The organism is Sphingomonas sp. GM_Shp_2 (genome assembly GCF_026540875.1).
Lineage (GTDB): Bacteria > Pseudomonadota > Alphaproteobacteria > Sphingomonadales > Sphingomonadaceae > Sphingomonas > Sphingomonas carotinifaciens.
Map to the genome: position 1 here is coordinate 54,374 of NZ_JALNUQ010000008.1, position 52,043 is coordinate 106,416.

The 52,043-nt window shown below is 66.9% G+C and carries 56 protein-coding genes and 1 pseudogene (1 of these 57 cut by a window edge); 32 read left to right on the top strand and 25 right to left on the bottom strand.

Features of this window, described 5'->3' with window-relative positions; translation table 11 throughout:
* From OXR08_RS04805 to OXR08_RS04840, 8 genes are all read left to right on the top strand, one after another.
* Positions 1–80: the end of a hypothetical protein gene (locus OXR08_RS04805; RefSeq protein WP_267348141.1), read on the top strand. The gene continues 274 nt to the left of window position 1, outside the view; the window shows 80 of its 354 coding nt (coding positions 275–354); the start codon falls outside the window, past its left edge; the stop codon is at positions 78–80.
* 110 nt (positions 81–190) lie between these two features.
* On the top strand, positions 191–361 hold the full coding sequence (locus tag OXR08_RS04810) for a hypothetical protein (RefSeq protein WP_267348142.1): 171 nt from the start codon (positions 191–193) through the stop codon (positions 359–361).
* Between the two features lie 13 nt (positions 362–374).
* Positions 375–3,854 (top strand): phage tail tape measure protein, encoded by a 3,480-nt coding sequence (locus OXR08_RS04815; protein WP_267348144.1) that lies wholly within the window; start codon positions 375–377, stop codon positions 3,852–3,854.
* Positions 3,851–4,438: a hypothetical protein gene (locus OXR08_RS04820; protein WP_267348146.1), complete on the top strand. Its 588-nt coding sequence runs from the start codon at positions 3,851–3,853 to the stop codon at positions 4,436–4,438. The genes OXR08_RS04815 and OXR08_RS04820 overlap by 4 nt, the downstream gene beginning before the upstream one ends.
* A complete protein-coding gene (locus OXR08_RS04825) occupies positions 4,435–5,061 on the top strand; it encodes a hypothetical protein (protein WP_267348148.1) in 627 nt (208 codons plus the stop codon). Before OXR08_RS04820 ends, OXR08_RS04825 begins: the two co-directional genes overlap by 4 nt.
* Before the next feature lies 1 nt (position 5,062).
* Positions 5,063–5,497, top strand: coding sequence for a hypothetical protein (locus tag OXR08_RS04830; protein ID WP_267348150.1), 435 nt, complete (start codon positions 5,063–5,065; stop codon positions 5,495–5,497).
* The gene (locus OXR08_RS04835; protein ID WP_267348152.1) at positions 5,494–9,495 is read left to right on the top strand and encodes a hypothetical protein; all 4,002 of its coding nucleotides are present in this window, start codon (positions 5,494–5,496) and stop codon (positions 9,493–9,495) included. The genes OXR08_RS04830 and OXR08_RS04835 overlap by 4 nt, the downstream gene beginning before the upstream one ends.
* 51 nt (positions 9,496–9,546) lie before the next feature.
* On the top strand, positions 9,547–11,058 hold the full coding sequence (locus tag OXR08_RS04840; protein WP_267348154.1) for a hypothetical protein: 1,512 nt from the start codon (positions 9,547–9,549) through the stop codon (positions 11,056–11,058).
* A gap of 2 nt (positions 11,059–11,060) precedes the next feature.
* On the opposite strand, the gene OXR08_RS04845 is transcribed toward OXR08_RS04840, so the two are convergent.
* Positions 11,061–11,402, bottom strand: a complete 342-nt coding sequence (locus OXR08_RS04845) for a hypothetical protein (RefSeq protein ID WP_267348156.1) — start codon at positions 11,400–11,402, stop codon at positions 11,061–11,063.
* A 209-nt stretch (positions 11,403–11,611) separates the two neighbouring features.
* Here OXR08_RS04845 and OXR08_RS04850 point away from each other — a divergent pair, with 209 nt between their 5' ends.
* The 5 genes from OXR08_RS04850 (at position 11,612) to OXR08_RS04870 (ending at position 14,058) form a co-directional block, all read left to right on the top strand.
* The gene (locus OXR08_RS04850) at positions 11,612–12,145 is read left to right on the top strand and encodes a hypothetical protein (RefSeq protein WP_267348158.1); all 534 of its coding nucleotides are present in this window, start codon (positions 11,612–11,614) and stop codon (positions 12,143–12,145) included.
* Entirely contained in the window at positions 12,142–12,549 is a 408-nt protein-coding gene (locus OXR08_RS04855) for a hypothetical protein (RefSeq protein WP_267348160.1), read from the top strand. The genes OXR08_RS04850 and OXR08_RS04855 overlap by 4 nt, the downstream gene beginning before the upstream one ends.
* Positions 12,550–12,573: 24 nt before the next feature.
* A complete protein-coding gene (locus tag OXR08_RS04860) occupies positions 12,574–13,104 on the top strand; it encodes a TIGR02594 family protein (protein ID WP_267348162.1) in 531 nt (176 codons plus the stop codon).
* On the top strand, positions 13,101–13,529 hold the full coding sequence (locus OXR08_RS04865) for a hypothetical protein (protein WP_267348164.1): 429 nt from the start codon (positions 13,101–13,103) through the stop codon (positions 13,527–13,529). The genes OXR08_RS04860 and OXR08_RS04865 overlap by 4 nt, the downstream gene beginning before the upstream one ends.
* 238 nt (positions 13,530–13,767) lie before the next feature.
* Complete coding sequence (locus OXR08_RS04870) at positions 13,768–14,058, top strand: hypothetical protein (RefSeq protein ID WP_267348166.1); 291 nt, start codon at positions 13,768–13,770, stop codon at positions 14,056–14,058.
* Between the two features lie 403 nt (positions 14,059–14,461).
* Here the strand turns inward: OXR08_RS04870 and OXR08_RS04875 are convergent, their stop codons facing one another.
* From OXR08_RS04875 to OXR08_RS04895, 5 genes are all read right to left on the bottom strand, one after another.
* Entirely contained in the window at positions 14,462–14,728 is a 267-nt protein-coding gene (locus OXR08_RS04875) for a hypothetical protein (protein WP_267348168.1), read from the bottom strand.
* A gap of 11 nt (positions 14,729–14,739) precedes the next feature.
* Positions 14,740–14,967: a hypothetical protein gene (locus OXR08_RS04880; protein WP_267348243.1), complete on the bottom strand. Its 228-nt coding sequence runs from the start codon at positions 14,965–14,967 to the stop codon at positions 14,740–14,742.
* A gap of 63 nt (positions 14,968–15,030) precedes the next feature.
* Positions 15,031–15,231 (bottom strand): hypothetical protein, encoded by a 201-nt coding sequence (locus tag OXR08_RS04885; protein ID WP_267348170.1) that lies wholly within the window; start codon positions 15,229–15,231, stop codon positions 15,031–15,033.
* 801 nt (positions 15,232–16,032) lie between these two features.
* Entirely contained in the window at positions 16,033–16,218 is a 186-nt protein-coding gene (locus OXR08_RS04890) for a hypothetical protein (protein WP_267348172.1), read from the bottom strand.
* Between the two features lies 1 nt (position 16,219).
* Entirely contained in the window at positions 16,220–17,557 is a 1,338-nt protein-coding gene (locus OXR08_RS04895) for a hypothetical protein (RefSeq protein ID WP_267348174.1), read from the bottom strand.
* Between the two features lie 85 nt (positions 17,558–17,642).
* Here OXR08_RS04895 and OXR08_RS04900 point away from each other — a divergent pair.
* From OXR08_RS04900 to OXR08_RS04920, 5 genes and pseudogenes are all read left to right on the top strand, one after another.
* A pseudogene (locus OXR08_RS04900) lies at positions 17,643–18,389 on the top strand (glycosyltransferase family 2 protein); the annotation flags it as partial.
* Between the two features lie 500 nt (positions 18,390–18,889).
* Positions 18,890–19,366, top strand: coding sequence for a hypothetical protein (locus tag OXR08_RS04905; protein ID WP_267348176.1), 477 nt, complete (start codon positions 18,890–18,892; stop codon positions 19,364–19,366).
* A gap of 34 nt (positions 19,367–19,400) precedes the next feature.
* Complete coding sequence (locus OXR08_RS04910) at positions 19,401–20,315, top strand: sulfite exporter TauE/SafE family protein (protein ID WP_112383906.1); 915 nt, start codon at positions 19,401–19,403, stop codon at positions 20,313–20,315.
* A gap of 5 nt (positions 20,316–20,320) precedes the next feature.
* Positions 20,321–21,088, top strand: a complete 768-nt coding sequence (locus OXR08_RS04915; RefSeq protein WP_112383939.1) for a TIGR02186 family protein — start codon at positions 20,321–20,323, stop codon at positions 21,086–21,088.
* A 78-nt stretch (positions 21,089–21,166) separates the two neighbouring features.
* Entirely contained in the window at positions 21,167–22,804 is a 1,638-nt protein-coding gene (locus OXR08_RS04920) for a DUF87 domain-containing protein (RefSeq protein ID WP_267348180.1), read from the top strand.
* A gap of 71 nt (positions 22,805–22,875) precedes the next feature.
* Here the strand turns inward: OXR08_RS04920 and OXR08_RS04925 are convergent, their stop codons facing one another.
* Positions 22,876–23,274 carry a hypothetical protein gene (locus OXR08_RS04925; protein WP_267348182.1) on the bottom strand — a complete coding sequence of 133 codons (399 nt, stop codon included), beginning with the start codon at positions 23,272–23,274 and terminating at the stop codon, positions 22,876–22,878.
* Between the two features lie 90 nt (positions 23,275–23,364).
* Positions 23,365–24,858, bottom strand: coding sequence for a M23 family metallopeptidase (locus OXR08_RS04930; RefSeq protein WP_346731890.1), 1,494 nt, complete (start codon positions 24,856–24,858; stop codon positions 23,365–23,367).
* Positions 24,859–25,044: 186 nt separating this feature from the next.
* Between OXR08_RS04930 and OXR08_RS04935 the strand changes: the two genes are divergently transcribed.
* The 6 genes from OXR08_RS04935 (at position 25,045) to OXR08_RS04960 (ending at position 30,641) form a co-directional block, all read left to right on the top strand.
* The gene (locus OXR08_RS04935; protein ID WP_267348184.1) at positions 25,045–27,540 is read left to right on the top strand and encodes a helicase-related protein; all 2,496 of its coding nucleotides are present in this window, start codon (positions 25,045–25,047) and stop codon (positions 27,538–27,540) included.
* A gap of 16 nt (positions 27,541–27,556) precedes the next feature.
* Positions 27,557–27,856, top strand: a complete 300-nt coding sequence (locus tag OXR08_RS04940) for a S4 domain-containing protein (RefSeq protein ID WP_267348186.1) — start codon at positions 27,557–27,559, stop codon at positions 27,854–27,856.
* Between the two features lie 52 nt (positions 27,857–27,908).
* Complete coding sequence (gene fdxA, locus OXR08_RS04945; protein ID WP_112383910.1) at positions 27,909–28,250, top strand: ferredoxin FdxA; 342 nt, start codon at positions 27,909–27,911, stop codon at positions 28,248–28,250.
* Between the two features lie 283 nt (positions 28,251–28,533).
* On the top strand, positions 28,534–29,067 hold the full coding sequence (locus OXR08_RS04950; protein WP_112383911.1) for a CarD family transcriptional regulator: 534 nt from the start codon (positions 28,534–28,536) through the stop codon (positions 29,065–29,067).
* 115 nt (positions 29,068–29,182) lie between these two features.
* The gene (locus tag OXR08_RS04955; protein WP_267348190.1) at positions 29,183–29,893 is read left to right on the top strand and encodes a head GIN domain-containing protein; all 711 of its coding nucleotides are present in this window, start codon (positions 29,183–29,185) and stop codon (positions 29,891–29,893) included.
* 40 nt (positions 29,894–29,933) lie between these two features.
* On the top strand, positions 29,934–30,641 hold the full coding sequence (locus tag OXR08_RS04960; protein ID WP_267348192.1) for a DUF2807 domain-containing protein: 708 nt from the start codon (positions 29,934–29,936) through the stop codon (positions 30,639–30,641).
* Positions 30,642–30,656: 15 nt separating this feature from the next.
* Here the strand turns inward: OXR08_RS04960 and OXR08_RS04965 are convergent, their stop codons facing one another.
* The 11 genes from OXR08_RS04965 to OXR08_RS05015 all read right to left on the bottom strand — a co-directional run bounded on the left by OXR08_RS04965 (position 30,657) and on the right by OXR08_RS05015 (position 37,854).
* Positions 30,657–31,145 carry an MmcB family DNA repair protein gene (locus tag OXR08_RS04965; protein WP_149681399.1) on the bottom strand — a complete coding sequence of 163 codons (489 nt, stop codon included), beginning with the start codon at positions 31,143–31,145 and terminating at the stop codon, positions 30,657–30,659.
* A gap of 74 nt (positions 31,146–31,219) precedes the next feature.
* A complete protein-coding gene (locus tag OXR08_RS04970) occupies positions 31,220–31,837 on the bottom strand; it encodes a cell wall hydrolase (protein ID WP_267348195.1) in 618 nt (205 codons plus the stop codon).
* Positions 31,838–32,026: 189 nt separating this feature from the next.
* The gene (locus OXR08_RS04975; RefSeq protein ID WP_267348197.1) at positions 32,027–32,353 is read right to left on the bottom strand and encodes a DUF1491 family protein; all 327 of its coding nucleotides are present in this window, start codon (positions 32,351–32,353) and stop codon (positions 32,027–32,029) included.
* A complete protein-coding gene (locus OXR08_RS04980; protein ID WP_267348199.1) occupies positions 32,350–32,805 on the bottom strand; it encodes a PaaI family thioesterase in 456 nt (151 codons plus the stop codon). Before OXR08_RS04980 ends, OXR08_RS04975 begins: the two co-directional genes overlap by 4 nt.
* Positions 32,792–33,259, bottom strand: coding sequence for a PTS sugar transporter subunit IIA (locus OXR08_RS04985; protein WP_149681403.1), 468 nt, complete (start codon positions 33,257–33,259; stop codon positions 32,792–32,794). Before OXR08_RS04985 ends, OXR08_RS04980 begins: the two co-directional genes overlap by 14 nt.
* Before the next feature lie 67 nt (positions 33,260–33,326).
* Positions 33,327–33,908, bottom strand: a complete 582-nt coding sequence (gene raiA / locus OXR08_RS04990) for a ribosome-associated translation inhibitor RaiA (protein WP_112383917.1) — start codon at positions 33,906–33,908, stop codon at positions 33,327–33,329.
* A 57-nt stretch (positions 33,909–33,965) separates the two neighbouring features.
* Positions 33,966–34,661, bottom strand: a complete 696-nt coding sequence (gene dnaQ / locus OXR08_RS04995) for a DNA polymerase III subunit epsilon (protein WP_267348203.1) — start codon at positions 34,659–34,661, stop codon at positions 33,966–33,968.
* 7 nt (positions 34,662–34,668) lie between these two features.
* Positions 34,669–35,262 carry a dephospho-CoA kinase gene (gene coaE / locus OXR08_RS05000; RefSeq protein ID WP_267348205.1) on the bottom strand — a complete coding sequence of 198 codons (594 nt, stop codon included), beginning with the start codon at positions 35,260–35,262 and terminating at the stop codon, positions 34,669–34,671.
* Entirely contained in the window at positions 35,259–36,071 is an 813-nt protein-coding gene (gene aroE, locus OXR08_RS05005; RefSeq protein ID WP_267348207.1) for a shikimate dehydrogenase, read from the bottom strand. Before aroE ends, coaE begins: the two co-directional genes overlap by 4 nt.
* A gap of 368 nt (positions 36,072–36,439) precedes the next feature.
* Positions 36,440–37,027: a nucleoside triphosphate pyrophosphatase gene (locus OXR08_RS05010; protein WP_267348209.1), complete on the bottom strand. Its 588-nt coding sequence runs from the start codon at positions 37,025–37,027 to the stop codon at positions 36,440–36,442.
* A complete protein-coding gene (locus OXR08_RS05015) occupies positions 37,024–37,854 on the bottom strand; it encodes a pyruvate, water dikinase regulatory protein (RefSeq protein ID WP_149681407.1) in 831 nt (276 codons plus the stop codon). The genes OXR08_RS05010 and OXR08_RS05015 overlap by 4 nt, the downstream gene beginning before the upstream one ends.
* 317 nt (positions 37,855–38,171) lie before the next feature.
* Here OXR08_RS05015 and hemE point away from each other — a divergent pair, with 317 nt between their 5' ends.
* From hemE to rho, 3 genes are all read left to right on the top strand, one after another.
* A complete protein-coding gene (gene hemE, locus OXR08_RS05020; protein WP_267348260.1) occupies positions 38,172–39,218 on the top strand; it encodes a uroporphyrinogen decarboxylase in 1,047 nt (348 codons plus the stop codon).
* Positions 39,215–39,676, top strand: coding sequence for a CopD family protein (locus OXR08_RS05025; protein WP_112383924.1), 462 nt, complete (start codon positions 39,215–39,217; stop codon positions 39,674–39,676). Before hemE ends, OXR08_RS05025 begins: the two co-directional genes overlap by 4 nt.
* Before the next feature lie 141 nt (positions 39,677–39,817).
* Positions 39,818–41,074, top strand: a complete 1,257-nt coding sequence (gene rho, locus OXR08_RS05030; RefSeq protein ID WP_112383925.1) for a transcription termination factor Rho — start codon at positions 39,818–39,820, stop codon at positions 41,072–41,074.
* Between the two features lie 198 nt (positions 41,075–41,272).
* Here rho and bamE read toward each other — a convergent pair whose 3' ends face one another.
* Complete coding sequence (bamE, locus tag OXR08_RS05035; RefSeq protein ID WP_112383926.1) at positions 41,273–41,767, bottom strand: outer membrane protein assembly factor BamE; 495 nt, start codon at positions 41,765–41,767, stop codon at positions 41,273–41,275.
* Positions 41,768–41,908: 141 nt separating this feature from the next.
* Here bamE and OXR08_RS05040 point away from each other — a divergent pair, with 141 nt between their 5' ends.
* Entirely contained in the window at positions 41,909–42,430 is a 522-nt protein-coding gene (locus tag OXR08_RS05040) for a ubiquinol-cytochrome C chaperone family protein (protein ID WP_267348214.1), read from the top strand.
* A complete protein-coding gene (locus OXR08_RS05045; RefSeq protein ID WP_267348216.1) occupies positions 42,427–42,945 on the top strand; it encodes a DUF177 domain-containing protein in 519 nt (172 codons plus the stop codon). The genes OXR08_RS05040 and OXR08_RS05045 overlap by 4 nt, the downstream gene beginning before the upstream one ends.
* Before the next feature lie 3 nt (positions 42,946–42,948).
* Here OXR08_RS05045 and OXR08_RS05050 read toward each other — a convergent pair whose 3' ends face one another.
* From OXR08_RS05050 to OXR08_RS05060, 3 genes are read right to left on the bottom strand one after another with little or no spacing between them, the layout of a single operon-like run.
* Positions 42,949–43,482: a histidine phosphatase family protein gene (locus tag OXR08_RS05050; RefSeq protein ID WP_267348218.1), complete on the bottom strand. Its 534-nt coding sequence runs from the start codon at positions 43,480–43,482 to the stop codon at positions 42,949–42,951.
* Between the two features lie 21 nt (positions 43,483–43,503).
* Positions 43,504–46,206, bottom strand: coding sequence for an ATP-dependent DNA helicase (locus tag OXR08_RS05055; protein WP_267348220.1), 2,703 nt, complete (start codon positions 46,204–46,206; stop codon positions 43,504–43,506).
* 51 nt (positions 46,207–46,257) lie between these two features.
* Positions 46,258–46,827: a Uma2 family endonuclease gene (locus tag OXR08_RS05060; protein WP_267348222.1), complete on the bottom strand. Its 570-nt coding sequence runs from the start codon at positions 46,825–46,827 to the stop codon at positions 46,258–46,260.
* 56 nt (positions 46,828–46,883) lie between these two features.
* Here OXR08_RS05060 and OXR08_RS05065 point away from each other — a divergent pair, with 56 nt between their 5' ends.
* Together OXR08_RS05065 and OXR08_RS05070 are read left to right on the top strand one after the other, a co-directional pair.
* Positions 46,884–48,494: a lysine--tRNA ligase gene (locus OXR08_RS05065; protein WP_267348224.1), complete on the top strand. Its 1,611-nt coding sequence runs from the start codon at positions 46,884–46,886 to the stop codon at positions 48,492–48,494.
* Positions 48,495–48,593: 99 nt separating this feature from the next.
* Entirely contained in the window at positions 48,594–49,826 is a 1,233-nt protein-coding gene (locus tag OXR08_RS05070) for an MFS transporter (protein WP_267348226.1), read from the top strand.
* Here the strand turns inward: OXR08_RS05070 and OXR08_RS05075 are convergent.
* Together OXR08_RS05075 and OXR08_RS05080 are read right to left on the bottom strand one after the other, a co-directional pair.
* A complete protein-coding gene (locus OXR08_RS05075) occupies positions 49,823–51,037 on the bottom strand; it encodes a dipeptidase (RefSeq protein ID WP_267348228.1) in 1,215 nt (404 codons plus the stop codon). The genes OXR08_RS05070 and OXR08_RS05075 overlap by 4 nt on opposite strands.
* On the bottom strand, positions 51,034–51,312 hold the full coding sequence (locus OXR08_RS05080) for an acylphosphatase (protein ID WP_267348230.1): 279 nt from the start codon (positions 51,310–51,312) through the stop codon (positions 51,034–51,036). Before OXR08_RS05080 ends, OXR08_RS05075 begins: the two co-directional genes overlap by 4 nt.
* Positions 51,313–51,368: 56 nt before the next feature.
* Between OXR08_RS05080 and OXR08_RS05085 the strand changes: the two genes are divergently transcribed.
* Positions 51,369–51,842 (top strand): GNAT family N-acetyltransferase, encoded by a 474-nt coding sequence (locus OXR08_RS05085; protein ID WP_267348232.1) that lies wholly within the window; start codon positions 51,369–51,371, stop codon positions 51,840–51,842.
* Positions 51,843–52,043: the final 201 nt, after the last annotated feature.

Here is a 52,043-nt window from a genome sequence, read left to right on the forward strand (position 1 = left end):
TGACCGCCTCCTTCCCGGAGGCGAAGAAGCCCGCAAGCCCTCGGGCGCCGGCGACAGCGCCGGAGACAGCTGGAGCATAGAGCGGGCGCTGTCGGTCTGGCTGGAACTCGGTCTGGGCACTGACCCGGCCGAGTTCTTCCGCTGGACGCCCCGTCTCCTGGATCTCGCCGTCGCGGCCAAGGCCGAGGCGGTGCGGGTCGAACACGACCGCGCGATCGAGCGCGTCTATCTGGGCGCCATGCTCGGCCGGGTGAAGAAGCCGCCTCCGCTGGAGAAGCTGCTCAGTCGCCGCAAGCCGAAGCCGATGGCGTGGCAGGACATGCTGAAGGCGGCCGAAGGCTGGTGCGCCTCCCTCAAGTAAAGGACCGGACCACATGGCAATCGCTGTCGTCGGCGCGGCGCGCGTCCAGTTCGGCGCCGACATCATCGACTTCGAGACCGGTGCACACCGGGTCCAGTCGATCACCGAACAGGTCTCCGACAAGTTCAAGGAACTGGAGAAGACCGTCCGCACCGTCGGGCTGGTGATGACCGCCGCGATCACCGTGCCGTTCGCGGCGATGGTACGAGCGGTCGATCGGGGTGCTGGCAGCTTCGAAGGGCAGATGAAGCGCGTCGAGGCGGCGCTCGACAACGTGTCGGGCGAGCAACTGAAGGCGTTGTCCGATCAGGCCCGTCAGCTGGGCCCCACCGTGGGCAAGGGCGCAACCGAGGCAGCGACGGGGATCGAGGAGCTGGGCCTCGCCGGCCTGTCGACCGCGGACATCCTCGGCGGTGGTCTGAAGGCCACGCTGGATCTCGCCGCGGCCGGCATGTCGGACGTCGCGCCTGCGGCTGGCCTCGTGACGGACGTCATGGGGCAGTTCAAGCAGACGGCCGCTGATCTGCCGCGCGTGGTGCAGCAGGTCGTCGGATCGATGGACGCGTCAAAGTTCGGGTTCGAGGATTTCCAGCTCGCCGTCGCGCAGGGCGGCGGTGTGGCGGCTGCGGCCGGCGTCAGCTTCGGCGAGTTCGCGACCGCGATCGCCGCCACGTCGACGCAATTCTCCAGCGGCAGCGATGCCGGCACCTCGTTCAAGACGTACATCCAGAGCCTCGTGCCCGCATCGGATGAAGCCGCGCGGGTGATGAAGACGCTGGGCATCCAGTTCTTCGACACTGACGGCCGGATGAAGCCCCTCGCCGAACAGGCGGAGGTCCTGCGCAAGACGCTGGGCGACCTGTCCGACGAGAGCAAGAACGAGGCGCTGAAGACGATCTTCGGGTCGGATGCGGCGCGCACCGCCATCGCGTTGATGGAGCAGGGGCGCGAGGGCTTCCAGCGCTATGCCGACGTCGTCGCTGGCGGCGACGTGGAGGGCAAGATCGCCAAGCGTCTCGAAGGCGCGGAGGCTGCGGGCAATCGCGTCCGCGTCGCCTGGGAGAGCGTGAAGATTGCGCTCGGCCTCGACACCGGTCTGCTGACGATCACGGCCGCGATCAAGAACGCCTTCGCCGGCTTTCTGGAGATGATCGCGCGCGCGTCGCCGGCGGTCCACATGATCGGTGCGGCCTTCGCGGGTCTCGCTTCGCTGATGGGGCCGCTGATCGCGATCTTCGCCGCGGTCGGCGCGCACATGCTCGCCTATTTTGTTTCCGGTTTCGGCCTGGTCGGCAAAGCCATCGCTCTTATCGTCTCGCCGGTCACGACGATCCTGCAGATGCTCGGCGAGGCTGGCCTGATGCGGGTGCTGGGTATGGTCGGCGCGCGTCTGGCGGCGCTGCTCGGTCCGGTCGGGCTCGCGATCGGCGCCTTCATCCTGATGCGGGACAACATCCTGCCGGTGCTGGGCCAGATCTGGGACAAGCTGACGACGACGCTGGGGCCTCCTCTCGCCGCGATCATCGGCAAGGTCGGGGTCATCTTCTCGACGCTGGCCAGTGGACCTGCGGCAACGGCGCTGTCTGCGCTGATGGGCCTGCTCGGCGGGCTGGCGGACGTGCTGGGCGTCGTCGTCGCGGGCGTGCTGGCGATCGTCGGTGAGCTGCTGGTGCGAACGCTAGGCGCGGGCGTGTCTGTGATCGGCGGTTTCGTCGGCGCGGTGGAGGGCATGGTCTCCGCAGTCAGCGCGCTCCTGTCCGGCGACTTCGCCGGCGCATGGAACGCCCTGCTCGGCGCCGTGACCTCGATCATGGACGGAATGGTCGACGCCGTCGTTTCGATGGTGCCGGATCTCGAACTGCCGCTGCGCACCGCCTACGAGGCGGCCAAGGCATGGCTCGCCGATGGGTTCGGCAGCGTGCTGACCTGGGTATCGGAGGCTGTCGGGTCGGCGGTCACCTATGTGGCCAGCGTCTTCCCGAACGTCGTGTCGGCCGCCAAGGGTGTCTACGAGGGTGTGAAGGGCTGGCTCGTCGACAAGTTCGGCGGGATACTGTCGTGGGTATCGTCGGCTGCGGCCTTCATCAGCGACCGGTTCGCCGAGATCAAAAAGAACCTCGGACTGGGCGACGCTGCGACTGCGACCGCGCCAGCGGCGCCCCCCGCGCCGAAGCCCGTCGCCGCGCCTCCGCCCGCTCCGAAGCGGTCGGTCGACTTCGACAAGGACAAAAAGAAGAAGCGCGAGAAGAAGGGGCGCAACACCACCTATGACGCGACCAACCGCGAGCAGCTGCGCCTCCAGAACGAACTGGAAGCGGCTCGGCTACGCGGTGACCGCGAGACCGAACAGCGCATCCAGAACCGGCTGGATCTCGAAAAGCAAATCGAGGCGTATCAGCGCACCGGCCTGACGCACGAGCAGGCCCGCGTGCTGGCGCAGCGGGACATGACGGATCTGGCAGCGGCGCGCGCGCAGGCGGTCGCCCGGGAGATCGCGGACGAGCAGCAGCAGGTCGCGCTCGACGTGGCGCAGCTGGGCAACAACGCCGCGCTGGAGGACAGCCTGTCGCGGCAGGTGGAGCTGAAGCGTCGCATCGCCTTCTACTACGCCCAGACCCGCGATCTGGCGGAGGCCACCCGGCTTGCCGAGGCGGACCAGGCCAAGGTCGATGCCGCCCGGCTGGCGGTACGGGAGCGCTGGTTCGCGGAGGATGCGCAGGACCGCGAGCTGCGGCTCGCGCAGGCGCGTGGCGAAAGCGAGGAGCGCATCCGCCTCCTTCAGCGCGAGATCGACATCCGCGAACGCGCCCGCGAACTGGAGCGGCAGGGCATGGGCGCCGACGAGGCGGCGCGGCGCGCAGCGACCGAATGGAGCGAGGGCGAGAAGGCGCGGCAGACCGGCGTGTTCCGCGACACCTTCAAGGCTGGCGTCCAGGCCGCGATGGGCGGCGACCTGAAGGACTGGTTTCAGAACTGGTGGCGCGATCGTGTGGCCAAGGGGATGGAGGACGCGCTCAACAGCCTCGCGGATCTGATCTCGAACCTGTTCTCGAAAGCCGGTCAAGGCGCTGCAAACAGCGGGGGCGGCATCCTCGGCGCGCTGGGTGGTGCGCTGGGGGCCGTCTTTGGCAAATCGCCGTCGAGCGGGATCGGCGCGATCAACACCACGACGTGGGGGGAGGCTGGCGCGGTCAGTCTCGGCTTCGACAGCAGCAACCTGCCGAAATTCAACACCGGCGGGTCGTTCCGGGTGGGCGGCATGGCCGGCATCGATCGGAATGTCGTCAGCATGAAGCTGAGCCGTGGCGAGATGGTCGACATCACCAAGCCCGGGTCCGAACGCGAGGCCCCGCCCGCGGTCGTGCAGCTCGCGGTCGAGGAGGGGTCGCTGTTCCGGCCGGTCGTCCGGCAGGAAGCGGGCAACGTCTCGGTTCAGACCACTCGCACCAAGGCGCGCGCCGATGCACGCGCGCAGAGCCGGAGGCTCCGTTGATCGATCTGTCGGAGATCCTGCTCGACGATGTGCAGCCGGCGGTCCTCGACTTCGGGGGCACCCTCAAGCCGGCGCTGGGCGGGGCGTGGCAGCGCATCATGCGGATCGGAACGCGGTGGGCGTTCACGATGCAGACGCCGAAGCTGGATGCGGAGCCGGATCTCCGCATCTGGTCCTCACGCCTTGCGCAAGCGAAGCTGGAGACCGGTCTGGTCTGGATACCGGAGCCGGATCTCGTCTTCGGGCCGGAGGGTGCGCCGCGGGTGGCGCAGGCCGTGAATGGCGGCACCTCGCTGCCGCTGTCGGGTCTGACCCCCGGGCTCGTCGTTCCGGAGGGCAAGTGGCTGTCGATCATCCATGACGGCCGGCGCTACGTCTACCGGGTCGCGCGGGACGTGGCCGCGACGGCCGGTGGAACGGTGACGCTGCCGATCTATCCCCTGCTCCGGACGCGTCTCGCGGCCGGCGACGTCGTTGAGCTCGCCCGGCCCAAGGTGCAGGGCGAGATCGACGGCGACTTTTCGTGGAACGTGCCGGTCGGACGCTCCGCGCCCCTGTCTTTCACGATCGCGGAGGAAGAATGACCCCCCAGATGGAGGCCGCCTTCGCCGGGCGGCGCGTGCTCCTCGCGGGGCTGCTGCGTATCGTGCTGCCGGACCACACGATCCGGCTGTGCGACGGCTCCGGCGTCGTGACGTGGGGACAAGAGGTCTTCACCGGCCGCGACCCGCGCTTCGGCACGATCGGCGAGGTCGAGGAACTGGTCGAGGCGGTGGGCGATTCGATCCCCGGCCTGGAGCTGTCGCTCCTTCCTCCGACGACGTCGGCCGCGGTGACGCTGTCTTCTGCCGCGATGCAGGGCGCGCCGGTGCGGGTGTGGCTGGCGGTGGTCGACGAGACCACCGGCACCGTCCTGCCCGATCCCGAACTGCTGTTCGCGGGCGAGCTCGACGTGCCCTTCCTTGAGGTCGATCAGGGCACGCGCAAGCTGAACCTGTCGATCGCCAGCGCATGGGAGCGGCTGTTCGAGCCGAACGAGGGTGCGACCCTCTCGGACAGCTTCCACCGCTCGATCTTCCCGGCAGAGCGCGGGCTGAAGCACACGGTCGAGACCCAGATCGAAAAGCTCTGGGGACCGGGCGAGAAGCCCCCTGCCCTCACCTCCGTGCCCGACTTCCCCCGGGGCGGCGTCCAGGCGTACTTCTGACATGCACGATCTCGAACGACGCGCGCAGGCCGTGCGCGCCACCCTGTCGCATTGGCAGGGCAAGCCCTTCGCCTATGGCGCGGTCGACTGCGTGAAGGTCGGCGCGTGGCATCTGCGGCAGATGGGCCACCACCTGACGCTGGGGCTCGCCAAGGCAGGCACCTACCGCTCGGCCAAGGGCGCCAAGCGGGCACTGACCAAAGCCGGACACGACAGCGTGGCGGCAGCGCTGCTGGCGGGCGGGCTTGAGCAGATCCCGCTCGCCATGGCGCTGCCCGGCGACCTCGTGTTGGCCGAAGGCTCGCACGGCCTGGAGTCGGTCGGCATCCTGATCGGCAACGGCGCCATCGCCGGCTTCCATGAGGATGCCCCTGACGCCGGCCTTCAGGTGATCCGTCTCAACAGCTTCGCTCCCGTGGAGGCATGGCGCGCATGAGCACGTTCTTCCGCGTGATCGGCACGGTGGCGAGCATCGTGGCCGTCATCCCCAGCCCGATCCAGCCGATCGCCGCTGCGGTCGCGGTCGGCGCCAACATCGGCGCGGCCGTCACCGCCAAGCGGCCGGCGAACGACCAGCAGGGCCGCCAGTTGCAGTTCAAGATCGGCGCCGACATGCCGATCCCCTTCGTCATAGGCCGCACCGCCGTGGGCGGATCGGTCGTCTACCGGGACACCTACGGCAAGGACAACAGCTACCAGACCTTCTTCATCGTGCTGTCCGCCTCGTCGGCGCTGACCGGCATCGGCGGGATCGAGTCCTTCACGGCCGACAAGGCAACGGTGCCCTTCGCCGGCATGGAGGCGACGGGCTATTTCGCCAAGTGGATGTGGCAGGATCGCCAGCTGGGCGTCGCGCCGGCACCGGCCGCGCTGTCGAACGGCATCCGCAATCCGCCCTACGGCTTCGCCGGCACGCCCCCGGGCTGGGGCGCGGACGCGAAGCTGTCCGGCTACGCCGCCACTTCGCTGTCGCTGCTCTACGACACCAAGGCTCGCCGCTATGCGCAAGGCGAGCCGACGCCGTCGTGGATCGTGAAAGGCAACCTCGTCTACGATCCGCGCCGGGACAGCACCTATCCGGGTGGCTCCGGCCCCTGCCGGTGGGCGGACCCGTCGGACGCCGCGGCGTTCGATGCGGCGCGTCGGACGTGGATCTATTCGGACACCCCGGCGCTGCACGGACTGATGTGGCGGCTGGGCGTCTGGTGGCGCGACATGGCGGACGCCGCCTCGCGCTATCAGAAGATCATGGGCATCGGCGCGCCGATCGACATGATCGACCTCGCCGCGATCGTCCAGGCCGCGAACGTCCAGGAGGCCAACGGCTGGCGCATCGGTGGCGAGATCACCAGCGCGCAGGACAAGTGGGAGGTCCTGAAGCTGATCGAGCAGACGGGCGGGTGCGAGCCGATCGCCGTTGGCGCGATGATGTCGACGCTCGTGAAGGCTCCGCGCGTGTCGCTGCGCCGGATCACCGCGGCGGATCTGGCGGACGGCATGCTGTCGGCGCCGGGCGTGCGGCGTCGATCGGAGCGGCTGAACGGCTTCCGGGCGCGCTTCCGGTCGGAGCCGCATGGCTGGGAGATCGTGCCGATCGATATCGTGCAGGTCCCGGCCTATGTAACCGAGGACGGGCGCGCCAGAACGGGCAGCGGCGACTTCAGCCTGTGCCCCGATCCCGACCAGTGCGCCGAGCTTGCTGCATATGAGGTCTTCGACAGCCGCGAGCTGGAGCCGATCACGCTGCCGCTGAAGCCCTTCGCGGTCGCGTACCGGCTGGGCGACTGCCTGACGATCGATATCGAGGAGATCGGCCTCCAGAACCGCGACGTGATCGTGCGCGGTCGCCGCGTCGATCCGGCGACCGGCATCGTCACGCTGACGCTGCGGACCGAGACTGCCGCCAAGCACCCGGCCGCGCTCGGCCTGACCGGCGAGACGCCGCCCACCCCGACGCTGACGGCCGATCCGGACAGCATCGCGGCGCCCGCTCCGGGAACGTGGACGCTGACCGCCGGCACTGCGGTGTCGAACGGGCTGACGGTCCCGGCGATCTACGTCGACGGCGCCGTCGACAACAGCAACGCGGACGGCATCGTCATCGAATATCGCCGCGTTGGCGACGCGACCTGGACGTCGACGGGGCTGCTCCCGCCTGACACGCGTCAGCGCGCGATCACGCCGGTCGAGGCCAGCGTCTCGTATGAGGCGATCGTGCGCTATCGTGGGCGTGGGATCTACAGCGACGGGCTGCTGATCGGTCCGATCAGGACGCCGGACGCGTCAGCCGACTGGGAGACGGGCGTCGTCGGGCCAAAGAAGCCCGACGATAACGCGACGAACAGCGCAGACCCCGAGAGCCCCTTCGGTCCTGACGGCACGGTAAAGGAAGCGATCGCCACGCTGGATCGGGTGACCCCGATCGAGGTGAAGACCGAACTTCTTGATTTGATCCAGGCGGACCAGACGGCTGCGATCCGACAGGCCGCGCGGGATAACGCCACCCTCGCCCGCGCGCTGCTCCGCGCCACGGACGAATTGAACCGGACGCGAGAGGTTTTCCGGGACGCAGGCGTGACCGTGAACCCGGCGACTGGCGAAGTGCGCATCTATGCCGTTGATCAGGTCGCCGATCGCACGTCGCAGGCGGAAATCCGGCTGAACGCGGTGCAGTCGAGCCTCAACCTCCGCGTGACGCTCGATCAGTTGAACGAGGCAATCCTGAAGGCGCAGCTTGACCCCTCGGGGCAGGTCGATGTCGATGCGATCTTCTCGCGCCTGACCAACGTCGAAATCGGGCTGGACGGCGTCCGCGCCATCCTGCTGCTGAAGGCGGACGCCACCACGGTGACCGCACTGGGCGGGGTGGTGACGTCTGTGTCACAGTCGCTCGACGCGCTGGCGGGGGTGGTCGAGACGAAGGCCAGCAGCACGGCCGTGTCGGGGCTCACCGAGCGGGTGGGCAGCGTCGAGCAGACGATCCGCACGCTCGGCGACGTGTCGAGCATGTCAATCGAGTTGCGCCAGGCGCGGATCGCGGTCGGCAAGGCTGGGCAGGCGCTGCTCGCCGGTGTCGTCGCGAACGAGGAAGCCAATCAACGCATGGTGCTGGCGCTGTCCCAAGCGCGGCAGGAATTGCAGGCCTTCACTACCGAAGGGCTGAAAGCGGAGGCGTTCGCGCGCACGCTGCTGACGGCAAGGGTGGGCGGCACAGAGGCATCGCTCGCGACCGAGATCCGCGTGCGCGCCGACCAGAACGCTGCGATGACGCAAAGCATCACCGAACAGGGCGTTCGCATCGGTAACCTCAATGCGCTGGTGGTCGCGGTCCAGAAGACTCAGGCTGATGACAAGGCGGCGACTGCGACGACGATCGAGCAGGTGCGCGCGAGCGTCACGGCTGCCGATAAGGCGCGGCAGGACGGTGACGCTGCGGCTAATCAGGCCCGGGTTGATGGAGACGCTGCCGCTAACAAGGCGCGAGCAGATGGCGATGCGGCCAACCTTGCGGTGATCCGGCAAGTCGATGCTCGGGTTACGCAGCTTGCTGAGGTGTCGGCTACGGAGGACGAGGCGCTGAGCCGCCTCATTCAGCAGGTGTCTGCCCGGATCAGCGGGATCGGCGATGTCGGACTGGAGGCGGCATTCCAAGCCGTGGTAACGCGGCTCGGCAAGATCGAGGGTCGCTACACCGTCACCGTCGATGCAAACGGCAACCTCAGCGGCTTCCAACTGATCGGCTCGGATGCCGGCCCCGGCAGCCTCAACCTGATCAACACCAATCTTCGGATGGGCACTGGCCTGATCATCTGGAACGATGGCAACTTCATGGAGGTGAAGGGCATCGGCTTCGGCCGAAACCGTGATCTCCTGTCTTGGTACGGGCCGACGATGGCGATTGAGGCGTGCACGCGCGCCAATGGCTTGGAGTGGAAAGGCACGGACGGGCTGATTTATACCGCCGCGGCGATCAAGGCGGGTCCCTACGTCAACCGCGGCACGTCGACGCTGACCGCAGCCGATGCCTCATTCACGCTCGGGCCGTTCACCAGCAACGGCGGCTCCAAGGCGGTGGTTGCCTCCTACACCTTCCGTCGCAACCGACAGGTGGCGCCAGGTGGTGGGGGCTCGGCGACCGGCGCGCCGTCCGCCACGCTGGTGCTGGAATATCAGTCGGGCCCCAATCTGTGGGCGCATGTCGCGACCATTCAGACCGGCAACCCCGTCGTGACCGTCATTCCCGCAACCGGCGAAGATCCCGGCGTGCTGGAAGAGGCCATGTCGGGCAGCGTCACCTGGACCGACACCCGGACGATGCTGGACGGATACCTCTATCGGCTGCGCCTGACGGCCCGCCAGCAGGCCAGCTTCACCGGCACTGCTCAGGGCGCCGACAGCGTCACCCAGTCGCTGTCGATCGTCTCGCAAGAATAACATCCGGGGCCGGCAAGTGCGGCCCCCGCCCCCTTCATCTGAGGACCTGCCATGACCTATTCTGTGGGTACGATCACGCTCACCAACGGCAGCCGGGTTGTCACCGGCACCGGCACGAAGTTCGTCGCCAACGTGCTGCCCGGCTTCCTGCTGATCCCGGTTGGCGGTGCCGCTACCGTCATCGCCGAGGTGAACAGCGACACGCAACTGACCCTCGCGCGCCCCTGGGTCGCAGCAACGATGAACGGGACGCCGTACGACATCGTTGAGACGGCGGGCGGCGATATCGATCTATCGCTGCGAGCCTTGGCGCTGCTCAATACGTTCGGGAGTGTTCGCGATACGGTTGGTCAGGGGCTGTTCCCAGATGGCACGGTCACGTCACCAGGCGTGCGCTTCATCAATGACCAGGACACCGGCATCTACCGCAATGGCGCCAACACGATGGTGCTCGCCACGGGCGGCACAGCACGGATGTGGTTCGATGGCAGCTACGGGTATATCCCGGCTGTCATCAGTAATTCCGCAAGCAATGGCGCGGCTCTTACCTTGCGGCGGACGGAAGCTAGTGCGGCCAATCTGCTGCTGACGACCAGCTTTCCGGGGGGCAGCGAGATAGCGCTCAATTCCGGTGTCAACGGCGTATCGAACGACGGCTTTGCCATATCGATGAACGGAACGCCCCGTTTGATCATCGACGGGAGCGGCAACGTCCTCGTGGGGGTCACCAGCGGGTCGTATCACAACATCCAGAAGGATGGAGTGGCGAACGGCCAGCCGCTCATTGCCTTCCGCCAAGGTGGCTCCGTGCCCGTAGCGGTGGTGTATGCCATCGACTTCAATGGTGTCGAAGGGGCCAACGCAGCGAACGCTGCCTTCAAGGTGGGCCGGTCCAGCACCGGACGCTCGATCAGCGTCTCCGGTTCGATCAACACGGGCGGCGCCGACTATGCGGAATACATGGTCAAGGCGGATGGCTGCGGCGTCATCCCGAAGGGAGACGTGTGCGGCGTCGATCGGGACGGCAAGCTGGTGAAGACCTGGGGCGACGCCGTCAGCTTCGTGATCAAGTCGACCGATCCGTCTTACGTCGGTGGTGATACCTGGGCCGGGCATTTGTCCCCGCGCCCCGAGGCTCCAGGCGCTGAGCCTATCGAGCCTGCTCCGCCGCAGGCGCCGCCTGAAGGCGCTGACGACGCGGTCATTGCCGCATGGGAAGAGGCGACAGCTGCATATCCGGGGATCATCGCTGCCTACAAGGCCGATCACGTAGCATGGCGGCAAGCTACTGAGGCATATTCAAAGACGTTGCCTGTCTGGGAGGCAGAGTTGGAGAAGGCCCGGCAGTGCGTCGACCGCATCGCCTTCTGCGGGCAGGTGCCAGCGAACGTCTCGGGTGACTTCGAGGTGGGCGATTACATCATCGCCGCGGCGTCAGGCGCCGGGATCAAGGCCGTGGCTGTGAGGGCCGACGACATGACCCTGCCGCAATACATGCGCCGCATCGGGAAGGTCTGGGCGGTCCGCGACGGTCGCGCCTGGATCGACGTGCAGCACGGCTGATCTCAGCGATCATACCGCTTTGCTGAGGCACGTGAGCCGTGAGGACGCGCGGGGAGGAAACGGGCGCAGACGCTGATCACGAGCGGCCAGAAGATCGTATGGCCGATGTCAGAATAGGTGTCGGCGGCTCGCCATCCGTAGCCGATGAAGTCCAGCACCTCATTCAGCACCTCAAGGCTAACGACAGCCGCAAAGGGAATGAATGAGCCCAACGGACGACGCGTGATCGCCCACGTTGCCACGAGGATCAGCAAGCCCCCGTGCGTGTGCAGGATCGGATCGGTGTAGCCAGTGTTGACCGCGATCCACTCTTTTGCAGCGTGATAAATCTCGGGAATGCTCATCTCCGCGCCCTGAACCCTAACCTGTCCTGAGCACAAGAAAAACTGGGGGGGAATGGCCGGCGCCACGGGAGACGGCGCCGGCCGAGGGGAGTGTCGCTGTAACCGGGGGACGGCGTAGCCAGCGAACAAGAACCTTCTACGCGGGCACCGGTGACCGCCGGCTGACCAGAACGTGACAAAACCGCAATGTAGCGGACCGGAGACCCACTATGTCGAACGACAGCTTCGCGGCCCGAGCGGTTGCGGAAGGGCCGGCGACGGTCGCCCCGCCCTCCTTCGACGGCCACGGGTGGCTCGTCGCGATCAACTTGACCGAATTTACCGCCGGGTTCGTGATCGCAACGATCGTCGCGCTGAAGATGGCACGGGACATATGGCTCAACCGGGCAGAGGACCGGCTGCACCATCCCGTGACGATGTGGCGCGGCTTCGCCGGCATGGTCAGCGCAGCCATGGCGCTGCGCTTCCTGCTGGCCGCCATGGTGGTGTGGAAGTGGAATCCGAATGCCCCGGCCGAGACCGGCTGGGTCCTGACGCTTCAGCGCTTCACCGATCCAATCGCGGCGACCGTGGGCCTGTTGGCGCTCGGCCTGTTCGAGATCTCCGGCAAGGCAATGGCCGACCATCTGAAGCGCGAGCCGCTGCCGGTGCGGCTCTGGGCATCACGTTCGCAGCTGAAGCGACCGCTCGCCATCCTCGCGCTTAGCCTGGTGGCGGCTGTTGGCGTGGTGTCCACGCGATGATCTGGAAAATGGGGGCCACCATGGGGGCATTGTTGCCGCTCGCAGCAGCGGCGGTCGCGAGTGACAGGGGAGCGACGACAGCGACCAGCGTGCCGGTCATCTGGCACTTTGCCGGCTACCCGTTCGAGGCAGGCAGCATGATCGCGGCGCTGTGCGCGTGCATCGCGGTCCGCTTCTACGTGGCGCAGACCGATCGTCAGCAGCATCGCTGGACCGTCGACGCGCCCGTCACGGTGCTCGCGGTCCTGTTCACCGCCGGGGCGGTCATTCGCTTGCGGCCGGACCCGGCGCTGGCGCTGGTCTACGGCACCGGCCTCGGCGCACTGGGCGTCGGCATCATCACGATCGCGCTGAACTTCGTCCGCGCCAAGTTTCCGGGCGGGAACGACCAACCGGGCGCCTGACGCCCATCACCTGAAAGGACCGACATGAAGAACGAACCGGCGTGGCTCAAGGCCGCGCGGGCACGCATCGGCGTGCGCGAGACGCCCGGCAGCGGCAACAGCCCGATCATCATGGGCTGGGCCAAGCGGCTGGGCGTGAAGGTGCTGGGCATCGCCTACAATGCCGACAGCGTGCCGTGGTGCGGCGTCTTCGTCGCGGAGGCGCTGACCGCCGGCGGGATCGACCTCGCGGCCGAAGGCCTGCACCGCATGCGCATCGCCGTGCGAGCGAAGGCGTGGGCGGACTGGGGCGCGGCGCTGCGGCCCGATCGCGTGGCGCCTGGTGCCGTGCTGGTCTTCGACCGCGCCGGGGGCGGCCATGTCGGCTTCTACGTCGGCGAGGACGCGCGCGCCTACCACGTCCTGGGCGGCAACCAGTCCGATGCGGTGAACATCATGCGCATCGAGAAGGCGCGGTGCATCGCGATCCGCTGGCCGAAGGGCGAGCCGGTGATCGGGGCGCCCGTGCTGATGAAGGCGATCGCGGGCATCCCGCTGTCGACAAATGAGGCATGACATGGGCCGCGGTGCGCCGCTTCTGGCCCGCTATCCCGGTGCTGCTACTCGGGCTCTGGGTAGCCCGGCTCGACCATCTTCGCGCAGGGTATCGCGAGAAGGCGATCACATGTGCGTCCGGCCGCCTCGTCGACCGCGCGAACGGCGAACGCGACGTCGCCAAGGCTGAGACGGCGCACGTTCGTCGGGAGGCGGCAGCGACCGCGACCTATGCTGAGACCTTGGCGGCGCGCGAACCGCTGATCATCCGGTCCACCAACACAGTGAGGGAATATGCGAATAGTGATGCTGGCCGCGTGCTGTGCCGGGCTCCTGAGCGGGTGCGCGCGATCGACGAGCTCGACGCCGAGCTTGCCCGTCCTTCCTCGTCCGCCGGCAGCGGCGCTGGTGCCGTGCGTGACGACGCCCCAGCACCGGCAAGCTGACGGTAGCGCCACTGCGGCCGATGACGATGCCACCATCCGAGACGGCCGCTTCGATCTGGCGGCATGCGAGGCGCGGCGTAGGTTGCTGGTGGATGCGTGGCCCGAGTGATGTAAGGTTCTGTCTCATCATGGGATTCGATCGGTTGGTCGATGGGGCTCAAGCAATTGCGCTCAAAGCCGCAGCACGCTCTATTTCCTAAGCACACCAGTATCTCGGTGTGCTTATGGAGATAAAGCAATGTCGACATTTGCCATGAGGATAGAACTTAATGGGCCACCTCCCCGCTCCGTGTATGACCGTCTGCATGAAGCCCTTGCGCGTTCAGGCTTCAATCGGTCTATCGTCGGTTATGATGGCAAACGCTACAAGCTTCCAGATGGTATGTACGTTGGCAACCTGAACACCAACGACTCGGTTGCCGCACATGACCATATCAAGAGCGTGGTGAATTCCGTGCACAACAGCTCTGAAGTAGTCGCGTTTCTCTACAGTTCCTCGGCTTGGACAGGCCTTCGCCAGATCGCTTGATCATAACATCATGATGATGGCTCGCGGGGACGGGTACAGTTCCTAACTAGGGGGCTTCCGTGTGCGACGGAAGCTCGACCGGTTCGCATCTACCTGATCCAGGACACAGCATCATCCGAAAGGGCGGTTCGAAAGAGCCGCCCTTTTTATTGCGGTAGCGCGCTCTGTCGCTTCGCTTCCGTGTCTACTCGGGTTGGCCAGTCCGGCTCAGTCGAATAAGGCCGCTTGCCGCAGCGCGAGCACCGGAAACGTCGGCAGAGCGCGGGCACCTTCGCCTCGTCCGGCAGCATGTCGACGTTGACCGATGCCGCGTGGCCGCACCGGCAGCGGGCGACGACGTTGCGGACCCGATGCGTCCGCATGTTGCCGAGGCTCATCCATAGCGCCTCGTCCAGTTCGGGCCTCATCGGCGCCAGAGATCCCGAACGCCGAGCCCCCTCTCCTCCACGCCGAAGAACTCGGCCAGCGTCCGGTGATCACCGGGCGACAGGGCGGTCGGGTGGCCGTCGTTGACGAAGCGGCCGAGGTAGCCGTCAGCTCGGCCGAGCATGCGGGACAAGGCCGCATAGCTTTCGCGCGATGCTTGAACTCGCTGCGCCAACGCCCGGCGCGGGCATGGCTCATGGTAGCGACTGACGCGCTCCACCTGCTGGAAAGGAGGCCGGCGCATGCTGCGCCGCATCAGTAGCAGAGCCAATCGGTTTCGGCTTCGTCGACGGCTTCGAACATGTCGCCGTCAGCCTGCATCCGGTTGAGGTGCTTGCGCACATCGTCCGGAGATCCGTTGAACGGGAACTGACGGTCCAGGCGAACGGCGGTCACCAGCTGGCCTACGAGGCCGGATCGATCCTGCTGCGCCTTCAGCCATTCGGTGAAGGCCGGGCGCGTGTCGGTTTCGGTCTGCATCATCGTCTCCACGATAGGTGCATCCACATAGTATGTTCCATCTATGTTCTCAACGGTTGGTAGCCGTTACTGTCGGGTGTTGGTCGGTGTCGGCTTCGCGAACGCCAGCAATCCTGTGAGGATGCCTGTGATGAGATCGAGGTCGTCGGTATCCAGACCCACCTCCTCGTCGATCACCTCGTACTCGCCGCGTTTCGCCCGGAACTGCCGAAGGCGTTCGATGGACTGTGTGATGCCCCGTAGGGCGTCGTTGCCGGTCGCTCCCATGGTTCGGCAAACTACGCGCATGATGTTCGAAGGCAAGGTTGGCGTTTCGCTTGGAACGTACTGACCTATGCTGAAGGTTGTGGATCGCGATCAACACACTTCGAAGTATGCCCAGATGTCTGAAGCAAATCTGGCACCTCTGGCGTCATTTTATCCTGCACTTCGGCCGTTCGGTCGCCCGATCACGTTAAAAACAGCCGTGTTTCCACCCGCTAAACTGAGGACCCCAAAAAAATATTTTGCCTCTTGCGGTTCGCGAACCCCGCAGACATCCATGCGTCGCACCGGACAAGGCCGCATCGCCCCCCGGAACTGGCACTCGTTTCACCGCTTACCCGCTTGCGAGCCTGTTTAGGATTATTCAGAAGGGGTGGGCAGACCGCGAGGGGGTCCACCCAAGCTCTGGTAGGTAAAGTAGCTTTCTCGGCTGGCGACCTACTAGCCTTAGTGGCTTCTCGCAGTTTTGCGCGACGCTTTTAGCGTCAAAAAAGGGGGACGGCAGAGCCGTCCCCTCAGGAAGCCTGGATCAGATATGACCCCTGAAAAGGGCGCTATCCTCACGCCGGACTATGCACCTGCACACGTATGCGGGATCGGATGAGGAAGCAAGGATTAGGGTCGCAAAAGAGGACTATCCGATGCCTATGTTCCCTCCACCTGGAAAGAAGGTCGTGTTTGTAAAGTGGATCACCCGGCGCGGTCGCCGCGTCTATGCCAGCCAGTACGGCTTGCAGGCTTTCCGCATCTGGGTGAACAAGTGACGACGGGGCGCTCTGGCTTAAGCCAGGGCGCCCTAACGGTTCAGACAGCTTCAGCCTGACGCAAGCGCGCAGGAATTTTGCCGCGCGATTTGAAGGCTGCTTCCATATGTTTCCGCGTATCAGATGCAGCAGCATCAACGGCGCTATGATCGCGTCGTTCTACCGTCTTGTGGGGCAGGGCACTGCCCATCTCCAGGACTGAGTAGAGCGCCCAAGACTTGGTCATTTCAGCTCTCCCCTGATGGCATCGGACCGCACGCGGCGCGCATACGGTCAAAGTACCGTCTATTCAACTCCGCAGGAAAGTAGTGTTTCCGACGTACCCACACAAAGCCATCTGCCTTAGATATCACAGCCACGTCGATGGGGCCGCCCACCGTTTCGTGACCGCGGGATACCCGACGTTTAATGGAGGTGAGATTAACAAGCGCCTCCGCCATGCGGGCCATTTCGGGCTTCGGCATGAACTCGACCATGTCCTCAATTTCCTCCTGAGCGACCTGACGAATGGATTGGAATGCCTTCTCCTCAAGCCCGCGATAGAAAGCGCGCTCCGCTTTTTCCGCGGCGACCATCAACGCGTCTCGATCCTCGTCGCTCATGTCCAAGGCATCCAGCAACTGACTGGAGATAGATGGTATGGCATCTCGGGCGAAACGAGTGATCTCCTGCTCGATGCCAGGATCTAGGCCATACAAAAACCGTTCAACCATCTCGCGCTGAGCAAAGGGGAGAACACGGGCTTTGTCGCCGTCTCTGTCAATGTCGACCACTTCAGTTTCGGCATATTTGAGCCGATTTCCAAAGGTTCCGTAAAGCTCAAATGCTATGAGCGTGGGGAAGAGATCGTCATCTCCAAAGCCAGCTATAATCAGTCCGGTAGTTGATCCACCCACCCCCCTCTTACGCATTGCTGTTTCGACAAGCTTCAGCGCTTTCTTTATCAAATCCGGCGAAGCCAACGGCAGATGCTTGATTGCCAATGCCCGGAGACCGGCGCGTTGTGAGGTAGCTATGACAGGTTTTCCGTCACCATAAAATGACGCATCATCAATAGAGCTTATTGCTCGTTCTATAACCTCATATTGATGGACGTGCTCAGCCTCAATTGCTTGCCCGACCCTCTCCGTATCTCCTATATATTCTGATCTAACCTGTTGCGTGCTCGGGTCTATGACTTTAGCAGTCCACGCTTCTCGCGCACGGTTGTTAATGCCATTGAAAATATCGCGAGCTAAGTTCTCGATAGCTTCCGTCTCGATACGTTTTGGGGACGATTTTACAAAATCGTTAAGGTATCCTAGAAAGTCGTGAGCAGCCTCTTTCACTCTTGAGAAACGAGGCGCAGTATCGCGATAGCGTTTGATCAGAACAGCAAGTGGCGCCTCCATGAGGCTCATGTCGCTGTTAACCATCACTGCGATAGCATTTCGATTTGTCAGTTCGAACAGCTTATCCGCACTGTCGAAGATTTTTTCCTGCGTAGATCCAGCTGATATGGTGACAGCGCTATCTGCGGCTAGTGCAACTGCACTTTTGTTGAGGATCGCCACTTCGGCGGTCACGTCATTCTCTCCCCCCAGTTTCATAGAACATGCGCGGGGCGAATCAGCGATGCAATAGTCTTTTTAGAGTTGCGGTAACGCCCACTTCGGTGAAGCCCATACAAAGCAGTTGATTGTGCGCACGGCGCTTGGCGCAGGGTTGCCGCTGGCGGGGACGGGTTGTGCCATCGCCCCGGCCATGCTCGCCAAGGTGGCGGCGTTGCGTGGTGGCGATCCGTTCGATGCCACGAGCCTGACCGAGGACTATGAACTGGGCTTGCGCATCGCCGAACTGGGCGGCGAAGGCCTGTTCGCGCGGGTCCATCAGGACGATGGGCAGGTCGTCGCGGTGCGCGCCTATTTCCCTGGCGACCTAGTCTCCGCCATTCGGCAAAAGGCACGGTGGATGACCGGCATCGCCTTTGCCGGCTGGGATCGCACCGGCTGGGCCGGCCCATTCGCGTTGAGTGATCATTGGATGCGAATGCGCGATCGGCGCGCGCCGGTGGCCATGCTCGTTCTGGCAACTGCTTATATCGGGCTTCTGCTGTGGGGTGTCGCTGCCCTGATTCACCTGGTCCGCGACACGCCGCCGCCCGAGCCCAGCCCCCTGCTCAACGACTTCATCTTCTGGAACGCTCTGCTGCTATGCTGGCGTCTGACGATGCGGATGACGTTCACCGGCCGCGTCTATGGCTGGCAAGAAGCGTTGTGGTCGGTACCCCGCTTTATCGTCGGCAACTTCGTCGCACTCGCCGCGGCCCCGCGTGCGTTGCTGCGTTATGCCGGCATTCTGCGCGGCCATGCGCCGGTATGGGACAAGACCCAGCATGAATTCCCGGACGCAGCCTGAACATGGCCGCCGGGAGGCCGCTCCGCTTTCTCCTCTTGGTCACAGGCGGTTGGACTGTTGCACGCACGCTGCTCGTGCTGTGGCCATCGGCCTCACCGGAGGCCGTGGGTACGCTGCTCTTCCCTCCGGTCGAGGCGTCGGCAGTGCCCGTCCCGCGCATGCCGGTAGCCGTTCCATTCCCGCCCTCGTTCAGACATCACCGATCCGAACCCCTGCCCGCGGTCACGACCATTGTTCATTCCGATCCACCAGCGAAGGACCTGACGGTCCCGCCATCTCGCACGATTCCGGTGGATGCCGCGCAAACAACGCCGGGCATGATCCCGCCTCCGCTATTTCCCACCCCACGCCCTACCCCGCCTTCCCGATGGGCTGCCAGCGCCTGGGCGATCGCAAGAGGTGGCGGGAACACCTCCCTGCTCGGTGGGCAACTGGGCGGGTCGCAGGCTGGCGTAAGGCTGACCTATGCCGTGCAAAAGCAGGTCGCTTTGGCAGCGAGGTTGGCGGGACCATTGGAGGGACGCGGCCGGGAAGCGGCGGTGGGCGTGGAGTGGCGGCCGACGCGACTTCCGGTGCGGTTGATCGCGGAGCAACGTTTCGGTCTGGATGGCAATCCCGGTGGACCAACCGCCATGATCGTTGGCGGCATCGACCCGACGCCGATCGCCGCCGGCTTCAACCTTGAGGCTTACGCACAGGCTGGCGTGATCGTTCGCGCAAGGGTCGATGGATTTGCCGATGGTGCGATGCGCGTCACGCATGCACTGACGGAGGGAAGCGTTCGGGTCGATCTGGGCATAGGTATGTGGGGCGGGGCACAGCCGGGGGCGCGGCGGCTGGATACCGGGCCGACCCTGGGTGTCTCGGTGCCTGTGGCCGGGCAGCGCATGCGGCTGTCGCTCGACTGGCGCCAACGGATCGCCGGGGATGCCGCACCGGGCTCAGGACCGGCACTTTCGATCGGCACCGATTTCTGAGGCATCGGCTGTCCGGGGCTGTATAAAGCGCGTCGTGGACCTGTATCTTCCCATCGCCAACCTGTCGGTCAATGCGCTGGTGATCATCGCGCTGGGTGGGGGCGTAGGCCTGCTGTCCGGCATGTTCGGCGTCGGCGGCGGGTTCCTGACAACGCCGCTGCTGATCGTCTACGGCATTCCGCCGACCGTCGCCGCCGCGTCGGCCGCCAGCCAGGTGACGGGCGCCAGCGTGTCGGGCGTGTTCGCGCACTGGCGCCGTGGCGGCGTCGACGTGAAGATGGGCGGCGTGCTGGTCGCGGGCGGCGTCGTCGGGTCGTTCGCGGGTGCCGGCATATTCCGGCTGCTCCAGGCGAGCGGACAGATCGATACGGTGATCGCCATCGTCTATGTGCTGATGCTGGGATCGATCGGATCGATGATGGCGCGCGAAGCGGTGCAGGCGATCCTGGCGCGCCGTCGTGGGCACGCGGGGGCAGCCGCGCGGCGGCGACACCATCCGCTGGTCGCAGCCCTCCCCTTCCGCACGCGCTTTTATGCCTCGGGCCTCTACATATCGCCGCTCGCACCGCTGCTGCTCGGTTTCTTTACCGGCATATTGACGATCCTGCTGGGTGTCGGCGGCGGGTTCATCCTGGTGCCGGCGATGATCTACCTGCTGGGCATGGCGACCAGTGTGGTGCTGGGCACGTCGCTGTTCCAGACGCTCTTCGTCACTGCGGCAGCGACGATGGTGCACGCGACCACGACCAAGGCGGTCGATATCGTTCTGGCTGGACTGTTGCTGATCGGATCGGTGACGGGAGCGCAACTGGGCGCCAAGTTCGCGTCGCGGGCCAGGCCCGAATATCTGCGGCTGGCACTGGCGATCATCGTGCTGCTGGTGGGTACGCGCATCCTGCTCGGGCTGGTATGGCGGCCAGAGGAGATCTTCACGGTCGAACTGTCGTGAAGGCGATGGGCAGGCGCGCGGCGGGAACACTCACCCTGCTGTCCCCCCTGTTGCTGGCGCAGGCCAAGCCGGTGCTGGTTCCCGACGTGTCTCAGCGCGACATCGAGATCGTCTACAGCTTCACCGGGGCCGAACTGCTGCTGTTCGGCGCCATCCTGTATCCCGGCGGCCGCCTGCCGAGCGATGACCGTCCGACCGACGTAGTGGTGGTGGTAAAAGGCCCCACCCAATCCGTGCTGATCCGCGAAAAGGAAAAGGTGGCGGGCCTGTGGGTGAATGCCGGACGCCTGCGCTATCGCTCCGCACCCTCCTTTTACGCGATCGCGTCGTCCCGGCCGGTGGAACGGCTGGTCGACGAGCGGACGCGGGCGATCTACGAGTTGGGGCTGGACAGCCTGCAACTCTCCCCCGCTTCCAATGCTCCCTCGGAGGAACAGGGCCGGTTTCAGGAGGGGCTGGTCGATCTGAAACGCCGCGCCGGCCTGTATGTCGAGGCGCCGCGTGCGGTGGAGATCACCGACGACGTGCTGTACCGGGCGCGCGTGACCATTCCGGCGCGCGTACCGGTGGGGCGCTTCACCGCCGAGACCTTCCTGATCCGTGACGGCCGGGTGCTGGCGGCGGCGGTGCGCGATATCGACATCCGGAAATCGGGGTTCGAGCGGTTCGTGGCGCGGGCGGCCGATCGGTCCTCGATACTCTACGGCCTGACCGCAGTGGCGTTATCCGTGCTGCTCGGCTGGACCGCGGGATGGATCGCGCGACGCACCTAACCCGGCGTGCGCCCTCACCTTATCTTTACCCGACTGACGCTAGAGGCTGCACCGAATATATTCATCGGGTGACCCGTCATGGTCGAAATGCCGCACTTCCAGACCTTCACCACCAATACCGGTCCGGCCCCGGTCGGCTATGTGCTGGCCATAGCGGGATCGAGCAGCCGCATCCTGTTCGACCGCGCCTTGCTGGAAGGACTGTCGGCCGACGCCGATCCGATGACTGCGACAGCGGGTCAGGTTGGCAGCCAGGTAAAGATGCGGGTGGGGACAAGCTGGCTGATCGCCAATGTCCGCGCGCTGACGCTGGACAGTGCGCAGGGCGGCGCATTGATCGCCGCCGATATCGACTTCCTGGGTGAAGGCGACGAGGATGCCGATGGCGCGCTGACCCGCTTCCGCCGCGGCGTGACGCGCTATCCGATGCCCGGATGCGATGTTTTTCCGGTCACCACTGCCGACCTGCACCGGATCTACACCGCGCAGGATCGTGCCCATATCGGCATAGGATCGGTCTATCCGACCGACGACGTGCCCGCCGCGCTGTATGTCGATGCGATGCTGGGCAAGCATTTCGCACTGGTCGGGTCGACGGGTACCGGCAAGTCCACCGCCGCCGCGCTGATCCTGCACCGCATCTGCGCGCTGGCGCCGCAGGGCCATATCGTGATGATCGATCCCCACGGCGAATATGCCGCGGCGTTCCGGGATACCGGCGCGATCTACGATGTCGGCAACCTGCAGATGCCGTACTGGCTGATGAACTTCGAGGAGCATTGCGAGGTTTTCCTGACCTCCAGCGGGGCGCAGCGACAGATCGATGCGGATATCCTGGCGAAATGCCTGCTGGCGGCACGCGCCAAGAGCCGGCTGGGGCAGGAGATAGCGAAGCTGACGGTAGATGCCCCGATCCCCTATCTGCTGTCCGACCTGACCGGCATCATCAACCAGGAAATGGGAAAGATGGACCGGGCCGGCGACACCGCGCCCTATCTGCGGCTGAAGGGCAAGATCGACGAGATCAAGGCCGATCCCCGCTATGGCTTCATGTTCTCCGGCATGCTGGTCGCGGACACGATGGCGGCGTTCCTGCAACGCGTGTTCCGCATGCCCGGCGAGGGCAAGCCGATCTCGATCATCGACGTGTCGGGCGTGCCGTCGGAAATCACCGCGGTGGTGGTGGCCGTGCTGAGCCGGATGACCTTCGACTATGCGATCTGGGCCCGTGCAGAGCCACAGCGCCCGATCCTGCTGGTCTGCGAAGAAGCGCATCGCTACATTCCGGCGGAAGCGGAGCAGCAATCCTCGGTCGGCCGCATCCTGTCGCGGATCGCCAAGGAAGGTCGCAAATATGGCGTCGCGTTGGGACTGGTGACACAGCGCCCGTCCGATCTGGCCGAGGGCGTGCTGTCGCAATGCGGTACGATCATCGCAATGCGGCTGAACAACGACCGCGACCAGGCTTTCGTACGCGCGGCGATGCCGGAGGGTGCGCGTGGGTTTCTCGATGCGATCCCGGCCTTGCGCAACCGCGAGGCGATCGTCTGCGGCGAGGGCGTGGCGGTGCCGATCCGGGTACGCTTTGCCGATCTGGAGGAAGCCAGGCGCCCGGCCTCGGGCGATCCGCTGTTTTCGGAACTTTGGCAGGATGTCGGCGGCGAGGATCAGATCCTGGCCCGGACGATCAAGCGCTGGCGCTCGCAGGGGAAGTGAGGCTGGATGGGCAACGCATGACCGGATCTATCGCGGTGTGCGTGTTATCCCTTGGCGCGGCAGATCGACGTTTACCGCCCGTGGCCCGGCGTGATGACCAGAACGCCCGTCGATCCTGATCCAGCTTCCGAGGCGGCCACATCAAGGCTGAAGCTTTCACCGGTTTTCAGCATTCCAGTGATGCGATTTCCTTGTGCTTGCGAAACACGCAGCCCGGCGTCTGCCGCCGCCATGGCATAGGCCTTCAGGAAATCATCGGCCCTCAGCGCGCTGCCGACGCGGTAAATGACCGGCGCATCGGGATTGTCCGGCGTGATCGACATGCCCAGCATCCGCGTTCCGGGCGGTGGCGGCATCCCGACGGCCGGCATCAAGGCTGCGCTTTCGTCGATAACGGTCGGCGTTCGGTCAGCCGGTGCGTTCGAAATCATCGACGCCGTCATTGCAGCCACGAAACAGAGGTTCAGCATCGTAGGTTTTCCTGTCCCGACATGCCCCGCCTTGTTCAAACATCGGCTGCTTTTCCCGACCGTGCAAGCCGTTACGTCACGGCCAGACCGTCATGCGCCCGGCTTTACCGCCCGTAGCGTCGCCACCTGTTGCTTGAAGGCGCGCAGGCGCTCACCCGACAGTTGCGCGACATTGGCAAAGGTGATCGATTTCGGATTCACCACCTGTCCGTTCTTCCACACCTCCCAATGGACGTGCGGGCCGGTCGAGATGCCGGTCGAGCCGACATAGCCGATGACCTGTCCCTGACGGACGCGCGTGCCCGAGCGAACGGCAAAACGGCTCATATGACCATAGGCGCTGGTCACGCCGCCGGCGTGGCGCAGCTTGACGAGGTTGCCATATCCACCCGAGCGGCCGGCGAACTGGACCACGCCGTCGAGCACGGCATAGATGGGCGCGCCATAGGGAGCGCCGATGTCGAGGCCCTTGTGCATGCGCATGAAGCCGAGGAGCGGGTGCATGCGCCGTCCGTAGGAGGAGGTGATGCGACCAGCGACGGGCATGCCCATGAAGCCGCGCCGCTCGGTCTGACCCTTGGCGTCGAACCAGTCGGCACGGCCGCGCTCGCCCTCGAACCGGACCAGCTGGATCGACTTGCCGCCGCGGTCGAGCCCCGCGAACAGCAGCTGGCCCAGCCGGACCTCGCCGGTAGCGGCGCGTTCGCGCTCGACGATAAGGTCGAAGGTGTCGGCGGCGGTGACGTCGCGGCCGATCGACAGGCGGGTGGCAAGCGCCTTGATGTAGCTTTCAACCGCCCTGGCGGGGGCGCCGGCGGCGCGGGCGGAGCGGTAAAGGCTGGCGCCGACGAGCCCCTGGATCCGCAGCGGGGTAGCGTCCACCGCGATCGGCTGGCGGGTCATGGAGAGGCCGTTCGCGGTACGCTCCAGGGTGAGCGCGAGGTCGAAGCGGGCGCGGAGGGTCAGTTTGTCGAGGGGGCGGGCGACGGAGCGGTTGGGGCGGCGGCCGAGGGTGAGGGCGAGGCGGGTGCCGGAGGGTATGGCGTTCGCATCCACCGCGCCGGCCACCAGATCGGCGGCCGCACGCGCATCGCCGCGCCCGACGCCGGCACGCTGGAGGACGCTGGCGAGGCGATCGCCCTGCCCCATCGTCGCGGCCAGCTCCACCACCGGCCGTTCGGGCGCCTGGGCGAGCGGGGCGACAAGGTCGCCCGCACCCATGCGGCGGCCGGTGTCCGCGCCCCAGGCGAGCGGCGTGATCGTCTGTGCGCGCTGCTCCTCCCAGGCGGTGCCAGCGAGCGGCGCGGGGGTGGCGCCGGTGATCGGGCGGATGCCGGGGGCAAGCCACAAGGTGGTGGCGCACAGTGCGGTGCAGGTGGCGAGCCCGCGCCACCAGGTACGGCTGCCGATCTGGGTGCCGAGGTCGGGTGCCCAGTCGATACCGGCGGCGGCATCGCGCAGCCGGTCGATCGGGGTGGCGACCGCGGCCGGCCCGGTCAGCCGTCCGAATGGCCGTGCGGCCGTACCCCCGGCCAGTTCCAGTCCTTCAACCGTCCGTAAAAACACCGTCGGCCCCATGTCCACGCTCAAGCGGCGCCGAAATCCCCCCGGCGCCGTGTTTCGCCGTTGTGGCCGCCGCTTTCCTAAAGTCAAATGAAGGCACGGAAATCCGGGGCTTCGGTGCGGTCGGCCGTGGGTCGCGCGCGGCCGGGCGTCGCCCGTGCATTCCCGTCATTGCATGCGGGCACCCGAGTGCCGATGTTAGGGGCCATGACCAGCCGCGTATCGGGCGCCGTGACGGCCGTTCTTGGGCCGACCAACACCGGCAAGACGCATCTCGCGATCGAGCGGATGTGCGCGCATTCCAGTGGTATCATCGGCTTCCCGCTGCGCCTGCTGGCGCGGGAGGTGTATGACCGAGTGGTGGCGCTGAAGGGGCCGGACCAGGTGGCGCTCGTCACCGGCGAGGAAAAGATCGTGCCGCGCGACGCGCGCTGGTTCCTGTGCACCGCCGAGAGCATGCCGGACCGCGACGCCGCCTTTGTCGCGCTGGACGAGGCGCAACTGGGCGTGGACCCCGAGCGGGGCCATGTCTTCACCGACCGGTTGCTGCGCGCGCGCGGGCGCGAGGAGACGATGATCCTGGGATCGGAGGCGCTGCGCCCGATGATCAAGGCGCTGGTGCCCGATGCAGAGATCGTCAACCGGCCGCGCTTTTCCACGCTGACCTATGCCGGCGCCAAGAAGATCAGTCGCCTGCCCAAGCGATCCGCGATCGTCGCCTTCTCGGCGGAAGAAGTCTATGCGGTGGCCGAGATGCTGCGCCGCCTGCGCGGGGGCGCGGCGGTGGTGATGGGCGCGCTGTCGCCGCGCACGCGCAACGCGCAGGTGGCGATGTTCCAGGCGGGGGAAGTCGATTATCTGGTCGCCACCGACGCGATCGGCATGGGCCTGAACATGGACGTGGCGCATGTCGCCTTTGCCGGCCTGTCCAAGTTCGACGGGCGGCGGCAGCGGCGGCTGACCGTGGCGGAAATGGCGCAGATCGCGGGGCGCGCCGGCCGGCACCAGCGCGACGGCACCTTTGGCGCGCTGGCCGACGAGGGGCCGGACGCGTTCCTGCCCGAAGAGATCACCGCGATCGAGGAACATCGCTTTCCCCGGCTGGAGCATCTGTTCTGGCGCGAGGGGGTGCCCGACCTGTCGAGCATCGATGCGCTGATCGCCAGCCTGGAGCGCCGCCCGCCGCCCGGTGTGCTGCGCGCCGCGCCGCTGGCAATGGACCTGCAGGTGTTCAAGCGGCTGGCCGACGAACGCTGGGTGCGCGACCGGGTGCGGGGCAAGGCGATGGTGGCGCGGCTATGGGCGGCGTGCGGCATTCCCGATTTCCGCAAGGTGGGGCTCGACCCGCATGCGCGCTTCGTGTCGCGCGTGTTCGGCTATCTGAGCGAGGGTTTGGGGCATGTGCCCCACCAGTGGTTCGCGGACGAGATCGCGCGGCTGAATACGATGGCCGGTGATGTGGAAACGCTGGCCGGGCGCCTCTCGGCGATCCGGAGCTGGGCCTATATCGCGCAGCGGGCGGACTGGCTGGCCGACCCCGCGCATTGGGCCGACCGGACCAAGGCCATCGAGGAACGACTGTCCGACGGGTTGCATGCCAGCCTGACGCAGCGTTTCGTCGACAAGCGCACCACCGCGCTGATCCGGCAGATCGGTGCGGATGCGGCATCGCTGCCGGTGACCGTCGGCCCCGAGGGCGAAGTGCTGGTGGAGGATCACCCGATCGGACGGCTGGAGGGGTTCCGCTTCACCGTGGAGCCGGGTGCACGCGCAGCCGACAAGCGGCTGTTGCTGGCGGCGGCGGAAAAGCGGCTGGGCCATGAGCGCGCGCGCCGGGCGGAGGGACTGATGGCGGCCGAGCCGCGCGCCTTCACCCTGGACGACGAGGGCGGCGTGCTGTGGGAGGGGCATGGCGTTGCGCGGTTGAATGCGGGGCCGACGCCGGGGCGGCCGCAGGTGGTGCTGCACCGTGACCTGGAATGTCTGGACCGCGCCTTGCGGGAGCGGATCGCGGGTCGGATGGAACGCTGGCTGGCCGAGGGGATCAGGCGGCATGTGCCGGGGCTTGCCGCACTTGCCGCCCTGGCGCGCGATCCGCAGGCGACACCGGCACTGCGCGCGACGGCGGCGGCGCTGGAGGATCTGGGCGGGATCGCCCCCCGGATGCCGCAACGCGCGACCGTCGACACGCTGACCCAGCCCGATCGCAAGCGGTTGCGCCAGGCGGGCATCACCATCGGCGCGCTGGACCTGTTCGACGCACGGTTGTTGAAGCCCGAAGCGGCCCGCTGGCGCCGGGTGCTGCTGGGCCTGCACGGACGTGCGCCGACGCTGGCCGCGCCCGGCGCCACCGTTCTCGAACGCGGCGCGGCGGGTGCGGTGCTGGCCTCGGGGTTCCGGCCGCTCGGCGCGCAGGCGGTGCGGATCGATCTGGTCGAGCGGATCGCGCGCGCCGCGCACGATGCGCGTGCCGGGCGGACGCCGTTCACGCCCGATGCGGCGCTGGCGACCTCGATGGGACTGGACGGTGCGACGATCGCACGGCTAATGGCCGAGCTGGGTTTTCGCCGGCTGGCCGCGGAGGCGGATGGCACCGATCGCTGGCGCTGGCACGGGCGACCGCCCGCCGCCAAGCAGCCCCCTGCCCGCCCCGCCCCGGACAACGCCTTTGCCGCGCTGGCGGACTGGCGGCCGCATGGTTGAGATGAATCGGGCTGAGATGGGTCGGGCTGACACGATGCGGCTGGACCGGTTCCTGTGGTGGGCACGCCTGGCCAAGACGCGCAGCGCCGCGCAGGCGATCGCCAGCGATGGCCATTTGCGGCTGGACGGGCGCGCGATCGACCGCGCCCATGCCTGTGTGCGCGTCGGCAACGTGTTGACCTACATAGCGCATGGACGCGTGCGGGTGATCCGTGTAGAGGCGCTACCCGTCCGGCGTGGCCCGGCGCCCGAGGCGCAAGGCTGTTACACCGATCTGGAGACTGCTAACGTTTCGCAGCAGGCGCGTGTCGATTGACGCGAGCCGGAACGCGACATAGCAGCACCGCGTTACCCCCTCAGGAGTTTCCATGACCTACGTCGTCACCGATGCCTGCATCCGCTGCAAGTATATGGACTGCGTCGAGGTGTGCCCCGTGGATTGTTTCTACGAGGGCGAAAACATGCTCGTCATCAATCCATCCGAATGCATCGATTGCGGTGTATGCGAACCGGAATGCCCGGCCGAGGCGATCCTGCCCGACACCGAGAGCAATCTGGAGCAATGGCTGGAGCTGAACACCACCTTCTCCGCGCAGTGGCCCAACGTCACCCGAAAGCTGGACCAGACGCCGCCCGATGCGGATGCGATGAAGGGCGTGGAGAACAAGTACGAGCAGTTCTTCTCCGCCGAACCCGGCAAGGGCGACTGATCCAAGGCAAGATCCGGGTTTGACTGTTTCTATTGCGAAGCAGTTGCAGGGATAGTGAGGATGGTGTAGGGGAACCCCTGCGCCACTACCGCGTTCGGGTCAGTCAAACTGACAGTTTGGCTAGTAATTTTGTTGCCGGCATGTTAAAAGGGGCCATGTCGGGCGAACTTCCATGACCTCGCCCGCCTTCTAGTGTTCGACCCCTCCTTCCCGACGGCTTTGTGAACGGTGTTATCCGTGAAACGGCGGTCGTGCGAAGGCCTTGATCCGGAAAGGCCCATCAATGGCTGCCAAGGCGCTCTCCTTCGATGTCGGTGATTATGTCGTGTACCCAAAGCATGGCGTGGGGCGCGTCATCGAGTTGCAAAAGCAGGAAATTGCGGGGCTCCAGCTCGAACTGTACGTGCTGCGTTTCGAAAAGGAGCGCATGACGCTCCGCGTGCCCACCAACAAGGCCGAATCGGTGGGTATGCGCAAGCTGTCGTCCGACAAGACGATGCGCGAGGCGATGGAAACGCTGAAGGGCAAGCCCAAGGTGAAGCGCACCATGTGGTCGCGCCGCGCGCAGGAATATGAGGCGAAGATCAATTCGGGCGACCTGGTGTCGATCGCCGAAGTTGTCCGCGACCTGTTCCGCGCCGACGACCAGCCCGAGCAGAGCTATTCCGAGCGCCAGATCTTCGAAGCGGCGACCAGCCGGCTGGCGCGCGAACTGGCCGCGATGGAAGAGGTGGACGAGCCGCGGGCCCAGGAGAAGATCCTTGAAATCCTGCGTGCCGCCGCCGCGATCTACAACAAGGAAAAGCCCGCCGCCTGAACTCCGTAGTCAGGCCAAGGCTTCGATGGGGCGGCTCCGGTGCGGGGCCGCCCTTTTTCGTTTGGCGAGGAAACAGGCGGCGTGTATTGTGTAGGCAATACACAGGAGGATCGCCATGCGCCGCTTCGTTCCCGCTACCCTCATCCTGCTCGCCATCCCGGCCATGGCCTGCTCGTCCGAGCGGGCGGCGGAGGGCGGCACCAGCCGCAGCTATCCGGTGACCGGCTTTACCGGCATCGATGTCCGGGGTGCCGATTCGGTGGCGGTACAGGTCGGCCGCGGCTTTTCGATCCGTGCGGAGGGTCCCGCCAGCGAGCTGGACATGCTGCGCATCGAACGCAGCGGCGATACGCTGCGCGTCGGACGCGAGAAACGTGGCGGCAACTGGTCCTCGCGCGGACGCGTGAAGGTGTTCGTGACGATGCCGCGGATCAGCGACGCCGGCGTATCGGGATCGGGTTCGATGACGATCGACCGGGTCGAGGGGCCGAACTTCGACGCCAGTCTTGCCGGGTCGGGGTCGCTGACCGTCGCGGCGCTGCGGGTCGAGCGGGCCGACCTGAACATCGCCGGGTCGGGCAGCGTGCAGGCCGCGGGAACGGCGGGTGCACTGCGCGCCAGCATCGCAGGGTCGGGCAGCGTTGCCGCACCGGCGCTGCGGGCAAGATCGGCGGAGGTGTCGATCGCCGGATCGGGCAGCGTCACCACACGGGTCGAGGGACCCGCCACCGTGTCGATCATGGGATCGGGCGACGCCGATCTGGGCCCCGACGCCCGGTGCACGACGTCGCGCATGGGGTCCGGACGCGCACGCTGCGGAGGATGATCGCTTGCCCCCCGGCGCCGGTCGGGGGAGGATCGCAGGTATGACGATAGCCCGTACCCTGCTGCTCCCGTTGCTCCTCGCCCTGCCCGGCTGGGCGGGTGCGGCCGATCGCCAGATTCCGCTCGGCAGTTTCGATCGTATCCGGGTCGAGGGGGCGTACAAGGTGCAGGTCGTGACCGGGCGTTCGCCGCGCGCGGTGGTGTCGGGGGCGGCGGATGCGCTGGAGGGCGTGGAGGTGCGGGTCGACGGGCGCACGCTGCTGGTGCGCAAGGCGCGCGAGACGCTGGGTGCCGGCTGGGGTCCGCGGCGGGCGACGCCGGTGACGGTCACGGTGTCGGCGCTGGCGGTGAGCGCGGTGAGTGCCATGGCGGGCAGCGTGGTGACGGTGACCGCGACCAAGGGCGACCGGGTGGACCTGTCGGTGGCGGGTGCGGGATCGATCGCGGTGGAACGGGCCGAGACCCCGCAACTGAGCGCGACGCTGATCGGGCCCGGTGCGATCACCATCGGCGGGCGGGCCGAACGGGCCAGGCTGACCACCAGCGGGACGGGCACGATCGATGCCGGGGCGCTGGACGCCGGCGATCTGACGATACGGCTGGACGGGGCGGGCGAGACGCGGGCGCGGGCGCGCTACACCGCGGCGATCGCCAATATGGGGCTGGGCACGGTGACGGTCGCCGGGCGGCCGAAATGCCGGGTGGAGGCGCCTGGCGGGGGCGCGGTGGTCTGTGGAGAGACGCGCTAGGCGCCCCCTGCCCCCTCAGCCTGCCGCGTCGGGATCGATCAGCGCGGTCAGGCGGCGGGCGGCGCGGCGGGCATAGGCGAGCGTGCAGCGCTTGCGGACATGGGCGGCCAGCGGATGGGTATGCGCCTCGCGGACGATGGCGGCGTCGTAGCGGTCGGCAACGATGATGCCGGTACGCTCCGGCAGGAAGGCGGGACCGTCGAGCGGCGACAGGTCGAACCCGGCCGGCATCGCCCAGAAGAAGCGGTCGCAATGATCGAGATAATCCGGCCACTTGCCGTCGCCGAGCAGATCGGCGCGCGACACCTTGATCTCGACGATGACGATCCGCCCCTTGGCATCGATCGCCATCAGGTCGGCACGGCGCCCGCCCTCCAGCGGCACTTCTCCGATCGTGGTGAGATCGTGGCGGAGCAGCATCCGGGTCACGCCGCGCGCGACATCGGCAGCGCAGAACGGCGAAGCGGGATCCTCGATGCAACTGGCGGGCGGCACGTCCAACATGCCACCCGCCATAGAACATTCACGGAACATGGCAAATACCCGGCGTGCATGCCGCCGGGATCGTCACCAGCCGATCAGCGATAGAAGATGTGGTTGCCGATCGAGGCGATGCGCGTCAGGCGCGCGGCCGGGCGGCGATCGGGGGTGTTGAAATACAGCGCCTTGCCGACTTCGCTGTCCCAGGCCTCTGCCAGCGCGACCTTGGCGACGGCGACGGCGGTGCGATAGGCGGTGCGGCTTTCGTTGATGTCGGGAATTTCCCCGCCGCGCACGAAGCCGAACTGGCCCCGCTGCTTGATGACGTCGCACAGTTCGGAGGGGAACTGGCCCGAGCGGGCGCGATTAAGGACGACCTGCGCCACGGCAAGCTGGCCGGACAGCGGTTCGCCCTTGGATTCGAAGTAGATGGCGCCGGCGAGGCAGCGAAGCGCCTCATCATCGTCGCTCGCGGTCTGGGCGGCGACGGCTTCGGCCAGCGTGTCGTAATCGTCCGCCTCGGCATCCGAGAGATCGGGAGTCGCGGCCTGCACCGCCGTGGCGGTCTGCGGAACCGGAATCAAATCCGAGACGTTGATGGAAAAGGAAGCGGGAGTGAGCATCCCGATACCGGTCGCCGCGATCCCATTGGCATGGGTGGGTCGGGCCTGACCGGGTGTGCTGGTGCCGAGCAGACCGGCGACAGCGAGAGTCATGGTCGCGAACGCCGCGACCCGCTTGAAAACAGTCATTCACCAAAACGGACATGCGGTTGGATCACGGACCCGAGCGGCCAAGGCGCTCGTCCGGGCTTCCCCCCGACTGCGTAACCGATCCGGATCGCACCCGAATGCAGCACAACGCGTGTTTGCGATGACGCCTCGTGGCCGGAACGGTCCGTTCCGTCAACCTTGCCCGAGCGTTTCAGCGATGAATCGTTCCGGCTCCGGGACGTTCAGTTCGACGATCCAAAGGTCCGGATCCTGCGCACGGCGGCGCTGCGCGTAATTTCTGCTATCGTTTGCAGGCGTTACGTCGACCAACGTGGCGCGACCGTCGAAATCGAGCCGACGCTCCAGAAAACGCTCCTCCCCGCCGCGATCGACCGCAATCACCAGCAATCCGCCGGCGTCGTGATCGCCGCGCGCCAGCACCATGCCCATGCCCCCGCCGTCATTGGTCCGGCGGAGCAGCGCATCGACCAGCAGACGGGTAGGAAGCCGCGCGGTCATGCCGTGCGATAGCCCGGCAAGGCCGCCAGGGCGATCTGCGAGCGCATGAAGGTGCCGGTGCCGCGGGCCACCTCTTCACCGCTGGCATCGATCAGCCGGGCGTCGGCCACGAAGACGCGGCGCTGGCCACTGATCCAGCGCCCCTCCGCCGTGACCGGCCCGGCCTTGAGCGGGCGGGTGAGCAGCAGGTTGAACTGCGTGGTCAGCAGGAAACGATCGGTGACCAGGCTGTTGGCGGCATAGAAGGCGGCATCGTCCAGCATCTTGAAGTAGCTGGTGCCATGCGCCGCACCCGCGGCGTGATAATGCCGTTCGTCCACCAGGAAGCGGATGCGGGCGAGGCCGGGGCCGGGCACCTCCAGCGTCGATTCGAACAGCCGGTTGATCGGGGCATGGGCGTAAAGCGATTCCAGCGCGCGGAAATGCGCCGCTTCGCCCTCAGGCGGCGTCACGCGCCTCGTCCTGCGTCAGGAGCGCCCAGAGCGCATCGGGCGAGCCGGCACCGCGCAGCTTGGCAAGGAACGCGCGGTCGCGCATGCGCCGCGACACGCGGGCCAGAGCCTTCAGATGGTCCGATCCCGCCCCCACCGGCGAGAACAGCGCAAAGATGAGGTCGACGGGGACATCGTCCACCGCCTGAAACTCGATCGGTTGCGCCAGACGTGCGAACACCGCGACGATCTGCGGCAATCCTTCCAGCTTGCCATGCGGAATGGCGACGCCGCCGCCGAACCCGGTCGATCCCAGCTTCTCGCGCTCCGCCAGCTTTTCGGCGACGACGCGCGGATCGAGCCCTGTCTGAAGGGCGGCGACGGATGCCAGTTGCTGGAAAAGACTTTTCTTGTTGGCGGCCGTGACGCCGGTCAGAACGGCATCATGGCGCAGCATATCGCTGAAATCGGTCATGGTCACTTCTCGGGTGCGCGCCCCCGCGCGAGACGCGCCATAGCGACCGGCGGGGGCTTGCGATAGATCAAGCCGCGCGGCTTGGCTCCACCCACCCGATCGTGCCGTCCCCACGGCGATAGACCATGTTGTAGGCGCCGGTGCCCGAATTCTTGAACAAAAGCGCCGCGGTATCGCGCAGATCGAGCATCATGACCGCATCCGAGACCGATGCATCGGGAATGTCGACGCGGGTTTCGGCGACGATCAGGGGTGCATCGCCCGCTTCCTGATCGTCATCGATCGTCTCGGCGAACAGCGTATAGCCGGCGTCGTAGCCGATCGATTCGGCGATCTCGATCGCCTCGCTGGCGTTGCGATCCTTCAGGCGGCGGGCATAGCGGCGAAGCTGCTTTTCGATGCGGGTCGCCGCGCCGTCGAACGCGAGATGGGCATCCTGCGCGTCATGGCGCCCTTTCAGCACCAGCCCGCGGGTGACGTGCATCACGATGTCGCATTTGAAGCCGTTGTGCGGCCCCTTGCCGAAGGTCACCTCGGACGAGATGGTGCGGGCGAAATGCTTCTCGGCGATACCCTGAAGACGGTCGGTGACATGGGTCCCAAGGGCATCGCCCGTTTCGACCTGATGACCAGAAATCCGGATATCCATCGTCTTCTCCAATAAATAAGTCGGACGGTCCTTTTGGCCTGTCCCTTCAGTTCGGCGTCATCCGGACGCCCCGGCCCCCCAGATCGGATCAGTGATCTTCGCAAGAAACGCCGTGTGGGCGGCAAGTTCTCCCTCCGGCACGGTAAAAACGCGCGGCGGGCGCACCTTTGCCGCGGTGCGCACCGCGACGGGCGTGGCGGCCGCCTCCACCGTCTCGACCCCAAGGCCCAGACCGATCTGGCGACCACCCATCAACTCGACATAGACCTGGGCGAGCAGTTGGGCGTCGAGCAGCGCGCCGTGCAGCACGCGGTGCGAGCGATCGATGCCGAAGCGCGAGCAGAGCGCGTCCAGGGTATGCTTGGCGCCGGGATGCCGCTGGCGCGCGATGGCAAGCGTATCGACCATGCGGGTGCGCATGCACACCGGCGGGAAGCCGCATGCCTGCAACTCGCCGTTGATGAAGCCGAAGTCGAAGGTCGCGTTGTGCGCGATCAGCGGCGCATCGCCGATAAAGTCGAGCAGATCGGCCACGCCGGCGGCGAACACCGGCTTGTCCCTCAGGAACGCGTCGGACAGGCCATGAATCGCCTGTGCCTCGGGCGGCATGGGGCGTTCGGGATTGAAATAGGCGTGAAAGGTACGGCCGGTTTCGACCCGGTTGACCATTTCGACACAGCCGATCTCGACCAGCCGGTCCCCTTCGGAAAATTTGAAGCCGGTAGTCTCGGTATCGAACACGATCTCGCGCATGAACAGACTATCGGCCTTCGCTGCTGCGTACGCAAGCGATCACCTGCTGCACCGCGGCGCGGGTTTCGGCGAGCGGCACATCGGTTGCGATAACATGATCGGCCCGCGCCCGCTTCTCGGCATCGGGCATCTGGCGGGCCAGGATCGCGTCCAGCTTGACCGGGGTCATGCCGGGACGCGCCAGCACGCGGGCGCGTTGAACGTCCGGCGCTGCGGAGACGACGACGACGGCATCGACGGCACGGTCTCCGCCGGTTTCGAACAGCAGCGGCACGTCGAGCAGGACGATCGGCGCATCTTCATGGGCGGCGATGAAGGCGGCGCGTTCCTCGGCGACGGCGGGGTGGACGATCGCCTCCAGCCGGCGAATCGCGTGGCGGTCGCCCAGCACCGCGGCAGACAAGGCCGGGCGGTCCACCCCCCCTGCCCCGGTGGTGCCGGGAAACGCCGCCTCGATCGCGGCAACGACGCGGCCGCCAGGGCCTTGCAGATGATGAACGGCGGCATCGGCGTCGAATACCGGCACGCCTTCCTCTGCAAACATCGTCGCCACCGTCGACTTGCCCATGCCGATCGAGCCGGTCAGGCCGAGCAGGATCATGCCGTCAGCCGGTCGCGCAGCTCGTCGTCCCGGTCGCGCGGCGGTGCGGCGCCGAAGAACAGCTCGAACGCGACCGCCGCCTGGCCGACCAGCATCTCCAGCCCGTCAACCGTGTCGAGATTTCGCGCGCGCGCCGCGGCGAGCAGATCGGTTTCGAGCGGCGCATAGACGATGTCGTACACCACCGCGTCGTCGGGCAGTGCCATGAGGTCGAGCGCCAGCGGCGGCTGGCCGGTCATGCCGAGGCTGGTTGCGTTGACCACCAGGGCCGAGGGCGGTGCTGCGGGTTGCAGTGGCAGCGCCTGTCCCTTCAAACCGAAGGAGGAGAGCAAAGCCGCTCCCTTCAACACGTTGCGGTTCATCAGCGTGACCGGGCCGACATCCATCCGGGCCAGTGCGAACAGGATCGCGCGCGCGGCGCCCCCTGCCCCGATCACGGTGACGGGCTTGCCCGTCAGATCGAGGTCGGCGATCGGTGCATAGAAGCCGGCAGCGTCGGTGTTGGTGCCGGTGAGCGCGCCATTCTCCGCCCGGACGATCGTGTTGACCGCGCCGATCGAGCCCCGGACATCGCCCGGGTCCTCGACCAGATCGAGTGCGGCCACCTTGTGCGGCACGGTGACGTTGCAACCACGCCATGCCGGGTCGTTCCGGCGGCTCTCGATATAGGTGGGCAGCGCGTCAGGCGTGACATGCGTCGCGCGGTACTCGGCATCGATACCGAGCGCATCCAGCCAGAAGCCGTGGATCAGCGGCGATTTGGAATGGGCGATCGGGTCGCCGATCACTTCGGCATAGGGCTTGGTCATGGCCTGTCTTACGATCCTTCGCTGCCGGGAAGAAGCGTTCGGTTCGCGCAGAGGACGACGCCCTGCCGCGCAGCGGCATCGAAAAGTGCAGGGAGCACGCGCGCCATCCCATCTCCGCGTATCTGCGTGAAAACCCTTCTTCGCGGCTTCGCGTCTTCGCGTGAATCAAAGCCGGGTTTCGGCCTCTCCGAACGAAAGTTGGTTCACGCGAAGACGCGAAGACGCGAAGAGAAAAGAAGATTGATTCGCGCGGAGACGCGGAGGCGCGGAGAGTTTGTGCGGGGATATCGCGGTCGTTTCTCGCAAACGAAGGGGATAGCTGCCGCTTCGCGGCTGTGTCTTTCTACGCGCCGCTGCGCATGGAAATCTCAGGCGGGGAGCATGCCGCGGGTGCGTAGATAGCCGACCACGGCGAGGAGCGGCAGGCCGAGGATGGTGAAGTGGCTGCCCTCGATCCGGGAGAAGAGCTGCACGCCCGGCCCCTCGATCCGGTAGCAGCCGACGCAGCCGCCGATCGCGGGCCATTCCCGATCCAGATACGCCTCGATGAATGCGGGCGAGAGCGGGCGGACATGCATGCGTGCGCGCTCGACATGTCGCCAGACGGGGGCGCCGTGTTCGGCAATGACCGCGGCGCTCCACAATTCATGGACCTGGCCGGACATGCGGGCGAGATGCTCGGCCGCTTCCTCGCGACTGGTCGGCTTGTCAAGCAGGGTGCCGTCGTGAAGCGCGACCACCGAGTCCGAGCCGAGGGTGAGGACGGGGCCGGCGCGCTGCGACACCTTGATGGCCTTCAACTCGGCGAGTGCGTCGGCCAGGTCGCGCGGGGAGAGGCCGGCAAGCGCCGCCTTGGCCGCATCCTCGTCGACGCGGGCGGGCAGTGCCTCGAACGCGATGCCGGCGGCCTCCAGCATGGCGCGGCGCGAGGCGCTTTGCGAGGCGAGGATGATCATGCCGGTATCTCCGGGGCGGGGCGGCGCTGGTTGACGAGCGAGATGATCGCCGCGGCGGTTTCCTCGATCGAGCGGCGGGTGACGTCGATCACCGGCCAGCCATTGTCGGCGAACATGCGCCTGGCGAACGCGATCTCGCGGTTGACCGCTTCCTGCTCGACATAATCAGTGTCGGGCGCCTGATTGAGCGACAACAGGCGGTTGCGGCGGATCGCGATCAGCCGGTCGGCACTGGTGGTCAGGCCGACGACGAGCGGGTGGCGCAGCGAGAAGAGCGCCGCCGGCGGCGGGCTTTCGACCACCACGGGGATGTTCGCGGTCTTGTAGCCGCGATTGGCCAGATAGATGGAAGTCGGCGTCTTGGACGAGCGACTGACCCCGGCGAGGACGATGTCGGCCTCCTCCCATTCCTCCCAGGCGATGCCGTCGTCATGCGCGATGGTGAACTGGATCGCGTCGACGCGGGCGAAATAGGCGGCGTCGAGGACGTGCTGGCGGCCGGGGCGCATCTTGGCCTGTACGCCGAGCAGGCCGGACAGCGCCGCATTGACCGGATCGAGCGGCGCCACCGCAGGAAGCCCCAGCGCATGGCAGCGGCTTTCGAGGATGCGGCGGGTCGACGGGTTGACCAGCGTGTAGATCACCAGCCCGGGATTCTGCGCGATCTCCTGCAGGATACGCTCCAGATGCGTCTCCGTGCGCACCATCGGCCAGAAATGCCGAACGGTTTCGACATCGTCATATTGGGCAAGCGCCGCCTTCGCGATGTTCTCCAGCGTCTCGCCGGTGGAATCGGACAGCAGGTGCAGATGGAGTCGCGTGCTCATGCCGTCGTGGGAGACTCTGTGGATAACATGGGCGCAAGCGCTAGCGCACTGGGGATTAACCGCCAAGCCGGCGCGTGGCTGGGGATAAGAGTCGATTCATCCACACCGGTTTCCACAGTGAAGGATTCTATCCACAGCCTGTGAGTCATGGGAATCCTGACTCCGAATCCCGCGGATTCATGCGGGCACAGCGAGTCAAGCTGTTGGCATTTTGGGGAGGGACGCATAATCCCGGATTCTCACGCGCCAACTACCTCAACATCCCTTTTCAGAATCTTCTTTATAGAAAGAAGGAGGTCGTCCTGACCCTCGCCCCGATCGGCACCGACGTTCACGGAAATGCTGTCAAGCCCTTGCTTTCCGTATTGAAAGGTAAAGTCGCAGCCGTGCCGCCCCTGTGGCTGATGCGGCAGGCGGGCCGGTATCTGCCCGAATATCGCGCGCTGCGGGCCGACAAGGGCGGCTTCCTCGCCCTGGCGACCGACCCAGAGGCGGCGGCCGAAGTGACGATGCAGCCGATCCGGCGTTTCGGCTTCGACGGCGCCATCCTGTTTTCCGACATATTGATGGTGCCCTGGGCACTGGGCCAGGACCTGACCTTCGGACCCGGAGAAGGGCCGCGGCTGAGCCCGGCGCTGGTCGATGCCCGGCTGGAGGCGCTGGCGGGCGTGCCGGAGCGCCTCGACCCGGTCTATGCGACCGTCGCCCGCGTCGCGGCGCAATTGCCGCCACAGACCAGCTTTCTGGGCTTTGCCGGCTCTCCCTGGACGGTTGCCACCTATATGGTCGCCGGCCGCGGATCGAAGGACCAGGGCGAGACGCGCGCCTTCGCCTACTCCGATCCGCAGGCGTTCCAGGCGATCGTCGATGCGATCGTGGCGATGACGGTGGAGTATCTGGCGCAGCAGATCGCGAACGGGGTGGAGGCGGTGCAACTGTTCGACAGCTGGGCGGGATCGCTGAGCCCGGCGCAGTTCGAACGCTGGGTGATCGCGCCCAATGCGGCGATCGTCTCGGCCTTGCGCGCGCGCTGCCCCGGCGTGCCGATCATCGGCTTTCCCAAGGGCGCCGGCGCCAAGCTGCCCGCCTATGCGCGCGAGACCGGCGTCGATGCGGTGGGGCTGGACGAGACGGTCGATCCCGCCTGGGCGAACGATGCACTGCCGGAGGGGATGCCGGTCCAGGGCAATCTCGATCCGCTGGCGCTGATCGCCGGCGGCCGGGAACTGGACGCGGCGGTCGACCGTATCATTGCCGCACTCTCGGGGCGGCCGCACATCTTCAACCTGGGCCACGGCATCCTGCCGCATACGCCGATCGCGCATGTCGAACACCTTATCCACCATATCCGGAGTTCCCGATGACCGGCCTGCTCGGTGCCGCCTATGACTGGGTGAAAGCGGCGCACCTGATCTTCGTGATCTTCTGGATGGCGGGGCTGTTCATGCTGCCGCGATACTTGGTCTATCATCAGGAGGCACTGGCGGCGGGGCGCACCGAGGAAGCCGCGCTGTGGACCGAGCGCGAGGGCAAGATCCGGTCGATCATCCTGACCCCGGCGATGCTGGTCGTCTGGGTGCTGGGCCTGTTGCTCGCGGCGCATCTCGGGCTGTTTTCCGGTGTGCCCGGGCTGGGCTGGCTGCACCTGAAGCTGGTCTTCGTGCTGCTGCTCACCGGCTATCACGGCTGGACGGTCGCCTATGCCAGAAAGCTGGCCGCGGGGCGGCCGACGCTGCAGGGGCGGCAGTTGCGGATGCTGAACGAGGTGCCGGCCCTCGCCGTGACGCTGATCGTCGTGCTGGTGATCGTGAAGCCCTTCTGATGCGTGCTTGACTTGGGGACGCGCCAAACCTAACTCCGTCCCCAAGCCTTGCGGCGTCCTGTCGCGATGGCTCTGCCTTATCCCGCCTCGTTTCGCTGCGATCCTCGCCGACCGACGCCCTCCGACCATCCGGACGACCCCATGCATCTCAAAGACCTGAAGAAGAAGACTCCTGCCGACCTCGTGCAACTGGCCGAGGAGCTTGGTGTCGAGAGCGCGTCGACGCTGCGCAAGCAGGACCTTCTGTTCGCCATCCTGAAGGAACAGGCGGAGAAGGGCGACCAGATCATGGGGCTGGGCACGATCGAGGTGCTGCCCGACGGTTTCGGCTTCCTGCGCAGCCCCGAGGCCAATTATCTCGCCGGGCCCGACGACATCTATGTCTCGCCCAACCAGGTCCGCAAGCACGGCCTGCGCACCGGCGACACGGTGGAAGGCGAGATTCGCGCGCCCAAGGACGGCGAGCGCTATTTCGCGCTGGTGAAGCTGACCTCCGTCAACTTCGACGACCCGGAAGCGGTGCGCCACCGCGTCAACTTCGACAATCTGACGCCGCTCTATCCCGAGCAGAAGCTGATCCTCGACCCGGCCGATCCGACCCAGAAGGACAAGTCGGCGCGGGTCATCGATATCGTCAGCCCGCAGGGCAAGGGGCAGCGCACGCTGATCGTGGCGCCGCCGCGCGTCGGCAAGACGGTGATGCTCCAGAACATCGCGCGGGCGATCTCGGACAATCACCCGGAAGTCTTCCTGATCGTGCTGCTGATCGACGAGCGGCCCGAGGAAGTGACCGACATGCAGCGTTCGGTGAAGGGTGAGGTCGTGTCCTCCACCTTCGACGAACCGGCGCAGCGCCACGTGCAGGTCGCCGAGATGGTGATCGAAAAGGCCAAGCGCCTCGTCGAGCACAAGAAGGATGTGGTGATCCTGCTCGACTCGATCACGCGTCTGGGCCGTGCCTACAACACCGTGGTGCCCTCGTCGGGCAAGGTGCTGACCGGCGGTGTCGACGCCAATGCGCTCCAGCGGCCCAAGCGCTTCTTCGGCGCGGCCCGCAACATCGAGGAGGGCGGCTCGCTTTCCATCATCGCCACCGCGCTGATCGACACGGGCAGCCGCATGGACGAGGTGATCTTCGAAGAGTTCAAGGGCACCGGCAACTCGGAAATCGTGCTGGACCGCAAGGTGGCGGACAAGCGCATCTTCCCGGCGCTGGACGTGGGCAAGTCGGGCACCCGCAAGGAGGAACTGCTGGTCCAGAAGGACAAGCTGTCCAAGATGTGGGTCCTGCGCCGCATCCTGATGCAGATGGGCACCATCGATGCGATGGAGTTCCTGCTCGACAAGATGAAGAATTCGAAGACCAACGAGGATTTCTTCGACTCGATGAATCAGTAAGCGTCGAACGCTACACCCAAATGGTCGATCGAATGGGTTCGTGGAGGTCCGCCCTCCGCGAACCCATTCGCGTTTTGGCGCGTTAGCCGCACGATCCCATCCCCTTTCGGGATCAGTGCCGTTTCCAAGCGCGGCACGGCCGCGCCCCCGCGTAGTTGGTGGCGCGGCCAAACCGTGTCGGCAATGGATGTGTAGGGTTTAGGGGCGCCCGCGGCCGCCGCCGGTCCCCGGTGCGCCGGCGCCTGCGCCGGGTGCGCCGACCGAGCCGATATTGCCGAACAGATCCTGGAAGAAGCCGCGCTTGCGACCCAGGGTCGGCGTCGTCTTGCCATCCGGCGTGATGGACGCGACCTGCTCGATCCCGCCGCGGCGGATCGTGGTGACGTTGCCCGCCTGGTCGAAGCTGATCTGCAAGGTGATCTGCGCCTGCGCCTTGGGCTTGGTGAAGCCGAGGTTGCGGCTGTCGCGGGCGACATAATACCAGTCGCCCCCTTCGAACTGGCTGGTGATCGTCGGCTGGCCCAGCGTCTGGAGCACCGACTGGCGATTGTCGACGCCCGGCTGGACCGAATTGACCAGATCGGTATCGACCACATAACCCTGATGCGAGCGCAGCGGCGTGCAGGCCGCACTCGCCAGCGCGAGCCCGATACCCAGGGCGACCAGCCGGGGGGAAGAAACGCTCATCATCATCTCCGGGCCGGAAAACGCGGCCGTTGAGCCCTTGGAAACAGCCCGGCCGATTGCATCGGCCGTCGATCGATCCGATAGGCGAGGATGGGGGCGGGCACAAGCATCGTCCATGGTAGCGGCAAGGGGGCGAGGATGGGTCTGATGCACAAGCTGTTCGGGCAGGGGCCCGGAGGGCTGTTCGGGCCGAAGCCGCAACCGGCGCTGGCGCTGTATAATGCGGTGGTGGCGCGGGGGCGGGAGCCGCACTGGTATGTGGAGGGCGCGGTGCCCGACACGGTGGACGGCCGTTTCGACATGATCGCGGCGGTGCTGGCGATGGTGTTGCTGCGACTGGAAACCGAACCCGCCGGCGCGGCGCCGGCGGCACAGGTGACCGAGCGGTTCGTCGACGACATGGATGGCCAGTTGCGCGAGATCGGCATCGGCGACATCGTGGTGGGCAAGCATATCGGGCGGATGATGGCGATGCTGGGCGGACGGCTGGGTGCCTATCGCGACGGCATCGCCGGCGGCGATCTGGGGCCTGCCCTGGTGCGCAACCTGTATCGCGGCGAGGCACCGGACCCGCTGGCGGTGGCGCATGTCAGCACCCATCTGATGGACTTGCGCGAGACACTGGCCGGCGTATCGGTCGCGCGCCTGATCGATGGAGACCTGCCTTGACCCCCGAATGGAGCCGCCCCGAACGCCTGGATGCGATCGGCGAGCGCGACAAACCCGTGCATATCGAAGCGGATGAGGGCGAGCGTATAGCGCTGGCCCGGCGGTTCGAGCTGAAGGCGGTAGAAAGGCTGGCGGCCGATCTGGTGGTGCGGCGCGATGCGGCGGGCGTGCTGGTGACGGGGCGCGTGCGCGGCGATGTGGTGCAGGCGTGCGGCGTGACCGACGAGCCGGTGCCCGCGGTGGTGGACGAAGAGGTGGCGTTGCGCTTCGTCGAGGCGCTGGACGGCGAGGAAGAGGTGGAGCTGTCCGCCGATGCGATGGACGTCGTTGTGATCGAGGGCGGCGCGATCGACCTTGGCGAAGCGGCGGCCGAGACGATGGCGCTGGCGCTGGACCCGTTTCCGCGCAGCCCGAACGCGGCACGGGCCCTGCGCGAGGCGGGGGTGATCAGCGAGGACGAGGTCCAGCCGATGAACGCATTCGCCGGATTGAAGGACAAGCTGGCGGGGCGCTGATGGCTACGGCGTGTCCGGGCCGAGGGTGGGATCGAGATCGCGGGGGCGGACGAAACGGGTCAGCACCGCGCCGCCGGGGATGACCTGCGACCAATGGTCCACGTCGAAGGTCAGTTCGGCGACGCTGGCGGTGGGGTATTTCTCCGCCACCGCGTCGCGAAAGGCGCTGGCGCGGGCGAGCTTGAGAACCAGATCCTCCAGCCCCGGATTATGCCCGACGAGCAGCACGCGCGCCGCGGCATCGGGTAGCCGGACGATGCCGTCGAGCAGCGTCGCGGCGGAGGCGAGATACATGCGCTGGTCCCACACCGGCTCGCGCCGGCGACCATAGCCGTCCCACACCTCGTCCAGCGTTTCTATGACGCGCACCGCGGGCGAGGCATAGACCCGGTCGAATTCGAGTGCCGATTGGCGCAGGTGCCGGCCGATCATCCCCGCGGCACGGCGCCCCTTGGTATTCAGTGGCCGATCGAAATCGCGGGCCACGGCATCGTCCCAGCCGGATTTGGCATGGCGGAGCAGCGTCAGCGTCTTCATCGGGCGCGTTGTCTCCGTGGTTCAGGCGGGTTCGTGCGCTCCATGCCCGATCGGCGCGTCGGAGGAAAGCCGCGCCGTGACGCAGGCCACCGCTTCATCGAGCGTGACGCGGCGGATGGCGACGCCGGGCGGAAAGGCATCGAGCAGGCGCGAGGGCATGGCGGCGGAGAGCAGCACAAAGGCACCGCGATCGTCGGCCCGGCGGATCAGCCGCCCGAACGCCTGCGCCAGACGCGCGCGGACGATGCGATCGTCATAGGCGCTGCCGCCGCCGGCCAACTTGCGCGCGGCATGCAGCACGGTGGGCTTGGGCCAGGGTACCCCCTCCATCACCACCAGCCGCAGCGATTCGCCGGGAACGTCGACGCCGTCGCGCAGCGCATCGGTGCCGAGCAGCGAGGCGGCCGGATCGTCGCGAAAGATGTCGACCAGCGTGCCGGTGTCGATCGGATCGACATGCTGGGCATGGAGGGCAAGGCCCTCGCGCGCCAGCCGGTCGGCGATCCGGCCATGCACGCCGCGCAACCGGCGGATCGCGGTGAACAGCCCCAGCGTGCCGCCGCGTGCCGCCATGATGAGCCGGGCATAGGCGTTGGCGAGGGCGGGAATGTCGCCGCGCTTCACATCGGTGACGATCAGCACCTCGGACCGGTCGGGATAGTCGAACGGGCTGGCGGCGGTGAAATGGGCGGGGCCACGGGCAAGATGCGGGGCGCCGGTACGGGCCTCCGCCACGCTCCAGTCGCCGCCGCCGGTGAGCGTCGCGGAGGTGACGAGCGCACCATGCGCCGGCTTCAGCACGATTTCGGCAAAGGGGCGGGTGGGGTCGAGCCAGTGGCGGTGCAGGCCGATGTCATATTCGCGCCCCTCCACCCGGTCGACCGCCAGCCAGTCGACGAAATCGGGATCGGCGGGGCCACCGATGCGCGCGAGCAGCGACAGCCATGCCGCCACCGTCTCCGCGCGCCAGGCGAGCGAGGCGATCGCCCCCTCGACCCGCGCACGCGCCGGTCCGTCGAGCCAGTCGGGCGCCTCGGTCAACACCGCCTCCAACCGGCGGCCGAGCGCGACCAGCGGGCGGAGCAGCGCGTCGAGCGCGTGGGCGGCGGGGGCCGCAGCCTCGATCAACTCGGGGCTGGGCTCGGCAAGCTCGGTTTCCAGGCCGTAGCCGGCATCGCCCGGCTGCTCGGCGCGCGCAAAGGTCAGCCCGCGCACCGCGGCGAGCAGCGTTTCGACGGGTCCGAAGGGTTGCCCCTCCGCCACGCGGCCGAGCCAGCCCTCCGAGGCGAGTCCCTGCGCGGCGGTGACGGCGTCGGCGATGGCGCGGTTGCCGCCCTCGTCATAGCTGGCGACATCGGACAGGCGCGCGGCCAGGCCGCGGCGACGACCGCGGCTGCCTGCCTCCGGCCCCAGCACCCAGCGACGCAGCTCGATCGTCTCGGCACCGGTGAGCGCGGTGGCGAACATCGAATCGGCGGCATCGAACAGGTGATGCCCCTCGTCGAAGACGTAGCGGGTCGGGCGGGTGGCAAGTTCGCGGCCGCGCGCGGCGTTGACCATGACCAGCGCATGGTTGGCGATGACGATATCGGCCTGGGCGGAGGCACGCGCGGCATGCTCGATGAAGCATTTGCGATAATGCGGGCAGCCGGCATAGACGCACTCGCCGCGCCGGTCGGTCAGCGCGGCGGGGCCATTGCGGCGGAACAGCGTCGGCAACCAGCCGGGCAGGTCGCCGCCGACCATGTCGCCGTCCGCGCTATAGGCCGCCCAGCGCGCCACCAGTTGCGCCAGAATGGCGGCACGGCCGGCAAAGCCGCCCTGCAGCGCATCCTCCAGGTTGAGCAGGCACAGATAGTTCTCGCGACCTTTACGCGTCACCACGCGTTCGCGGCGGATCGCGGCGTCGGGGAACAGGCGCTGTGTCTCCACGCTCAACTGGCGTTGCAGCGCCTTGGTAAAGGTGGAGATCCAGACCGGACCACCGGCACGTTCCGCCCACAGGCTGGCGGGTGCGAGATACCCGAGCGTCTTGCCGATCCCGGTGCCCGCCTCCGCCAATACCATATTCGGTGCCTCACGCACGATGCGCGGGGCAAAGGCGGCGCTGGCGGCGGCGGCATAGGCGCGCTGGCCGGGGCGTTCCTCCGCACCGTCGCCGGTCAGCGTCGCCAGTCGCGCCTCTGCCTCCGACGGTTCCATGGGCACGGTGCGGGGGGCGGGGCGGGGGGGCTGTTCCTCCCATTCCGGCAGCTTGCTGAACAGCCAGCGTTCGTTGACCCGCGGCTTGGCCAGGCGCGGCGCGATCAGCGGTGCCCAGGGCCAGCGCAGGCGGGTCAGGCTTTGCGCCGCGGTCCAGGCGCCCTCCCGCTCGGGCCAGTCGCCATCCGGCACGGCGAGCAGCGTCGCGGCCGCATCGCGCAGGAACGCGGCGACCGCATCCTCCTGTATCGGCACGGGGAGATCGATGGCGCGCGCCAGCCCCTTGGGCGTCGGCACCGCGAACCGCGCCGGGTAGAGAAAGGCATAGAGTTCGAGCAGGTCGAGCCCCGACAGGTCGGCATAGCCCAGCCGCTGACCCGTCAGCGCGGCGTTGAGCAGGATCACCGGCGTTTCCGACGCGATGCCGATCGCCTCGCCGCGCGACACCGCACGCGTCCCCTCCACCGTGGCGATCCAGATGCCGCTATGGCTGGCGTGGAGAGCGGGATGGGGAAAGGACATCGCGTCCGATATCGGCGCGACGGAACGGATTGGCAACACGGGAAGAACCGGTCAGACGACCCCGGTGCCGTCGATGGTGAGGGTCAGCGTCGCGCTGTCGAGGGGGCCGGAAAGAGGGCAGGAACGGGCTTGCGTGAATACGCCATCCTGCGGCGCCCAGAACTGGTGCACGATGGCGGATCGCACGTCGATCACCCACAATTCCGGGATGCTTGCAGCGGCGTAAAGGTCGCGTTTGGTAGACAGGTCGTGGCGCAGTGTCGTGTCAGACACCTCCGCCAGCAACGCGACATCGGCATGGGCGAGATACCCGTCGCGGACTGGCAGATGGGCAATCACGATATCGGGCTCGGGGGCATCGTGCGGCGGCAGGGCCACCGTTGGTCCGATCATCGTTGCCAGATCGAGATGACGGTGGCGGATGGCCTGATCGAACGCGAAGGCCAGCCGGGTATTGACCAGTGCATGGCGGCTTTGTTGCGGGCTCATCTCGACGATCGTCCCCCCAATCAGTTCAGCATGACGACGCCGGGCCAGCGCGCCGGCAAGGTCCAGCGCACGAAACTCCTCCACGGTCAGTTTGACCGGTCTGGGGGCATCCAGTGGAACGATCGGGTCCATCAAATGCATCATAGCATTTGCGCACCGCGCGCCAAAGCGCCAGATGCGGGGGCGTCATGACCGATACCGATCTCCGCTCCGTCGCCCTAGAGTCCAAGGCCTGGCCGTATGAGGAAGCGCGCAAGCTGCTCAAGCGCTATCCGAACGGCAAGCCGAGCAAGGATGGCACGCCGGCGCCCGTGCTGTTCGAAACCGGCTATGGTCCGTCGGGCCTGCCGCATATCGGCACCTTCAACGAGGTGCTGCGCACCACCATGGTGCGCAACGCCTTTCACACGCTGTCCGACCAGCCGACGCGGTTGATCGCGTTTTCGGACGACATGGACGGGCTGCGCAAGGTGCCCGACAATGTGCCCAACCAGGCGATGCTGGCCGAGCATCTCGGCAAGCCGCTGACCCAGGTGCCCGATCCGTTCGAGAAGTTCGACAGCTTTGCCGCGCATAACAATGCGCGGTTGCGCGAATTCCTCGATCGCTTCGGCTTCGATTACGAATTCGCCTCGTCCACCGACTATTATGGTTCGGGCAGGTTCGACGATGCGCTGCGTCTGGTGTTGCGCCATTTCCAGGGCATTCAGGACGTGATGCTGCCGACGCTGCGCGCCGAGCGGCGGGCGACCTATTCGCCGGTGCTGCCGATCAGTCCCAAGACGGGCGTCGTGCTGCAGGTGCCGGTCGAGGTGATCGATGCGGACGCGGGGATCATCGCCTTTACCGATGCGGATGGCGAGCGGATCGAGCAGTCGGCGCTGGGAGGCCTGTCCAAGCTGCAATGGAAGGTCGATTGGGCGATGCGCTGGGTCGCGCTGGGCGTCGATTACGAGATGGCGGGCAAGGACCTGATCGATTCGGTCACCCAGTCGTCCAGGATCGCGCGCGTGCTGGGCGGACGCCCGCCCGAGGGCTTCAACTACGAGATGTTCCTGGACGAACATGGCGAAAAGATCTCCAAGTCCAAGGGCAATGGCCTGAGCCTCGACCAGTGGCTGACCTATGGCCCGGAGGAGAGCCTGGCCTTCTTTGCCTATCGCGAGCCGAAAAAGGCCAAGCAGCTCCACATGGGCGTGATCCCGCGCGCGGTGGACGAATATTGGCAGTTCCGCGGCAATTATGCCGGGCAGGACGCCAAGCAGCGGCTGGGCAATCCGGTGCACCACATCCATGACGGCAAGGTGCCCGAGGAAACGTTGCCGGTGACGTTCGGGCTGCTGCTGAATCTTGCCAGCCTGCCCGGCGTCGGCGATCGCGACACGATGTGGGCGTTCCTGCACCGCTATGACCCGACCTTGTCGCCGGAAACGCATCCGGCGCTCGACCGCCTGATCGGCTATGCGGTGGCCTATGGCCGCGACTTCGTGGCGCCGACGCTCAACCGGCGTGCGCCGACGGCGGCGGAGGCGCAGGCGCTGCGCGAGCTGGACGACGTTCTCGCCAAGGACGACGGCACGGGGCGCGATGACGAGGACCCGGCCGCGGTGTTGCAGAACCATGTCTATGAGATCGGCAAGGCCCATTACGGCAAGGAGGGCCTACGCGACTGGTTCAAGGTGCTGTACGAGACCTTGCTGGGTTCCGAGCAGGGGCCGCGCATGGGCAGCTTCTTTGCGCTGTACGGCGTGGAAAATTCGCGGCGGTTGATCGCAGAGGCCCTGGCGCGGGCCGCGTGAGCGGGTGGATGCGGTGAAGCCCGGCGGGCTGGCAGGGTCCTTGCTGCCCGTGCTTGGCGATTTTGCCGTGTTGCGGACCGCGCATCGGCGGGTCGGGAGGTGACCGGGCCTGTTGGTCCGATTGCCCATGGAACGCCCGAATTTCGCCGGTTGACGCTGGCGATGCTGTTCGCCGGTTTCTCCACCTTTTCACTGCTGTACGCCGCGCAGCCGCTGCTGCCGCTGTTTTCCGCGGAATATGGGGTGAGTGCGGAGGGGGCGAGTCTTGCGGTGTCGATGGCGACGGGGCCGCTGGCGATCGGCATCCTGGTGGCCGGCCTGGTGTCCGACCGGGTGGGGCGACGGCCGTTGATGGTGGCGGCGATGCTGTCGGCCGGGGTGCTGACGCTCGCGGCGGCGTTCGCGCCGGGATGGGTGGCGCTGCTGGTGCTGCGTTTCCTAACCGGGCTGGCGCTGGCCGGGGTGCCTGCGGTGGCGATGGCCTATGTCGCGGAGGAGGTGGACGCCGCTTCGGTCGGGTCGGCGATGGGGCTGTATATCGCGGGCAGCGCGCTGGGCGGCATGGGCGGGCGGCTGATCGCAAGCCTCGTCGCCGATATCGGCGGATGGCGCTGGGCGATCGGCGCGGTCGGACTGGCAGGCGTGGTGATGGGCGAGACGTTCCGGCGGCTGGCGCCGCGCTCGCAGCGGTTTGTGCCGGCGCAGGGGCGTGTCGGTGCGTTGATGGTGCAGGCGGGCGCGCTGTTCCGGGACCGTGCGCTGCCGCTGCTGTTCGCCGAAAGCTTTCTGCTGATGGGCGCATTCGTCACGGTCTACAACTATGCCGGCTACCGGTTGCTGGCCGCACCTTATCACCTCAGCCAGAGCGCAGTGGGCGCGGTGTTCCTGCTCTACGTGCTGGGATCGGCCAGTTCGGCATGGTTCGGCGGACTGGCCGGGCGGATCGGGCGGCGGCGCGTGTTCTGGGTGCCGGTGATGCTGCTGATCGCGGGGCTGGGGATCGCCGCGGCGCGGCCGCTCGCGCTGGTGGTGATCGGCATCGCGGTGGTGACGGTGGGCTTTTTCGGGGCGCATTCGATCGCGAGCGCCTGGGTCGGGCGGCGGGCGGGCGCGGCACGGGGGCTGGGTGCGGCGCTGTACCTGTTCTTCTATTATGCCGGGTCGAGCGTGCTGGGATCGGCCGGCGGCTTCGCCTGGACCCATGGCGGCTGGCCGGGGGTGACGCTGTTCTGCCTCGGGCTGGCGGCGATGGCGCTGATCGTCGCGCTGCTGCTGGCGCGGGTCGCACCGCTGGAGCAGGCGGCGACGCCGGCCACGGTGCCCGAAGCCTAACGCGCGAGCGGGTCGATCGCGTCGCTCGCTGGCGTGGCGGCGAGGTCGCGGGCGACCGCCTCCACCCGCGCCATCACGCGCAGGATGTTGCCGCGGGTAAGGGCGGCGAGGTCGGCGTCGCTCCAGCCGCGGCGGGCAAGCTCGATCAGGACGCGCGGGTAGCCGTCGACGCCCTTCATGCCGGCCGGGCCGGTACCGGCGATGCCGTCATAATCGCCGCCGAAGCCGACGGCGCCGCGTCCGGCGATGCGGGCGACATGGTCGATGTGGTCGGCGACCATGGCGGGGGTGACGCGGGGTTCGGGGTGGGTGGCGTCCCAGGCGAGGAGCGGGGCAGGGGAGCGGGGGCCGTACACATCGGCCGGCACGCCCAGCGATGCGGCATGATCGGTGCGGGCGCGGTCCCATGCGCGCCATGCGGTGGAGACAAAGGCGGGGTAGACGTTGACCATCACCACGCCGCCCCCCGCACCGATACGGCGGAGCAGCGCATCGGGAATGTTGCGCGGCGCAACTCCGACCGCGCGGGCACCCGAATGGCTGGCGATGACCGGCGCGCGGGTCACGTCCAGCACCGCGGCCATCGTCGCATCCGAGACATGCGCGACATCGACGATCATGCCGATGCGGTTCATTTCCGCCACCACCTGCCGGCCGAAGGGCGACAGGCCGTTCGCGACCGGATCGTCGGTGGCGGAATCGGCCCAGGCGAGGCTGTGGCCATGCGTCAGCGTCATGTAGCCGACGCCCAGCGCCTTGTACTGGCGCAGGACCGACAAGCGGCCGTCGATCTGGTGCCCGCCCTCGACCCCGATCAGCGAGGCGATGCGGCCGTTCGCCTGTGCCGCCGCGATCTCGGCCGTCGTGGTCGCAAGGGCGAAGTCCTGCGGATAGGCGGCGACAAAGCGGCGGACGACGTCGATCTGCTCCAGCGTCATTTCCACCGCGCGCGGCCCGGTGACGGTGGCGGGTATCCAGACCGACCAGAACTGGCCGCCGACGCCGCCTTTGCGCAGGCGGGGAATGTCGGTCTGCAAGGGGCGGGGCAGGCGGCTGGTGTCGCGGGAAAGATCGACGGCGGTGCCCGTTTCACGCAGTTCCCAGGCGAGGTCGTTATGGCCGTCGATGATGGGCGCTTGAGCGAGCAGGCGCTCGACGCGGGTCTCGGCGGTCGGTCCCGCGGCCTGGGCGAGCAGCAGCAGGGCGATCACAGCGTCGGCAGCCGGGCAAAGCCGTTCGGCACCTCGGCAGGCGCATCGTCTAACACGAGAACTTGTTCGACGCGGGAGGCGGGCGATCCTTCACGCGCTTTCGCGACCATGGCGTCGATCATACCGGGCGATCCCCGCACCAGCGCCTCGACCGATCCATCGGCGCGGTTGCGCACCCAGCCATCGAGCCCCAGCGACCTAGCCTGCTCCACGAACCAGTTGCGATAGAAGACGTTCTGGACACGGCCGGTGATGCGGAGACGGCGGGAGATCATGGGATCATAGTCTCACCTGCTTGCGACCGGCTGTCCAGATACGCCAGGATCGGGGGATGACGATCCGGATCAGGGAAGACGATCTCACCGATGCCGCGGTGCAGGCATTGCTCGCGCTGCATCTGGCGGGGATGCAGGCGGGATCGCCGGCGGGCCATGTCTTTGCCCTAGACCTGTCGGGGTTGCGTGCGCCGGGAATGACGGTGTGGACCGCGTGGCGCGACGGACGGGTGGCGGGCATCGCCGCGATGAAGCGGCTGGGAGCGGGTGCGGCCGAGCTGAAGTCGATGCGCACGCATCCCGAGGCCTTGCGCCGCGGGGTGGCGGCGGCGCTGCTCGATCACATCATCCGCGTCGCCCGGGCGGAGGGCCTGACGCGGTTGAGCCTGGAGACGGGGAGCGGGGAAGCGTTCGAGCCGGCGCTTGCGCTTTATGCGAGCCGCGGCTTTGCCAGCGGCGAGGCGTTCGGCGGGTATGTGGCCAGCGCGTTCAACCAGTTCCGCCATCTGGAACTGGCACCCCTTCGCTAGGGTGAGATGCCTTGATGTCCGTCTCGCTCCGGAGCCGGCTGGGGCAAAATCCATCCTGGATCATCCGGCTGCAAAGCCGACTCGTTCGGCCTGAGCGATGTCCAAAGGCTCAGGCCGAACGGGCGGGATCACGGTCGCTCCCTCAAGGGGAAGCGACCGTCAGGTCACAGCTTTCCGGTGAGTTCGGGGACCAGCTTGAAG

Bases quoted from the DNA above. Each gene is read 5' to 3' on its own strand.
- OXR08_RS05085 (WP_267348232.1), top strand. From the start codon at position 51,369: ATGACGATCCGGATCAGGGAAGACGATCTCACCGATGCCGCGGTGCAG.
- OXR08_RS04830 (WP_267348150.1), top strand. From the start codon at position 5,063: ATGCACGATCTCGAACGACGCGCGCAGGCCGTGCGCGCCACCCTGTCG.
- OXR08_RS04920 (WP_267348180.1), top strand. From the start codon at position 21,167: ATGGTCGAAATGCCGCACTTCCAGACCTTCACCACCAATACCGGTCCG.
- OXR08_RS04865 (WP_267348164.1), top strand. From the start codon at position 13,101: ATGACATGGGCCGCGGTGCGCCGCTTCTGGCCCGCTATCCCGGTGCTG.
- OXR08_RS05025 (WP_112383924.1), top strand. From the start codon at position 39,215: ATGACCGGCCTGCTCGGTGCCGCCTATGACTGGGTGAAAGCGGCGCAC.
- OXR08_RS04825 (WP_267348148.1), top strand. From the start codon at position 4,435: ATGACCCCCCAGATGGAGGCCGCCTTCGCCGGGCGGCGCGTGCTCCTC.
- aroE (WP_267348207.1), bottom strand. From the start codon at position 36,071: ATGACCAAGCCCTATGCCGAAGTGATCGGCGACCCGATCGCCCATTCC.
- OXR08_RS04845 (WP_267348156.1), bottom strand. From the start codon at position 11,402: ATGAGCATTCCCGAGATTTATCACGCTGCAAAAGAGTGGATCGCGGTC.
- OXR08_RS04880 (WP_267348243.1), bottom strand. From the start codon at position 14,967: ATGATGCAGACCGAAACCGACACGCGCCCGGCCTTCACCGAATGGCTG.
- OXR08_RS04935 (WP_267348184.1), top strand. From the start codon at position 25,045: ATGACCAGCCGCGTATCGGGCGCCGTGACGGCCGTTCTTGGGCCGACC.
- OXR08_RS04885 (WP_267348170.1), bottom strand. From the start codon at position 15,231: ATGGGAGCGACCGGCAACGACGCCCTACGGGGCATCACACAGTCCATC.
- OXR08_RS04855 (WP_267348160.1), top strand. From the start codon at position 12,142: ATGATCTGGAAAATGGGGGCCACCATGGGGGCATTGTTGCCGCTCGCA.
- OXR08_RS05040 (WP_267348214.1), top strand. From the start codon at position 41,909: ATGCACAAGCTGTTCGGGCAGGGGCCCGGAGGGCTGTTCGGGCCGAAG.
- OXR08_RS04940 (WP_267348186.1), top strand. From the start codon at position 27,557: ATGGGTCGGGCTGACACGATGCGGCTGGACCGGTTCCTGTGGTGGGCA.
- OXR08_RS04875 (WP_267348168.1), bottom strand. From the start codon at position 14,728: ATGCGCCGGCCTCCTTTCCAGCAGGTGGAGCGCGTCAGTCGCTACCAT.
- OXR08_RS04915 (WP_112383939.1), top strand. From the start codon at position 20,321: ATGGGCAGGCGCGCGGCGGGAACACTCACCCTGCTGTCCCCCCTGTTG.
- bamE (WP_112383926.1), bottom strand. From the start codon at position 41,767: ATGATGATGAGCGTTTCTTCCCCCCGGCTGGTCGCCCTGGGTATCGGG.
- rho (WP_112383925.1), top strand. From the start codon at position 39,818: ATGCATCTCAAAGACCTGAAGAAGAAGACTCCTGCCGACCTCGTGCAA.
- OXR08_RS04860 (WP_267348162.1), top strand. From the start codon at position 12,574: ATGAAGAACGAACCGGCGTGGCTCAAGGCCGCGCGGGCACGCATCGGC.
- coaE (WP_267348205.1), bottom strand. From the start codon at position 35,262: ATGATCCTGCTCGGCCTGACCGGCTCGATCGGCATGGGCAAGTCGACG.
- OXR08_RS04970 (WP_267348195.1), bottom strand. From the start codon at position 31,837: ATGACTCTCGCTGTCGCCGGTCTGCTCGGCACCAGCACACCCGGTCAG.
- OXR08_RS05080 (WP_267348230.1), bottom strand. From the start codon at position 51,312: ATGATCTCCCGCCGTCTCCGCATCACCGGCCGTGTCCAGAACGTCTTC.
- OXR08_RS04950 (WP_112383911.1), top strand. From the start codon at position 28,534: ATGGCTGCCAAGGCGCTCTCCTTCGATGTCGGTGATTATGTCGTGTAC.
- OXR08_RS04840 (WP_267348154.1), top strand. From the start codon at position 9,547: ATGACCTATTCTGTGGGTACGATCACGCTCACCAACGGCAGCCGGGTT.
- OXR08_RS05015 (WP_149681407.1), bottom strand. From the start codon at position 37,854: ATGAGCACGCGACTCCATCTGCACCTGCTGTCCGATTCCACCGGCGAG.
- OXR08_RS04955 (WP_267348190.1), top strand. From the start codon at position 29,183: ATGCGCCGCTTCGTTCCCGCTACCCTCATCCTGCTCGCCATCCCGGCC.
- dnaQ (WP_267348203.1), bottom strand. From the start codon at position 34,661: ATGCGCGAGATCGTGTTCGATACCGAGACTACCGGCTTCAAATTTTCC.
- raiA (WP_112383917.1), bottom strand. From the start codon at position 33,908: ATGGATATCCGGATTTCTGGTCATCAGGTCGAAACGGGCGATGCCCTT.
- OXR08_RS04890 (WP_267348172.1), bottom strand. From the start codon at position 16,218: ATGACCAAGTCTTGGGCGCTCTACTCAGTCCTGGAGATGGGCAGTGCC.
- OXR08_RS04815 (WP_267348144.1), top strand. From the start codon at position 375: ATGGCAATCGCTGTCGTCGGCGCGGCGCGCGTCCAGTTCGGCGCCGAC.
- OXR08_RS04835 (WP_267348152.1), top strand. From the start codon at position 5,494: ATGAGCACGTTCTTCCGCGTGATCGGCACGGTGGCGAGCATCGTGGCC.
- OXR08_RS05055 (WP_267348220.1), bottom strand. From the start codon at position 46,206: ATGTCCTTTCCCCATCCCGCTCTCCACGCCAGCCATAGCGGCATCTGG.
- OXR08_RS04985 (WP_149681403.1), bottom strand. From the start codon at position 33,259: ATGACCGATTTCAGCGATATGCTGCGCCATGATGCCGTTCTGACCGGC.
- OXR08_RS04925 (WP_267348182.1), bottom strand. From the start codon at position 23,274: ATGCTGAACCTCTGTTTCGTGGCTGCAATGACGGCGTCGATGATTTCG.
- OXR08_RS04850 (WP_267348158.1), top strand. From the start codon at position 11,612: ATGTCGAACGACAGCTTCGCGGCCCGAGCGGTTGCGGAAGGGCCGGCG.
- OXR08_RS04870 (WP_267348166.1), top strand. From the start codon at position 13,768: ATGTCGACATTTGCCATGAGGATAGAACTTAATGGGCCACCTCCCCGC.
- OXR08_RS04960 (WP_267348192.1), top strand. From the start codon at position 29,934: ATGACGATAGCCCGTACCCTGCTGCTCCCGTTGCTCCTCGCCCTGCCC.
- OXR08_RS05060 (WP_267348222.1), bottom strand. From the start codon at position 46,827: ATGGACCCGATCGTTCCACTGGATGCCCCCAGACCGGTCAAACTGACC.
- OXR08_RS04975 (WP_267348197.1), bottom strand. From the start codon at position 32,353: ATGACCGCGCGGCTTCCTACCCGTCTGCTGGTCGATGCGCTGCTCCGC.
- OXR08_RS05050 (WP_267348218.1), bottom strand. From the start codon at position 43,482: ATGAAGACGCTGACGCTGCTCCGCCATGCCAAATCCGGCTGGGACGAT.
- OXR08_RS05010 (WP_267348209.1), bottom strand. From the start codon at position 37,027: ATGATCATCCTCGCCTCGCAAAGCGCCTCGCGCCGCGCCATGCTGGAG.
- OXR08_RS05065 (WP_267348224.1), top strand. From the start codon at position 46,884: ATGACCGATACCGATCTCCGCTCCGTCGCCCTAGAGTCCAAGGCCTGG.
- fdxA (WP_112383910.1), top strand. From the start codon at position 27,909: ATGACCTACGTCGTCACCGATGCCTGCATCCGCTGCAAGTATATGGAC.
- OXR08_RS04965 (WP_149681399.1), bottom strand. From the start codon at position 31,145: ATGTTGGACGTGCCGCCCGCCAGTTGCATCGAGGATCCCGCTTCGCCG.